This window comes from Steroidobacter agaridevorans (assembly GCF_009932555.1).
Lineage (GTDB): Bacteria > Pseudomonadota > Gammaproteobacteria > Steroidobacterales > Steroidobacteraceae > Steroidobacter > Steroidobacter agaridevorans.
In genome coordinates this window covers 1-57,309 of sequence record NZ_BLJO01000009.1, presented here as the reverse complement: position 1 = coordinate 57,309, position 57,309 = coordinate 1, and the positions used below count along the sequence as shown (strand labels likewise).

General features: G+C 62.3%; 51 protein-coding genes and 1 pseudogene. 25 read left to right on the top strand and 27 right to left on the bottom strand.

Annotation, left to right across the window (positions count from 1 at the left end; all coding sequences use genetic code 11):
- Positions 1-81 precede the first annotated feature (81 nt).
- Positions 82-891: an IclR family transcriptional regulator gene (locus GYH35_RS28145; RefSeq protein WP_161811533.1), complete on the bottom strand. Its 810-nt coding sequence runs from the start codon at positions 889-891 to the stop codon at positions 82-84.
- A gap of 124 nt (positions 892-1,015) precedes the next feature.
- Here GYH35_RS28145 and GYH35_RS28140 point away from each other — a divergent pair, with 124 nt between their 5' ends.
- Positions 1,016-1,939: an SDR family NAD(P)-dependent oxidoreductase gene (locus tag GYH35_RS28140; RefSeq protein ID WP_161830175.1), complete on the top strand. Its 924-nt coding sequence runs from the start codon at positions 1,016-1,018 to the stop codon at positions 1,937-1,939.
- 7 nt (positions 1,940-1,946) lie between these two features.
- A pseudogene (locus GYH35_RS35530) lies at positions 1,947-2,728 on the top strand (GntR family transcriptional regulator).
- Positions 2,729-2,734: 6 nt separating this feature from the next.
- On the opposite strand, the gene GYH35_RS28130 reads toward GYH35_RS35530, so the two are convergent.
- A complete protein-coding gene (locus GYH35_RS28130; protein WP_161830174.1) occupies positions 2,735-3,886 on the bottom strand; it encodes an acyl-CoA dehydrogenase family protein in 1,152 nt (383 codons plus the stop codon).
- Between the two features lie 3 nt (positions 3,887-3,889).
- Positions 3,890-5,527: an AMP-binding protein gene (locus GYH35_RS28125; protein WP_161830173.1), complete on the bottom strand. Its 1,638-nt coding sequence runs from the start codon at positions 5,525-5,527 to the stop codon at positions 3,890-3,892.
- A gap of 166 nt (positions 5,528-5,693) precedes the next feature.
- Here GYH35_RS28125 and GYH35_RS28120 point away from each other — a divergent pair, with 166 nt between their 5' ends.
- Positions 5,694-6,650 carry an acyl-CoA dehydrogenase family protein gene (locus tag GYH35_RS28120; protein WP_161830172.1) on the top strand — a complete coding sequence of 319 codons (957 nt, stop codon included), beginning with the start codon at positions 5,694-5,696 and terminating at the stop codon, positions 6,648-6,650.
- Positions 6,651-6,778: 128 nt separating this feature from the next.
- Complete coding sequence (locus GYH35_RS28115; RefSeq protein WP_161830329.1) at positions 6,779-7,471, top strand: SDR family oxidoreductase; 693 nt, start codon at positions 6,779-6,781, stop codon at positions 7,469-7,471.
- Between the two features lie 6 nt (positions 7,472-7,477).
- On the opposite strand, the gene GYH35_RS28110 is transcribed toward GYH35_RS28115, so the two are convergent.
- From GYH35_RS28110 to GYH35_RS28090, 5 genes are all read right to left on the bottom strand, one after another.
- A complete protein-coding gene (locus GYH35_RS28110; protein ID WP_161830171.1) occupies positions 7,478-9,148 on the bottom strand; it encodes an MFS transporter in 1,671 nt (556 codons plus the stop codon).
- 3 nt (positions 9,149-9,151) lie between these two features.
- Positions 9,152-10,027, bottom strand: a complete 876-nt coding sequence (locus tag GYH35_RS28105) for an alpha/beta fold hydrolase (protein WP_161811541.1) — start codon at positions 10,025-10,027, stop codon at positions 9,152-9,154.
- Positions 10,024-10,461, bottom strand: a complete 438-nt coding sequence (locus GYH35_RS28100) for a nuclear transport factor 2 family protein (protein ID WP_161811542.1) — start codon at positions 10,459-10,461, stop codon at positions 10,024-10,026. Before GYH35_RS28100 ends, GYH35_RS28105 begins: the two co-directional genes overlap by 4 nt.
- Before the next feature lie 24 nt (positions 10,462-10,485).
- A complete protein-coding gene (locus GYH35_RS28095) occupies positions 10,486-11,613 on the bottom strand; it encodes an acyl-CoA dehydrogenase family protein (protein WP_161830170.1) in 1,128 nt (375 codons plus the stop codon).
- 132 nt (positions 11,614-11,745) lie between these two features.
- Positions 11,746-12,549 carry an SDR family NAD(P)-dependent oxidoreductase gene (locus GYH35_RS28090; protein ID WP_161830169.1) on the bottom strand — a complete coding sequence of 268 codons (804 nt, stop codon included), beginning with the start codon at positions 12,547-12,549 and terminating at the stop codon, positions 11,746-11,748.
- A gap of 363 nt (positions 12,550-12,912) precedes the next feature.
- On the opposite strand from GYH35_RS28090, the gene GYH35_RS28085 reads away from it, so the two are divergent.
- The 4 genes from GYH35_RS28085 (at position 12,913) to GYH35_RS28070 (ending at position 19,453) form a co-directional block, all read left to right on the top strand.
- Positions 12,913-15,288 (top strand): TonB-dependent receptor, encoded by a 2,376-nt coding sequence (locus GYH35_RS28085; protein ID WP_161811545.1) that lies wholly within the window; start codon positions 12,913-12,915, stop codon positions 15,286-15,288.
- 67 nt (positions 15,289-15,355) lie between these two features.
- On the top strand, positions 15,356-16,336 hold the full coding sequence (locus GYH35_RS28080; protein ID WP_161830168.1) for an alpha/beta hydrolase: 981 nt from the start codon (positions 15,356-15,358) through the stop codon (positions 16,334-16,336).
- An 86-nt stretch (positions 16,337-16,422) separates the two neighbouring features.
- Complete coding sequence (locus GYH35_RS28075) at positions 16,423-18,630, top strand: acyl-CoA dehydrogenase (protein WP_161830167.1); 2,208 nt, start codon at positions 16,423-16,425, stop codon at positions 18,628-18,630.
- A 13-nt stretch (positions 18,631-18,643) separates the two neighbouring features.
- Positions 18,644-19,453: an enoyl-CoA hydratase/isomerase family protein gene (locus GYH35_RS28070; RefSeq protein WP_161830166.1), complete on the top strand. Its 810-nt coding sequence runs from the start codon at positions 18,644-18,646 to the stop codon at positions 19,451-19,453.
- Position 19,454: 1 nt separating this feature from the next.
- On the opposite strand, the gene cofH is transcribed toward GYH35_RS28070, so the two are convergent.
- From cofH to GYH35_RS28020, 10 genes are all read right to left on the bottom strand, one after another.
- The gene (gene cofH, locus GYH35_RS28065) at positions 19,455-21,842 is read right to left on the bottom strand and encodes a 5-amino-6-(D-ribitylamino)uracil--L-tyrosine 4-hydroxyphenyl transferase CofH (RefSeq protein WP_202624800.1); all 2,388 of its coding nucleotides are present in this window, start codon (positions 21,840-21,842) and stop codon (positions 19,455-19,457) included.
- A gap of 4 nt (positions 21,843-21,846) precedes the next feature.
- A complete protein-coding gene (gene cofC / locus GYH35_RS28060) occupies positions 21,847-22,527 on the bottom strand; it encodes a 2-phospho-L-lactate guanylyltransferase (RefSeq protein ID WP_161830164.1) in 681 nt (226 codons plus the stop codon).
- A gap of 11 nt (positions 22,528-22,538) precedes the next feature.
- Positions 22,539-23,555 carry a glucose-6-phosphate dehydrogenase (coenzyme-F420) gene (gene fgd / locus GYH35_RS28055; RefSeq protein WP_161830163.1) on the bottom strand — a complete coding sequence of 339 codons (1,017 nt, stop codon included), beginning with the start codon at positions 23,553-23,555 and terminating at the stop codon, positions 22,539-22,541.
- Positions 23,552-24,475, bottom strand: a complete 924-nt coding sequence (locus GYH35_RS28050; RefSeq protein ID WP_161830162.1) for an LLM class F420-dependent oxidoreductase — start codon at positions 24,473-24,475, stop codon at positions 23,552-23,554. Before GYH35_RS28050 ends, fgd begins: the two co-directional genes overlap by 4 nt.
- Before the next feature lie 15 nt (positions 24,476-24,490).
- Positions 24,491-25,336, bottom strand: a complete 846-nt coding sequence (locus GYH35_RS28045) for an SDR family NAD(P)-dependent oxidoreductase (RefSeq protein WP_161830161.1) — start codon at positions 25,334-25,336, stop codon at positions 24,491-24,493.
- Complete coding sequence (locus GYH35_RS28040; RefSeq protein WP_161830160.1) at positions 25,333-26,370, bottom strand: hypothetical protein; 1,038 nt, start codon at positions 26,368-26,370, stop codon at positions 25,333-25,335. The genes GYH35_RS28045 and GYH35_RS28040 overlap by 4 nt, the downstream gene beginning before the upstream one ends.
- Positions 26,360-27,511, bottom strand: coding sequence for a sulfotransferase family protein (locus GYH35_RS28035; protein WP_161830159.1), 1,152 nt, complete (start codon positions 27,509-27,511; stop codon positions 26,360-26,362). The genes GYH35_RS28040 and GYH35_RS28035 overlap by 11 nt, the downstream gene beginning before the upstream one ends.
- 109 nt (positions 27,512-27,620) lie before the next feature.
- On the bottom strand, positions 27,621-29,087 hold the full coding sequence (locus tag GYH35_RS28030) for an aldehyde dehydrogenase family protein (RefSeq protein ID WP_161830158.1): 1,467 nt from the start codon (positions 29,085-29,087) through the stop codon (positions 27,621-27,623).
- 183 nt (positions 29,088-29,270) lie between these two features.
- Positions 29,271-30,008, bottom strand: coding sequence for an SDR family oxidoreductase (locus GYH35_RS28025; protein ID WP_161811557.1), 738 nt, complete (start codon positions 30,006-30,008; stop codon positions 29,271-29,273).
- A 14-nt stretch (positions 30,009-30,022) separates the two neighbouring features.
- On the bottom strand, positions 30,023-30,787 hold the full coding sequence (locus tag GYH35_RS28020) for a hypothetical protein (protein ID WP_161811558.1): 765 nt from the start codon (positions 30,785-30,787) through the stop codon (positions 30,023-30,025).
- A 289-nt stretch (positions 30,788-31,076) separates the two neighbouring features.
- Here GYH35_RS28020 and GYH35_RS28015 point away from each other — a divergent pair, with 289 nt between their 5' ends.
- The 7 genes from GYH35_RS28015 to GYH35_RS27985 are packed head-to-tail and all read left to right on the top strand — an operon-like array spanning position 31,077 to position 37,034.
- Positions 31,077-31,274: a ferredoxin gene (locus GYH35_RS28015; protein ID WP_161811559.1), complete on the top strand. Its 198-nt coding sequence runs from the start codon at positions 31,077-31,079 to the stop codon at positions 31,272-31,274.
- A gap of 25 nt (positions 31,275-31,299) precedes the next feature.
- Entirely contained in the window at positions 31,300-32,127 is an 828-nt protein-coding gene (locus GYH35_RS28010; RefSeq protein ID WP_161811560.1) for a coniferyl-alcohol dehydrogenase, read from the top strand.
- Between the two features lie 16 nt (positions 32,128-32,143).
- A complete protein-coding gene (locus GYH35_RS28005; RefSeq protein ID WP_161811561.1) occupies positions 32,144-33,400 on the top strand; it encodes a cytochrome P450 in 1,257 nt (418 codons plus the stop codon).
- Between the two features lie 3 nt (positions 33,401-33,403).
- Entirely contained in the window at positions 33,404-33,808 is a 405-nt protein-coding gene (locus tag GYH35_RS28000) for a Zn-ribbon domain-containing OB-fold protein (protein WP_161830157.1), read from the top strand.
- A complete protein-coding gene (locus GYH35_RS27995) occupies positions 33,805-34,968 on the top strand; it encodes a thiolase family protein (protein WP_161830156.1) in 1,164 nt (387 codons plus the stop codon). The genes GYH35_RS28000 and GYH35_RS27995 overlap by 4 nt, the downstream gene beginning before the upstream one ends.
- 5 nt (positions 34,969-34,973) lie before the next feature.
- Positions 34,974-35,699, top strand: coding sequence for a DUF2889 domain-containing protein (locus GYH35_RS27990; protein ID WP_161830155.1), 726 nt, complete (start codon positions 34,974-34,976; stop codon positions 35,697-35,699).
- Positions 35,700-35,708: 9 nt separating this feature from the next.
- Entirely contained in the window at positions 35,709-37,034 is a 1,326-nt protein-coding gene (locus GYH35_RS27985; RefSeq protein WP_161830154.1) for an amidohydrolase family protein, read from the top strand.
- Between the two features lie 243 nt (positions 37,035-37,277).
- On the opposite strand, the gene GYH35_RS27980 is transcribed toward GYH35_RS27985, so the two are convergent.
- Genes GYH35_RS27980 through GYH35_RS27970 form a run of 3 tightly spaced genes read right to left on the bottom strand, consistent with a single transcriptional unit; the run spans position 37,278 to position 40,335 of the window.
- Positions 37,278-38,522, bottom strand: a complete 1,245-nt coding sequence (locus tag GYH35_RS27980) for an alkyl sulfatase dimerization domain-containing protein (protein WP_161811566.1) — start codon at positions 38,520-38,522, stop codon at positions 37,278-37,280.
- Positions 38,519-39,538: a zinc-dependent alcohol dehydrogenase gene (locus GYH35_RS27975; protein WP_161830153.1), complete on the bottom strand. Its 1,020-nt coding sequence runs from the start codon at positions 39,536-39,538 to the stop codon at positions 38,519-38,521. Before GYH35_RS27975 ends, GYH35_RS27980 begins: the two co-directional genes overlap by 4 nt.
- 11 nt (positions 39,539-39,549) lie before the next feature.
- Entirely contained in the window at positions 39,550-40,335 is a 786-nt protein-coding gene (locus GYH35_RS27970) for an SDR family NAD(P)-dependent oxidoreductase (RefSeq protein ID WP_161811568.1), read from the bottom strand.
- 196 nt (positions 40,336-40,531) lie between these two features.
- Here GYH35_RS27970 and GYH35_RS27965 point away from each other — a divergent pair, with 196 nt between their 5' ends.
- From GYH35_RS27965 to GYH35_RS27945, 5 genes are all read left to right on the top strand, one after another.
- The gene (locus tag GYH35_RS27965; RefSeq protein WP_202624796.1) at positions 40,532-41,395 is read left to right on the top strand and encodes a helix-turn-helix transcriptional regulator; all 864 of its coding nucleotides are present in this window, start codon (positions 40,532-40,534) and stop codon (positions 41,393-41,395) included.
- A gap of 106 nt (positions 41,396-41,501) precedes the next feature.
- Positions 41,502-42,656, top strand: coding sequence for a sulfotransferase family protein (locus GYH35_RS27960; protein WP_161830152.1), 1,155 nt, complete (start codon positions 41,502-41,504; stop codon positions 42,654-42,656).
- A gap of 3 nt (positions 42,657-42,659) precedes the next feature.
- Positions 42,660-43,148, top strand: a complete 489-nt coding sequence (locus tag GYH35_RS27955) for a VOC family protein (RefSeq protein ID WP_161811570.1) — start codon at positions 42,660-42,662, stop codon at positions 43,146-43,148.
- A complete protein-coding gene (locus GYH35_RS27950) occupies positions 43,145-43,906 on the top strand; it encodes an SDR family NAD(P)-dependent oxidoreductase (protein ID WP_161811571.1) in 762 nt (253 codons plus the stop codon). The genes GYH35_RS27955 and GYH35_RS27950 overlap by 4 nt, the downstream gene beginning before the upstream one ends.
- Positions 43,907-43,980: 74 nt before the next feature.
- A complete protein-coding gene (locus tag GYH35_RS27945; RefSeq protein WP_161811572.1) occupies positions 43,981-44,958 on the top strand; it encodes an enoyl-CoA hydratase/isomerase family protein in 978 nt (325 codons plus the stop codon).
- 2 nt (positions 44,959-44,960) lie between these two features.
- On the opposite strand, the gene GYH35_RS27940 is transcribed toward GYH35_RS27945, so the two are convergent.
- From GYH35_RS27940 to GYH35_RS27915, 6 genes are all read right to left on the bottom strand, one after another.
- Positions 44,961-46,646 (bottom strand): FAD-dependent oxidoreductase, encoded by a 1,686-nt coding sequence (locus GYH35_RS27940; protein ID WP_161811573.1) that lies wholly within the window; start codon positions 46,644-46,646, stop codon positions 44,961-44,963.
- The gene (locus GYH35_RS27935) at positions 46,643-48,058 is read right to left on the bottom strand and encodes an amidohydrolase family protein (protein ID WP_161811574.1); all 1,416 of its coding nucleotides are present in this window, start codon (positions 48,056-48,058) and stop codon (positions 46,643-46,645) included. Before GYH35_RS27935 ends, GYH35_RS27940 begins: the two co-directional genes overlap by 4 nt.
- A complete protein-coding gene (locus GYH35_RS27930) occupies positions 48,052-48,888 on the bottom strand; it encodes a CoA transferase (protein WP_235936884.1) in 837 nt (278 codons plus the stop codon). Before GYH35_RS27930 ends, GYH35_RS27935 begins: the two co-directional genes overlap by 7 nt.
- A 380-nt stretch (positions 48,889-49,268) precedes the next feature.
- Entirely contained in the window at positions 49,269-50,789 is a 1,521-nt protein-coding gene (locus tag GYH35_RS27925; RefSeq protein ID WP_161830150.1) for a class I adenylate-forming enzyme family protein, read from the bottom strand.
- A gap of 10 nt (positions 50,790-50,799) precedes the next feature.
- Positions 50,800-51,090, bottom strand: a complete 291-nt coding sequence (locus GYH35_RS27920) for a hypothetical protein (RefSeq protein ID WP_161830149.1) — start codon at positions 51,088-51,090, stop codon at positions 50,800-50,802.
- Between the two features lie 22 nt (positions 51,091-51,112).
- Positions 51,113-52,324 (bottom strand): CaiB/BaiF CoA transferase family protein, encoded by a 1,212-nt coding sequence (locus GYH35_RS27915; protein WP_161830327.1) that lies wholly within the window; start codon positions 52,322-52,324, stop codon positions 51,113-51,115.
- Between the two features lie 133 nt (positions 52,325-52,457).
- Here GYH35_RS27915 and GYH35_RS27910 point away from each other — a divergent pair, with 133 nt between their 5' ends.
- The 5 genes from GYH35_RS27910 to GYH35_RS27890 all read left to right on the top strand — a co-directional run bounded on the left by GYH35_RS27910 (position 52,458) and on the right by GYH35_RS27890 (position 56,711).
- On the top strand, positions 52,458-53,237 hold the full coding sequence (locus GYH35_RS27910) for an SDR family NAD(P)-dependent oxidoreductase (protein ID WP_161830148.1): 780 nt from the start codon (positions 52,458-52,460) through the stop codon (positions 53,235-53,237).
- A gap of 14 nt (positions 53,238-53,251) precedes the next feature.
- On the top strand, positions 53,252-54,358 hold the full coding sequence (locus tag GYH35_RS27905) for a Gfo/Idh/MocA family protein (protein ID WP_161830147.1): 1,107 nt from the start codon (positions 53,252-53,254) through the stop codon (positions 54,356-54,358).
- A gap of 199 nt (positions 54,359-54,557) precedes the next feature.
- A complete protein-coding gene (locus tag GYH35_RS27900) occupies positions 54,558-54,821 on the top strand; it encodes a hypothetical protein (RefSeq protein ID WP_202624792.1) in 264 nt (87 codons plus the stop codon).
- A 69-nt stretch (positions 54,822-54,890) separates the two neighbouring features.
- On the top strand, positions 54,891-56,141 hold the full coding sequence (locus GYH35_RS27895; RefSeq protein ID WP_161830146.1) for an acetyl-CoA C-acetyltransferase: 1,251 nt from the start codon (positions 54,891-54,893) through the stop codon (positions 56,139-56,141).
- A gap of 126 nt (positions 56,142-56,267) precedes the next feature.
- Positions 56,268-56,711 carry a MarR family winged helix-turn-helix transcriptional regulator gene (locus tag GYH35_RS27890; RefSeq protein ID WP_235936883.1) on the top strand — a complete coding sequence of 148 codons (444 nt, stop codon included), beginning with the start codon at positions 56,268-56,270 and terminating at the stop codon, positions 56,709-56,711.
- Positions 56,712-57,309: the final 598 nt, after the last annotated feature.

The following is a 57,309-nucleotide window of genomic DNA, read 5'->3' as shown; positions in this document are numbered from 1 at the left end:
GGGCCGGCCGGGGTCTTGACGGGACGCGGCAGAAATCCAAACCATCGACGACAGCCTGACGCCGCCGCCGAAGGGCGAGAATTACCCGGCGCGCGACAGTGACGGCGTGCGGAATCCGAGGCTGCGGGAAATTGCTGTCGCTTCTTCGAGGACGAGACGCGCCAGCTCGGCGCCCCGATCCTGCAGACGGGAGCTCGGCGCCGCCACGATGATCGCGCCGATCACTGTTCCGGCAGCATCGCGAATGGCTGAGGCTGTGCCATTGACGCCATCCGCCGCCTGATCGACCGTCTGGGCGACGCCACTGTCGCGAGCGGCGGCAATGATTTCGGTGAGGCGGCGTTTGTTTGTTTCGGTCTTGGTCGTGAGCTGATCGGGTTTCAGCCGCTGCAAATAAGCTTGCAGCTCTTCGTCCGGCAACGTCGCAAGGAGGATCCGGCCGCCCGCCGTACAGTACAGCGGACGACGGTCGCCCACCGACACGGCGAAACGAACCGTGTTGCGACTCTCGATGACATCGACATAGGTGAGTGAGTCACCGCTGGAATCGCGCACCGCGAACAACACGGTTTCTCCCGACCGCTCCGCGAGACGCACCATGCCTTCGCGCACGAAATTCGACGATTGTAAGCGCCGGCGCGCCTCCAGAAGCGCACTGCCCAAGCCATACGCCGCCGGTCCCAGACGATAAACGCCTTCAGTGGGAATGACGAAGTCAGCTTCCGTCAGCCCACGCAGCAACGCCGCGATGCTGCTCTTTGGCGCATTCAGCGTCCGGCTGAGTTGCGCGAGGCCAATAGGCGTCGGGCTGGCGCAAAGCGCTTCCAGAATTTGAATCACCCGCGTGACGGACTGGGGTGAACTGAAGCGGCGGTCGTCGTCGTTGAGCATGGCGAAATTAGACTCCACCCCGGCGCGGCCGCCAAGCCCGGCGCGCGAAAATTCCTCCGGAGAAGTTTGTCAAATTCCTCCGGAGAGGTATCGTGGGGAAAACCAGTGCGAAACGGGGGCGCCAGTGACCGAGCTCAGATTCGACAATCGAGTGGCCGTGATCACAGGTGCGGGGCGAGGACTGGGACGCGCCTACGCGCTATTGCTCGCATCGAAGGGCGCGAAGGTCGTCGTCAACGATCCCGGTGGAAGTTTGCAGGGCGCTGGCAGCGATACAACGCCGGCGCAAGACGTGGTTCGCGAGATCGAAGCGGCAGGCGGCGAAGCCGTCGTAAGTACCGCATCGGTGGCTACCGCCGAGGGCGGCAGGGCAATCGTTCAGACCGCGTTGGATCGTTACGGCCGCCTCGACATTCTGATTCACAACGCCGGCAATGTTCGCGCAGCATCCTTGCGCGAAATGACGCAAGCCGACTTCGATGCGGTCCTCGACGTGCATCTGCGCGGGGCATTCAACGTCGTGCGTCCGGCATTCCCCGTGATGTGCGACGCCGGCTACGGTCGCATCGTGTTGACCTCATCCATCGGCGGTTTGTACGGCAATCATCGCCAGGTGAACTACGGTGTTTCCAAAGCAGGCTTGATCGGGCTTTCCAATGTCGCCGCGCTCGAGGGCGCCGAGCACAATGTGAAATGCAATGTCATCGTGCCAGCCGCGGTGACCCGAATGGCTGAAGGCATCGACACCAGCGCGTATCCGCCGATGACCTCGGAAATGGTGGCTCCAGTGGTCGGCTGGCTGGCTCACGAGTCCTGCTCGATCACGGGCGAGATGCTGGTGTCCATCGCCGGCCGGGTCGCGCAAGCGTTCATCGGCGAGAGTGTCGGCGTGTATCGTCCGGCGTGGACCGTCGAGCAGGTGAGCGAGCAGATCGATGCAATCCGGGACAAGAGCTCGCCTTGGATTCTGCCCGTCGTGCCGTCAGGGCACATCGATCACATCCGCCGCAGCTTCGAGATGGCGACGAAAGGCAAGACCGCCAGCTGAGCTGCTCATGCGCGCGAGAGTTACCACAAGAGTCGTCCGTCCGAAGCCAGTGAAGGCGAGCGCGTCGGATGATCCGCTGTATTTGCAAGTTGCACGCACCTTGAAGACGGAGATTGTTGGCGGCCGCTATCCAGTCGGCTCGCATTTGCCCACCGAGAGTGAGTTGTGCGCAAGATTCGCCGTCAGTCACTACACGATTCGCGAAGCTCTGCGCCGGCTGCGTGACGACCGCTTGGTCGCCTCGCGACAAGGTGCGGGTACTATCGTCGTGCCTCGGCCAAAGGCCGATGCATACGCGCAGGACGTCGTTTCGATCAACGATCTGCTGGAGTTTGCGACCGGCGCACGATTCGCCATCGAGTCCGTCGACATGGTGACCATCGAGGCAAGCTTGCTGCAAGAACGGGGCTGGCAGCGGGCGCGGAGTGGCTCGCGGTGCGCGGTTTGCGCCAACGCGAAGGGGCGCTGGCGCCGGTGTGCTGGACGGAGTACTACATCAATCGCGAGTTCGCCGCGCTCGGCAAAGTGTTGGGGCGACACGTCGGGCCGATCTTCCCGCTGATCGAAGATTTATTCGGCCGGAGCATTCTTGAGGTTCACCAGGAGATTGGCGCGACCGTGCTGTCGGCGGCGCTGGCGAAAAGTTTGAAGGTCGAGGCAGGAACGGCGGCGCTCGAAGTTCGTCGCACGTACAAGAGCTCGGACGCGGAAGTTGCGCAGGTGACGATCAATACGCATCCAGCGTCGCGCTTTCGTCACTCGATGACGATGCGACGGATCAAAATGTAAGGGCGATCAGCGCGGCCCTTTCGGCAGCCCGAGCACGCGTTCTGCAATGATGTTGCGTTGGATTTCGGCCGTGCCTCCCGCGATCGTTTCCGAGAACGCGTCCAGATAATCGTGGCCCCAGCCGTGCATGCCGACGACTTCTGGGGCGTCGATGCCGTAGAGATCGATTGCTGCCGCCGTCACCCGTTGTGAGAACTCGGCGAAACTCAGGCGAATCATCGAGCCGCTCGCGTCGGGGACGCTGTTTTCGGAGTCGAGCGCGAATCGATACGTCATGGCGCGGATCGACTGGCCTTCGGCTCGCAAGCGTCCCAGTCGCTGACGCAATTCGGCTCGACTGGCCGGGCATGCGGCCAGCAGCTGTTCGACTTTGATGGTGAGTCCAATCAGCAGCGCAAGTCCCGCCGTGCCGCGCTCGAAGCTGAGTGTGGACATCGCCGTCGACCAACCGTTGTTCACGCCGCCTACAACATTCGATAGCGGCACACGCACCGAGTCGTAGAACACTTCGCAGTACTTGCGTGGCCCGGCCATCGTTCGAATCGGACGCACGGTGATGCCCGGAAGATTCATCGGGCAGATGACCCAGGTGAGCGCGGCCGAGGCTTTCGCGCTCGGATCCGTGCGGATCAGCAGTTCTTGCCAGTCGGCGATGTCGGCAAAGCTCGACCAGATCTTGTGCCCCTCGATAATCAGCGTGTCGCCGTCGATCCTGCCGCGTGTTCGCACGCTTGCGAGATCGGAGCCGGCGCCGGGTTCGGAGAAGCCCTGGCACCAGATGACTTCGCCCGCGAGGATCTTGGGCAGATGAAATGCCTTCTGCTCCGGATTGCCGCAGGCGATCAGCGTCGGGCCGGCGTGATTCAGGGCGACGAAGGAGGCGTTGAGGGGGGAGGGCGCGCCGGCGCGTGCGTATTCTTCGAACCAGACGATTTGTTCGAGCACGGACAAACCGCGGCCGCCGACTTCCTTGGGCCAATTGATGCCGGCCCATCCACCCTGGGCCTGCTTGCGCTGCCAGGCTAGAACGTAGTCGCGGGACTCTGGACCGTCTTCGGGCGACGGCTCTCGCGGAGCATTCGCTTCGAGCCACGCGCGGGCTTCGCGTCGAAACTCGGCGATCGAACCGGCGGCGTCAGTCGCGGTGTGTGTGCCCATCGTTCAATGGTTCTGCGCGAGCGTCGCGCGAATCTGATGTTTCAGGACTTTGCCGGCGTCGTTCTTGGGCAGCGCGTCCCACAGCACGACCTGTTCTGGGAACTTGAACTTCGCAACCCGCTGCGCGTCGAGAAATTCGCCCAAGCTTGCGACGGTCGGTCCTGGCGTTCCCTTGGGAACTATCACGGCGCAGGCTCGCTCGCCTGTGCGGGCATCCGGAAGTCCGACGATGGCGATCTCCGCGACCTGCGGATGACTCACCAGCAGGTCTTCCACTTCCTTGGGCGAAATGTTTTCGCCGTTGCGGATGATGATGTCCTTGGCGCGGCCGGTGACGACGACATGGTCGCCATCGACCCAGCGCGCGAGATCGCCGGTGCGGAAGTAGCCTTCCGCGTCGAATGCATCGTTCTCGTCTTCGGGATGCAGATAGCCCACCAGCATCTGTGGGCCTCGAGCATGAATTTCGCCCTGACCGGCCGGCGCCGATGAATGATCGATGAGCTTGATATCGGCAAACCCGGCGCGCCCATCGGTGTCGGCGGCGTGGGCGACATCGTTTGGATCGATGACCCCAACGGTCGTCACTGGCACTTCCGTCGAGCCGTACACTCGCGAGACGACGGCGCGCTCGAAATAATCGGCGGCGTTCCGGATCAGCGCGGGCGGCACCGAAGCGCCTCCGCAGATGAATACTTTCAGGCTGGGCACGCGAGTGCCAGCGCGTCGCGCGGCGGCGAGGATTTGTTCCAGGAACGGCGTCGCGCCCGCCATGTGCGTGCAGCCTTCGCGATCCATGATGCGCACGGCCTCGTCGGGATCCCAGCGATCCATCAACACTGCGGTAGTTCCGAGCAGCAACGGGCCTTCGAAGGAATAGATCGAGCCGCCGATGTGACCGATGGGTGAGGGCACCAGAAATTTGTCCCCCGGCGTCGCCAGCCAATGGTTGCGGATCTGTTGGATCAGCGCATGCAGCGAATTGTGACTATGCATGACGCCCTTGGGTCGGCCGGTGGTGCCCGAGGTGTAAAGGATCATTCGCACGGCGTCCGGATCGCGCGTTGGGAACGAAGTGGTCGCGCGTGCTTGCTCGCGAAGTAACGACTCGTAGGCGATGTGTCCGCCTGGCTCACCACGCAACACAACGACATCGGGCGGCGAATCGAGCTGCGCAACGACTCGACTCAGCATGGCCGCGCATTCCTGCTGACGGAAGCGCGCCGGCACGAAGACCATCCGGCTGTCGACGTCTTTCAGGATGAACTGCAGCTCGCGATCGCGCAGCGACGGCAGGATGGGATTTACGACCATGCCTGCGAGCGTTGCGGCCAGATAGATAACCGCCGCTTCGTGCCAGTTCGGCAGCATGAATGAAATCACACTGCCGGTCGGCGCCCGGGCCAGCATCGCGTGCGCAAGAGCCGTCGCTTCGGCGTGCAGCGTCGCGCAGTCGATGCGGCGCTCGGCATCGATCAACAATATTCGCTGTGGAGCTTGCTGAGCTGCTTTCTGAAGCGCGTCCGCGAGAGTTTCGCGGATCCATTGGCCGCGTGCGTATGCCTGCGATGCCCGTTCATCGTTCCATCGGATCGACCGTCCGGCGATCAGTTTGCGCTGGGTGCTCAAATCACTGGGCATTGCTGCAGCCTTGTAGGGCCTGCAAAGCTAGAAGGTGCGGCGCCGTGGCGTCTTGATGACTGGCGACACCCGGCTAGCGCGCCATGCCAGGCGTGTGTCGTGCGGCGTCAAGCGGTCGTTCCCGACAATTCATAGAATGACCCGATTCTCACGATGAGGCCGTTGCTTGCAGGCGCAAACCCGCTATCACCCCGATGCCGAGCAGCTCGCGCTGGCGGGCACGATCGAGGAGTCGCTCGATAGCCTGGTGCCGGTCGCGCGGTTGCATTCGTCGCACGAGGAAAGTGCCGACGCCTGGGCCAGTCTGCGCGATCTCGGCGTGTTCGGTATTTCGGTCGATGAGGCACAGGGCGGCAGCGGACTGGGTGCGGTCGAAGAAGCGCTCATCGTCATGGGATTGGGTCGGCGATTGGTATCGCCGGCGGTGCTCGCAACGATCGGAGCGGGACCTGCCTTGGTCGCCACCGGCAACGCCGACAAGAACGTTGCGGCGGCTTATCGACGCGGTCAGCGCACTGTCATGGTCGAAGAATCGCAGGCAAGTGTCATTCTGGTGCGCGATGGTGACAGAGCGGCGCTGTACGAACGCGAGCGAGCGCAAAGTCGGAGCATCGATCGTCGCTTGTGGCTTGCCGGCCTCAGTGAAATCGAAACGCCTCGAGACCTCATCGCTGAGCTCGATGCGCGCGATCTGTTACGGCTTCGCTTAATCGACGCGGCCGCTCTCGCCGGTATGGCAGCCGCGGCTCTCGACATGGCTGTCGCATACGCTGGCATCCGCGAGCAATTCGGCCGACCCATCGGCACGTTCCAAGCCATCAAGCATCATTGCGCCAACATGGCGATGGCCGCTCGGTGCGCGCGCGATCAAACGAGCTTCGCAGCGGTTGCGCTCGACGATGATCGTGACGACGCAGCTCTGCAGGTCGAGTGCGCGTTGTTGGTGGCCGGTCAGGCGGCGCTCGACAATGCCGGCACGAACATACAGATTCACGGCGGCATCGGTTTCAGCGACGAGGCCGATCCGCATCTGTTCCTCAAACGAGCACAGTTGCAGCTGGCGATCGCCGGCGGCCTCGAAGCAACGAACGAGCGCATCGTCGATCTGCCAGCGAACTGGTAGCGCCAAGGCCGAACGTTCGCATCGCCGAACTGCTGGCGAGCTGGTAGTGTCAGCGCGAACGCGCTGTTGCGCGATCCGCTCGCGGCGGCGGATACTCCTCAGGAAACGATGTGAATGCGGAGCTCGATATGAATCTTTCCGGCCGGAAAATCGTCGTCACGGGGGCGTTTGGATCGCTGGGCACCAAAGTGTCAGCGGCGGTGCGCGAGGCGGGTGCGACCGTTACGTGTATCGATCATTCGTCGGTCGAGAGAGCACACGACTCGCTCAAGGGTTGCGTGCTGCTCAGCGGCGTCGATCTTGGCTTGCCTGACGCCGCGGCGGCGGCGATGAAAGCCGCCGCCAAACAAATGGGCGGCCTCGATGGCTTGGTCAACATTGCGGGCGGCTTCCGCTGGGAAAAGGTCGAGGGCGGCGGCATTGCCACCTGGGATCAGCTCTACAACATCAACTTACGCACGGCCGTGAACGCCGTACAAGCTTCGTTGCCATTGATGGGCCCCGAGCACGGAAGAATCGTCAACGTCGGCGCCGCCGGTTCGATCAAAGCCGGCACGGGCATGGGCGCTTATGCGGCTTCCAAAGCCGGCGTCGCGAAACTCACCGAAGCCCTCGCCGATGAATTGAAAGACAAGGGCGTGTGCGTCAACGCCATTCTGCCGAGCATCATCGATACTCCAGCAAATCGCGCCGACATGCCGGACGCGGATCACGATCGCTGGGTCAAGCCCGAGCAGATCGCGGACCTGGTGGTGTTTTTATTGTCGGATCGTTCCAGCGCGATCACGGGCGCGCTGATTCCCATCGTGGGGCGCGTTTGAGCAAACTCACGGCGTGTAGATGCTGATCGGATCGCGATTCGGATCCGGCGTCTCCGCGCGCCAGCGCACCGAGCCGAACGGCCGCTCCAGACGTCGACGGACACGATGGCCCGGTCCAGCAATGTGATAGGCATCGGCCAGCGTCTGCAACTCGCGATCGGCATGCGTGAAACGGCTGCGCAAGCGCAGATAATCCGCCCAGGTGGGACAGTGATAGCGTTCCGTCCATAGCTCCGGATCGGCGATGTCGCGCGATAGGGACCAGTCGAACGCGCCGTTTCTGAGACGCGTCCGCTGCATCTTCAGCATCACGTCGTAGAACTGGCGGGCGGCATCCGGGTTCACTCGATAATCGATCTCGATGACGATGGGGCCGCTGCGCGCGGTGAGTGCGAGTGCGACCTCCGGCTCATTGGCGAGCTCGACCATTTCCACATCGGCGGTGGAAATAGGCGGCATCGGCAGCAACAAGCCAATGAGCGGCGTGAGCAGCAAGGTGATGCCCGATGCGATCAGCGCATTGCTCACATCCCAATCCGACGCAACCACGCCCCAGATCCATGCGCCGATTGCGATCCCGCCGGTGAGCGATGCTTGAAACCAGGCGATGGCACGCGCCGTCACCCAGCGCGGAGCGGACAGTTGCACGGCCACGTTCAACAACGCGATATTGAGCATATAAGCAGCACCGGCAACGGCCAGCGCCAGCGCGGTGACGATCACATTGTTGCTGAGCGCGATGATCACGATCATCACGCTGGCGACAATGGCACACAGGCGGACGGCATGTTCAGCCTTCAAGCGATTGCGGACTTCGCTGACGACGAGCGCGCCGATCACGGCACCGACACCGTTCGCTCCCAGCAGCAACCCAAACGTACTCGCATTGCCTGCGAGCAGATCGCGTGCGACGAGCGGGGTCAGTGCCGAAATCGATGCAGCTGCCAGACCCAACGCGAGCGCGCGAATCAGCACGATGCGGATCGGCGGCGAGTGAATGGCATAGCGCGCACCCGAAATGATCGCGCGATCGAGACGCTCCGGCGGCAGGCGTGCCGGAACATGCTCCCGGCGCCAGAGGAAGAACGCGACGATGAGCGGCAAGTACATCAGCGCATTCACCGCAAACGCGGCGGTTGCGCCAGCCGCGAGCACGATCAAGCCACCGATGGCTGGCCCGAAGCTGCGCGCGATGTTGTAACTGACCGAGGCAAGGCCGACAGCGGCTGGCAACTGCTCGGGCTTCACTTGTTCGCTGACCGACGCTTGCCATGCTGGGCCGTACAGTGCGACGCCGACGCCAATCAGCGAACTGAAGCAAAGCAGCACCCACGGCGTCGTGAGGTTCAGCATGGAGATGCCCGTCAGCGTCAACGCACTGATCGTGGCGAAGGTGAGTCCGGCCAGTGCGATCCTGCGCCGGTCGAACATGTCCGCGATGGCGCCGGCCGGCACGGCCACGAGCATCAAAGGCAGCATGAGCGCGGTCTGCACCAGCGCGACCATGCTGGGTGACGAGGTGAGTCGCGTCATCTCCCAGGCGGCGCCTACCCCTTGAATGAGCTGTCCAAAGTTGGATAGCACGCTTGCCGACCAGATGCGTCGGAACGTGCGTTCACGCAACGGCTCGAATGCGGTCCAGCGCTTCGTGGGAACTGCGTCGTCTGCGATTGCCATGCCTCAACTACCAGCGCGCAGGCCGACTTGCCGGTCGATGAAATCGAAGACGGCGTCGTTGAAGGCATCGTTCGCGTCGCCAGCGACCATGTGATGCGCGCCGGCGATGTCGACGAACTCGGCGTGCGGCACCATCTGGAGAAACTCGCGCGCGCCTGCTTCGCTGACGATGCGACTGCGGCTGCCACGCACGAGCAGGGTAGGGATATCGATCGCGCGCGCAAAGGTTTCCAACGGATTCGGTCCGTCGGCTCTGAGCTTGCCTTGCGAGTCCCGGCCCATTTGGATGAACGCGGGATCCCAGTGCCAGTAGTAGCGGCCGTTACGAAGGCGCAGGTTGCGCTTCAAGCCGTTGGTGTTCTTCGGGGGCGGCCGATGAGGCAAGTACGCGGCAACTGCGGCCGCCGCTTCCTCGAGCGACGCGAAACCATTCGGCGCGCTGTCCATGAATGCGATCACTTCATTCGCGCCGCTCATTTCGACTCGGGCCGTGATGTCCACCAGCACAAGGGCTCGCAGCCGCGGCGGCGGCGCGGCGGCGATCATCATGCCGATCAATCCGCCCAGCGATGCGCCAATGACAATCGGCTCGTCATCGAGCTGGTCGATGACGGTGCGAATGTCGGCCGCGAACTTATCGAGCGTGTATTCGCCATCGGGCGACCACTCGCTGTCGCCGTGCCCTCGCAGATCGACGGAGATGGCGCGATAGCCGCGTTGAATCGCTTCGGCCAACGCGCTGCTCCAGCTCTGACGCGTCTGACCGCTTCCGTGCAGGAATAAGAGTGTCGGCGCATCCGCCGGGCCTGCGGCGTCGGCGGCGAGATTCAGATGGGACCCACGAAGCGAAATCTGCTCCAGCTCGACCGCGCTCTTCATAGGGCGGGCTGCACGTCGAGGTGGAGACGAGTCAGCTTCAGCGACGCGATCTTCCATTCGCCGTTCTGTCGCACGTAACGTTCGTGATAGTGGCCGTAGCCGGTGATGGAGGCGAGACCGCGCCGTGGGGTATCCCACACGACGCGGTCTTGCATCGCCCAGATCACTTGCGCTTCGTCGCCTTGCACGTCGATCTCGGGAGTGTGAACTTGATGGACGGTTCTCGCACTCCCGACCAGCGTCTGCACCTGCTGTAGGGCGGCCTCACGGCCCCGTATCACGGGTACCGACGTGCCCTCACTCACATCGAGGACGAAATCCTCGGTAAACAATGCGCCGAAACCGGCCCAGTCCTTGGTGTCGAGCATCCGGCAATAGCGCGCTTTGACTTTGCTGATTGCCAGATGAGCTTCGAGTGCAGCGGTATCGGCCATACGTTTCCTATGTGAGTTTCATGGTCATAGCGAGCGCGCGATGACCATGCGTTGAATGTCGGACGTGCCTTCGTAGATCTGGCACACGCGCACGTCGCGGTAGATCTTGGCCAGGCCGAACTCTTCGAGATAGCCATAGCCGCCGAGCGTCTGGATGGCGCCGGAGCACACCGCTTCCGCGGTTTCGGAGGCAACGAGCTTGGCCATCGACGCTTCTTTCAAACACGGAGCGCCGGTGTCTTTGATGCTTGCAGCGTGCAGCACGAGCTGACGAGCCGCTTCGAGTCGCGCGGCGAGATCGGCGAGACGGAAGCCCACGGCCTGGTGTTCGATGATGGCCTTGCCCATCGAGCGGCGCTCCTTCGCATAGCCGATGGCGATTTCCAGGGCGGCCTGCGCCATGCCGATACATTGCGAAGAGATGCCGATGCGGCCCGCTTCGAGATTCGACAAGGCAATCCGATAGCCCTGGCCTTCGGCGCCGAGTCGCAGCGAGCTCTCGAGGCGCAGATCGTCGAAACGCAGGCTGCAGGTGTCCGAGGCAAGCTGTCCCAACTTGTGCTCGACCTTGTCGACCACGTAACCGGGACGATCGGTCGGCACCAGGAACGCGGAGATTCCTTTCTTCCCCGCCTCCGGATCGGTGACCGCGAACACCAACGCCAGTCCGCCGATCTTTCCCGAGCTGATGAATTGCTTGCTGCCGTTGATCACATAGCCGTCGGCAGTCTTGGTGGCGCGCGTGCGAAGAGCTGACGCGTCGGAGCCGGCATCCGCTTCAGTCAAAGCGAAAGCGCCGATCATGCGGCCGCTAAGCAGCTCGGGCAGAAAGCGCTCCTGTTGTTCGGCGTTGCCATCCTTCAGCAACGCGGAAACGATCAGGCTGTTTTGAATGGAGAGGATGGTGGACAACGCGCCGTCGGCGGCGGCGATTTCCATCAGCGCGAGCGCATACGACACATAGTCGGCGCCGGCGCCGCCTTTATCCTCGGGCGCGGTCATGCCCATCAAGCCCAACTCGGCGAGCTCCTGGAACAACTCGGACGGATAAGCGCGGGCGGTTTCGTAGCTCAGAGCATTCGGGCGAATACGCTCCTGGGCGAAGTCGCGGACGGAATCTGCAATGGCTTGCTGGGTGGCGGTGAGTAGCATCGGCGGAATCTTCGGTCGACAGGACGACAGCGTCACCGGCAAGAATGGCGAGGGATGCGCCCGGGCGCAATCGGCAGCGGGTTTTGCAGCGTTTCGAGCACAAATTTGTCGCTTCGGATCGAGACGGCGCATTCATATTGCAAGGCTGTAGCCGCCATTCACCGGGTAGGTCTGTCCGGTGATCCAGCCGGCCGCGTCGGAGCACAGGAACAGCGCCATGATCGCGACATCGTCGGGCCGGCCGAATCGGCGGATCACATAGCGCGACACGATGCTTTTCGCCTGCTCGCTCGCCAGGAACTGCTCTTTGCCCGCCGGGTCGAGCGGCGGTTCCAGTGCAGACAGGGAGATCGCATTGGCAGTGATGCCGTAGCGGCCGGCTTCGCGAGCGATGGCGCGCATGAAACCGGCAGCGCCTGCCTTGGCGGCGGAGTAAGCGGCCAGCCTTGCTTCACCGACCCGCCCGGCATCCGACACGATGGTCACGATTCTGCCTTTGCCTTGTGCCACCATCGCCGGCAGCGCGACATGGCAACAGTTCATGACTCCTTGCAAGTTGGTGCGGAAATACCGGTCCCACTCGGCCGGATTCGTCTCCCAGAACAATGGCGCATGGCCCATCTGTGAATTCGGCCCGGCGTTGCCTGCGTTATTGACCAGCAGTGTGACCGGGCCAAGTGTCGATGTGGCTGTGTCAATGGCTGCGCGAACCGCTGCGTGGTCGCCGACATCCGCCGGTACCGCAATCGCGCGCACACCCAGCGACTCGATTTCAGCAACTACTGCTTCGGCGCGCCCGGCGACGAAATCATTGACAGCGATGCCACCGGCATTGTGGTGGGCCAGCGTCAACGCGATGCTGCGGCCAGCGCCTTGTCCGGCGCCGCTGATGAATGCAATCTGGCCGCCGAGATCGAGCGGATCGGTGCCGATCATCGCCTCTCCCAAGAAGTGCTTGATTCGACCAATCGAACGTGCTTGACGCGCCCTTGACAAACGGCCCGCGGCTAAGCGACTCTGAGGTTAATCAACAGCGTTGTTGTTTACAACAAACGCTGCCGACCCAAACAAAAAGGGTGCGATTGGACTGGCCGGGCGTGACAGGGGGAATCGATGGCACGCGACGACTCGACGACGAACGCTCTCGAGTGCGTGATCCGTCTCACATTCTCCCTGCATGTTTCGATGAGAGTCCCCCGGCAACGGAATGCGTGCCGGCGCGCGAGCATCCGAATGGTTGATGCGTTTCCGCGAGAAAACAGCCAGGGGTGATTCATGAGAGTTCGCAGGGGGAAATGTATGAGAGCCGGCGCACTGAACCTGCTCGCAGGGTCGGGTCTGGTGTTGCTTGCATCCGCGGCCAGCGCGCAGACGCAGCCGGCGGCGGGCGCCACGGCAGCCGGCGCCGAAGCGAGTTTCGGTCTCGAAGAAATCATCGTTACCGCACGCCGTAAAGCAGAAAGCCTGCAGGACGTGCCGCAGACCGTCGACGCAGTCACCGCGGATGAAATCGAGCGGCTGAGCTTGCAGCAGTTCACCGATGTGCAGGCCATCGTGCCGGGCCTGACGCTCACCGGCGGCAGCAACGGCTACACGACGGCGGCGACCATCCGCGGCGCTTCGTTCCAAGTGGAATCCAGCGCGACGCCGACCGTCGAGTTCTATCTCAACGACGGTCCGATCCAATCGGTGTTTCTGTTCCAGTCGATGTACGACCTGGGTCAGATCGAAGTGCTGCGTGGGCCGCAAGGCACGCTGCGTGGCCGTGCCGCGCCGTCGGGCTCGATCACTGTCACGACGCGCGATCCCGAACTGTCGGAGTTCGGCGGCTACGTGAATACGCTGGCCACCGATGAAGACTCGATGATGGCGCAGGGTGCAGTAAACATCCCGCTCATCGCCGATACGCTGGCGATTCGCGTCGCCGGTGTTTACGAAGATACCGAATACGATCACGTCAAGAGCATCAACAACAGCGAAGACCCGTCGCAGGAAACGAGGAGCGGTCGCGTGTCGCTGCGCTGGGAGCCGAACGATGCAGTGAGCGCCAAGCTCATGTATCAGTATCTGGAGCGGGATCTGCTGTCGTTCGACGGCTATGAATCGTTCGCTCTGAACCAGCCGGGCGTACCGGCCGTGGAACCGATCCTCCGGGCCGAAGATCGTCTCGGCATCACGGATGGCGGACGCGATTCCACGCAGAAGTTCGACATTCTCACCGGCCAGATCGATTGGCGCTTCGGCGGTCAGAAGCTCAGCTACGTCGGCACGTACACCACGTTCGACAACGTGGCGCTCACACCGCAGGACACGGCCAACGCCGTTCCCAATTTCGAGTTCTATCAGGACCTGCATGCGGAATCGGAACAGCGCACGCATGAGTTGCGTCTGGCGTCCGAAGAGCGTCTGGCCGGTGTGTTCGATTACACCTTCGGCGTGTTCTATTCGGACTTCTCCAGCCCGAGCGATTTGACCAATCGCACGCTGGTCGGCTTTCCGACCGGCCAGTACACATTGCGCAACCTGGCGGTCGCCGACACGCTGATCAATCGACGCAGCACCTTGGAAGAGGCCAGCGTCTTCGCCAATCTCACTTATCACCTCGGCGAGAGCACCGAGTTGTCGGCCGGCGCGCGTTATATCGACTTCACCTCCAAGAGCAAGCTGATCGTCGCCGGTCAGACGCTGGCCGATCTCGACGAGGACGAGCAGCCCGTGATCTGGAACGTCGCCGCCTCGCATCGCTTCACCGATGACTTCATGGCTTACGTCAACGTCGGCACCTCGTGGCGTTACGGCCCGAGCGTCGTGGGCGTGTTCCGGCCGCTGACGCCGCGGCTCGATCAGTTCCTGAACCTGGACTCGGAAGATTCGACGTCGTATGAGCTGGGTTTCAAGGCCGATCTCATGGATCAGCGGCTGCGTGTGAACGCGTCCGTGTTCCACCAGGACTTCAAGGACTTCATCTATCGCGGCCCGTCGGTGTGGTACGTCAATCTGGGCCGCGCCGGCGCCGTGCCTGCGCAGTTCAACTTCGTCGCCAACGTCGATGCGAAGGTGGATGGCGCCGAAGTCGACGTGGCGTTCCAGGCCACCGAGAATTTCAACCTCGGCCTGACGCTCGCTTACGCCAAGGGCGAGATGGAAGATGGTGTAGTTGCGTGTAACGACTTCAACAGCGATGGCGTCCCGGACACGTTCCCCACCGCGCCTTCGGTCAATCAGATCCGCAGCGCGGCTGGCGAGGAAGTAGGGGCGTGCACGGTCAACGATCGCTTGTCGTTCGCACCGGACTGGACCGGCACGCTGCAGGCGGAGTACAAATACCCGGTCACTCCGTCGATGGATTTGTTCGGTCGCGGTCTGTACAGCTACTACAAGAGCAACGAGCAGGATCCCAACAACGTCTACGACGACGTGGACGCCTACGGATTGCTGAATGTGTATGCTGGCATCCGCAGCAGCGATGGCGCCTGGGAAGTGTCGCTGTTCGCCAGGAACCTGACGAGCACCGACGAAGTGTTGAGGCGCGGCAATGGTCCTGAGGCGACGCCGTATACGACGCCACCGCCGACTACGCTCGGTACGTCGCTGGCGGGTCCGTATCAGCTCGCCACGTACACGCCGCCTCGAGAGATCGGTATCAATCTGCGTTACGCGTTCGGTTCTCGATGATCTGACATTCGATAGTGAGCGCCCCGGCTGAGCGATCGGCCGGGGCTGCCGCCGGAAGCGAGGACTCATGGCGGTGGAAATAAAACAAGTGCGCATCGGATGGCGCAGCCGGTGGCGCGTGAAGTTGTTGCGGTCCTTTTTCAAGCCGCTGGTCTCGCGCATGGCGAAGTCGTCGCCGGAACGCATCGTGGCTCTGCAAACACGCGCGGTGGCGGGGCTGAAAAACAAATACTCCGGCCTGACAGCCCGTTACGGCATCCTCGGCAATGTGCCTGGCCCGATCATTGGCGAGCCTGGCAATCGCGACCGGATCGCGATCCTTTATCTGCACGGCGGGGCTTTCGTATTCCCTGCGTCGCCCAATCTGCAGGTCGAGCTGCTGGGGCGGATGTGCAGCGATCTCGAGGCCTTCGGGTTCATGCCCGACTACCGATTGATCCCCCAGCATCCCTGGCCGGCGGCGCTAAATGATTGTGAGCATGCGTATCGTGCGCTGTTGAATCTCGGCTTCGCGCCCGAGCGCATCGTTGTCATTGGCGAGTCGGCGGGCGGCAATCTCGTGCTTTGTTTGTTACAGCGCATCCGCAAGGCAGGCCTGCCTATGCCAGCGTGCGCTGTGCCGATCTCTGCAGTGACAGAACTGGGGCGTACGCATGCGCCACCTTCGCGCGGATTCAATGCCAAGCGCGAGGCATTGATTCCGACCGGGTTCGCCTATCGGATGACGCAGTGGTACGTCAACGGGCAGGATGCGTCGAACCCGGAAATCTCGCCGCTGTATGCCGATTACTCGGGCTTTCCGCCGCTCTATTTCCTGGTCGGGGAGGAGGAATTTCTGCTCGACGACACCCTGCTTGCGGCCGCGCGGGCGCGAGAGGCCGGTGTGGAAACGCAGCTCGATGTGTGGCCGGTGCTGCCCCACGCGTTTCCGTTGTTCGAAGCGATGTTCAGAGAAGCTCCGCTGGCGCGCAAAGACATGGTGGCCTTCATCCAGAGGCACGTCGGCCGGCGCAGCGAAAGCAGCAATGTGACCCCGTTGCGCGCGTAGTCAACACAGCTGTTGACTAGCGGGGAAGCGACCGGTTAGGGTCATTCTCCTGTGGTCTCGACCATCGCGTCACGAGTCGTCCGTCCATGAACTTCGAGCTTTCCGAAGACCAGCAACTGCTGCGCGAAAACTTCGCTCGTTATCTCGACGAAAACAGCAGCATGGGCCGCGTGCGCGCCGCGCAGCCGTCAGGCTTCGATCCGGCGTTGTGGAGTGGGCTGGCGGAGCTGGGTGCATTCTCTTTGCGTGTGCCCGAGGATGCCGGCGGTGTCGGCCTCGGGCTGCTCGACGCGGTCGTATTCATGGAAGAGGTGGGCCGGACGCTGGCATCGGGGCCTATCGCCGAAACACTCGTTGCAGCCCGTTTGCTCGCAACGCTGGCGCCGAGCGCCACGAATGCCTGGCTCGAACGTGTGCTGTCCGGCGAAGCGGTGGTGAGCATCGCATTTCATGACATTGCGGATGAGCCGGTGCAGTGGGTCGCCGGCGGATCGGTCGCGGAAGCTGTCATTGCGCGCGATGGCGATCGAATCGTGCTGATTCAGGTGCCGGCGAGCGAGCGCAAGGCGGAGCCGAATCTTGCGTCGACACCCATCGCCGAGTTGCGTCTCGCAGATGGCGAGCGTTCGGTGTTGTCGAACAATGAATCGGGCCGCAGGCTTTTCGCGCAGGCCATCGAGGAATGGAAGCTGCTGATTTCAGCCGCGCTCGCAGGCCTGTCCCGCGAGGCAATCCGTCTTGCTTCGGCCTACGCTTGCGAACGCTCGGCCTTCGGCCAGCCGATCGGGACGTATCAAGCGATCTCACATCCGCTTGCGGATCTCAGCACCGATGTCGACGGTGGCAAGTTCCTGACTTGGAAAGCCATTCGAGATATCGCCGATGGCAAAGCCGAGGCGGGCGCGGAAGTTTCGCTGGCCACGTGGTGGAACGTCGATACAGCGGGGCGCGCGGTCGCGCAGGCGCTGCACACGTTCGGCGGTTACGGCCTCACAACCGAATACGACATTCATCTATATAACCTTCGCGCCAAGGCCTGGCCGCTGATTCTGGGCGACCCAGCGCGCTTGTTGGAAGAAGCCGGGCGACGGCTTTATTCCGGCGAGCAGGCAGCTTTGCCCGATGCCGGAGCGGTGACGATCGATTTCGATCTGGGCGAAGAGGCGCATGCGCTGGCGAAGGAAGTCCACTCGTTCTTCGAGAAGACGCTGACGCCCGAGCTCCGAGCCAAAGCTCACTATTCTTTCGACGGGCACGATGCCGGCGTGCATCGTCAGCTCGCCGAAGCCGGCTTGTTGTTCCCGTCGTGGCCGAAGGAATGGGGCGGTCGACAGGCGCCGCCGTACGCGATGAACGCCTTGCATCAGGCCTGGGAAGAGGTGGGCTGGAGCAGTCATGCGATCAGCACGACCGGATTGGTCGGCACCATGATCCGGCTGTTCGGCGGCGATGAGTTGAAGCGCGAGGTGCTGACGAAGATCGTGTCAGGCGAAGTCGTCTGCAGTCTCGGCTACTCGGAGCCGAGTTGCGGGTCCGACGTCTTTGCTGCCCAGACTCGCGCGACGCGTGATGGTGAAGGTTGGCGCATCGACGGCTCCAAGATGTTTACGAGTGGCGCCAACATCGCCGATTACGTGCTGATGCTGACGCGGACCAATCCCGACGTGCCCAAGCACAAAGGGTTGACGATGTTCATCGTGCCGCTGAAGAGTGCCGGTGTGAGCATCCAGCCGGTGTTTACGTTCCAGGACGAGCGCACCAATATCACTTACTACGATGGCGTGAAGGTCAAGGACAGCTATCGCCTCGGGCCGGTCGACGGCGGCGTAAAAGTGATGGCTGGCGCGCTGGAGATGGAGCACGGCGGAGGCTTTTCGAAGAGCCAGCGACACATGGTGCACGCCGCCGAGGAGCTGTGCCGCGAGATTCGCTATCGAGGCGGGTCTTTGATCGAAGACCCGGCGGCTCAAGTGCGCTTGGCGCGCTCGACGGCGCATGTGCTGCTTTCAGAAGTCATTGCGTATCGCGCGGTGTGGGCAGCGACCCAGAAGCACCCGAACGTAGGCTATGGCCCGATGGCGAAACTGTTCTCGTCCGAGAAGTTCCTGAAGGATTCCGCCGATCTGTTGAATCTCACCGCGCCGTATTCGCTCTCCAATCGCAGCGGCCCGGCGGGCTTCCTCAATCAATGTTACCGCCACGCGCAGGGCACGACGATCTATGGCGGCACCAGCGAAGTCCATCGCAGTATGATCGCCGAGCGCGGGCTGGGTCTGCCGCGCAGCCGAGCCTGAGCAGGAGACGACTGTGTCCGAAGCTCCCCATCTGCTGACCGAACAGGACGGCGCGATCCTGATCGCGACCCTGAATCGACCGGACAAGCTGAATTCGCTGTCCGCCGAGACGATGTCGCTGTTCGAGCAGGCGCTACATCATTTCCGCGACACGCCCGAGCTGAAGGTGTTGCTGGTTCGTGCGAACGGCCGATATTTCTGCGCGGGCGCCGACCTGCGTGGCAACGACGAAGGCGGGCCGGCGCGAACGGGATCGGCGATCCGCGAGAAACATCGCCTGCGATTGCATGGCATGCATCGCATTTACGATGAGATGGAGGCGATCGAGAAGCCGATCGTCGTCGCCCACCACGCCGCCTGCGTCGGTGGGGGGCTGGAGTTATCGCTATCCTGTGATTTTCGGCTCGCGGCCAGGAGCGCGAGTTATGCGTTCCCGGAGGGCAAGTTCGGAGTGCTGCCGGCCTCCAATGGTGTGAGCCGCCTGGCGCGCATCATCGGGCCGCATTGGGCGCGCTATCTCATCATGGCGAACCTGCCGGCGAGCGCGGACAAGGCGCTGATCATGGGGCTGGTTCACGAAGTGTTCCCGGACGAGACGTTCGCTGAAGACGTCATGAAGTTCTGCCGCCATCTGGCTCAGCAGAACGGCGAGCAGATGGGTACGGCGAAGATTGCCATCGAGTTGGCGCACGACGTTGGGCTCGCGCAAGCCCGCAACGTCGAGCGGATGGCGAACAGCGCGCTGATGCTCAATCCGGAGTATCTCGCCGGCATCGAGCGGTACATTCAGAGCATCGGCGGGAAGAGCAAGGATAAGGAATAGCTCATGCTACGACGCGCATCGCTCTGCTCGAAAGCGGCGCGTTGTACGGCTTGAGCAGTGGCGCCGCGCAGTCGGCGCGCTCGATCTGCTCAGCGTTGGCATCCCCATACAGCGTCGTTCGCTGCCGATATGGACGCCCTAACTCCGCGATGAGCTGCTGCATCTGATGCGGCTCTAGCTCCTGTCCGTGCGTCGCGCCCGCGGCGCGGCTGATGGACTCGTTCATCAAAGTACCGCCGAGATCGTTCGCCCCGGCCTCGAGGCAACGCTGCGCCCATTGCGGGCCAAGCTTCACCCACGATACCTGCACATTCGGCACAACCGGATGGAGCACCAAGCGGGCCACCGCATGCATCAGCACCGTCTCCCGCAGCGTCGGCCCCTTACGCGCGCGCCCACGCAGATACATTGGCGCTTCCATATGGACGAAGGGCAGAGGAACGAACTCGGTCAGTCCGCCGGTGTCCTGCTGCAATCGTCTCAACAGCAACAGGTGCCTGGCCCAGTGCTCATAGCCTTCGATGTGTCCGAACATGATCGTCGAAGTCGTGGGCAGACCCACCCGATGCGCCTGAGCGACAACATCCAGCCATTCCCGCGTGCTCAGCTTGTCGGGCGCGAGGACGCCGCGGATCTCGTCATCCAGAATCTCCGCCGCCGTTCCCGGCAGCGAGCCCAATCCCGCTTGCTTGAGTTCCATGAGGAAATCGCGCACCGAAATGCCGAGCGTTTGCGCGCCATGGCTGACTTCGAGCGGCGAGAACGCGTGAATGTGAATCTGCGGTTGTGCCTGCTTCGCCGCCCGGCAAATCTCTAAATAAGTGTGTCCCGTGAAGGAAGGATGGATGCCGCCCTGCATGCACACTTCCGTGCCGCCTCGCTCCCATGCTTCGCGCACGCGGCGGCGGATTTCGTCGAGGTCGACCAGATACGGTGCGCCACGGAGGTGCTCGTGCGTGCGCCCCTTGGAGAAAGCGCAGAAGCCACATTTGTACAAGCAAACGTTCGTGTAATTGATATTGCGGACGACGGCATAACTCACTGTGTCGCCGACCGCTTGCTGTCGCACTTCGGTTGCGACCTCGCAGGTGCGAACGAAATCCGCGCCACGCGCGGTGAAGATCTCGGCGATCTCGTCTTCAACGAGTTCATTGCCAGTTGCCGCCCGCTCCACCAGATCAGCGATTCGGGAACGGCGCACAACCGCTGCCGGAGTCACATCGCGAAGATCGTCCTGATTTGCTGGATCCGCAGCTCCGGCACACCAACGGCCAACGCGTGCCCATCCGGCGCCGTCCGACTGTCTCAGCACGGGCGCTTGCAGCTCATCTGCAAGCCATTCGTGCCGAGCCCGTACATAACTGGGATAAGCGGTAAGCCGCTCAACCAAGTCGCAACCGGCCCGACCGGTCTCGGTCGCGAGCCGATCGAGATGTGGCCAGGGTGCCTCCGGATTCACATGATCCGGCGTGAGCGGCGATACGCCACCCCAATCGTTGATGCCGGCCGCAATGAGCTCGGTCAGGTCGCCATCGTAGAGATTCGGCGGCGCCTGAATGCTCATCTGCGGACCGAACATCAATCGAGCGACGGCGACTGTCCAGCACAGCTCATCGTTGGATGGCTCCGGCGAGTGCTGCATCTTCGTGCCAGCCTTGGCACGGAAGTTCTGAATGATGATTTCCTGGAGATGACCATAGCGGTCGGCGAGGTCGCGCAGCGCCAGCAGCGAATCGATACGCTCGCGTCGTGTTTCGCCGATGCCGATGAGAATGCCGCTGGTCATCGGGATGCGGGCTTCGCCGGCCAGGCGCAGTGTTTCCAATCGCCGGGACGGTGCTTTGTCGGGTGAGCCGTAGTGCGGGCCGCCTCGTTCGCACAGACGTTCGGCGGCGGATTCCAGCATGATGCCCATCGAAGGTGCGACATGTCGCAGCCGGGCGAGATCGTTCGCGCTCATCAAACCAGGATTGAGATGAGGCAGCAGCCCGGTTTCACGCAGTACCAGCGCCGCGACATGTTCGAGATACGCCAACGTCGTCGCAAAGCCCAGCTCGGTGAGTGCGTCGCGCGCCCTTGCATAGCGCAGCTCCGGCTGGTCTCCGAGCGTGAACAACACCTCCTTGCAGCCCAGTGCGGCACCTTCATGTGCGATTCGAAGAACCTCGTCCGGGGTGAGATACGGCTTCGACAAGCGACTGGGAGTCTTCGCAAACGTGCAGTAGTGGCAAACGTCACGGCACAGCTGCGTCAGCGGCACGAAAACCTTGCGCGAATAGCTGACACGCGTTCCCCACACTTGCTCGCGAAGCTTCGTAGCGAGTGGCGAGAGATCACGCCAGTCAGCATGCGCCAGCAGTTCGTAGCACTGTTCTGGGCTCAGCATCATTGCGTCACCCGACGAGCGCTGCGCGGAGTGGCACATTGCTGGCAGTCGCCAAGCGCAGCGGCGCCAAAAGACTTGCCGAGCGCTCGAATGCATGACTGCGCAGGTAATCCAGATCGTCGGCGCAATCCAGATCGAGCGCCAGTTCCTCGATCTCAACAACACGTGTGGCGATGTTGGCGGCGCGAGCCGCACTCAGGTGCCGTGTGAAGCTGCAACTGCCGAAGCGCGGCGCTATCGCCTGCGGAGGCGAGCAGAGCAAGGCGTTCGTGCCTTCGTGACGACGGTCGGGGACGAGCACGACCTGCTCGCTCGCAGTTTGAGCTTCGAAGATCGCATCCACCGCGCGAGCGGAGATCAGAGGAAGATCGCCCGGCACCATCAATACGCGCTCTAGCTGCATAGCCTGAAAACTTCGCAGTGCCGACTCGAGCGCGGGCGACATACCCGCGTCTGCCTCCTGCAGGATCGGCATCGCGTGCAGCGACGTCGCGAACTCAGCGACTTCAAGGCTCGACGTTACGACGGCGACTGCGTCAATGTTCCTGCTCTCATGCAGGGCGACGATGACCTGTTCCGCGAGCGCAAAGAACAGCTGCCTGCGCTGTTCGGCATCCAGCACTTCAGCGAGCCGCGACTTGGCCCGTTCGCTCGATTTGAGAGGAACCAATGCCCAGGTCGATGCCATACCAACGCCTGCTATCCGAACTTCGCGCGCAGACGCGGCGCGATCTGTTCGCCGAAGAGTTCGAGGAAACGGCCTTGATCCGGCCCCGGCGCATGGAACACCAGGTGATTGAAGCCGAGCTCCACATATTGACCGACCCGTTGCACGGTTTCGTCCGCATCGTTGCTGACAATCCAACGCGAGGCGGCGCGTTCCACCGGCAGCGCGTCAGCCAATCGCTCCATCTCCAAGGGGTCTTCGACGTTGAGCTTTTCCTCGGGCCGGAGTGCGAGCGCGCCCCAGAAGCGTGTGTCCTGCAGCGCTCGCTCTCGGTCGGTGTCGAATGACAGCTTGATCTCAATCATGCGATCGAAGGCTCGCGGAGTTTTGCCAGCTTGCTGCAAGCCCGTATGCAAGCTCGGCAACAGCGTCTGCGTGTAAAGCTCCCATGGCTTGCCGCTCGTGCAAATGAAGCCGTCGCCATGTTCGCCTGCAAACTTCGCCATAACCGGACCCGCGGCAGCGATGTAGATAGGAACCGGTAGGTCGGGCCGATCGTAGATCGTCGCATTCGCGGTCCTGTAGAAAGTGCCCTCGTAGGTCAGTTGTTCCTCGATCCACAGTCGGCGGATCAGGTCGATCGCTTCCTTGAAGCGGGCCGTGCGCTCTTTCTGCTCGGGCCAGTGCATGCCGCTCGCCGGTACTTCATTGAGCGATTCCCCCGTGCCCGCGCCCAGCGCGACTCGCCCGGGAAACAGGGCTCCCAACGTGGCAAACGCCTGCGCGACGACCGACGGGTGATAGCGGAATGTCGGTGTCAGCACACTCGTGCCGATGAGCACACGAGAAGTGCGTGCGCCCAATGCGCCGAGCCACGCCAACGAGAAAGGTGCGTGTCCGCCCGTGTGCCGCCATGGCTGAAAGTGGTCGCTGATCCAAACCGAATCGAGACCCACCGTCTCGGCGAGCACGGCGTAGTTCAGCAACTCGGTCGGCCCGAACTGCTCCGACGACGCCTTGTAGCCCAGCTGCAGCGGTGCTCGATTCATGGACGACCGTGGCGAAGTTTGCTCAACACGGCCTCGCCGAAATGTTCCGCGAGATCGCACCACTCGGCACGCGTACTCGCTTGCACGTGTACGGCGGCGCCGACGACGCCGAGCTCGCGCAACTTGCCGATCTTTTCCAGCACCGCTTCGGCGTTGAACCGGCGCTCGATCATGCTGAGGCTGCCGAGGATGATTTCGGGCGGGCGCTCGCGGCCAACCTTCTCACAGTGCTCTCGCAAGTACTGAAGGGCGACAGCCAGGTCGCTCTCATTGGTCAGGGGCGCTGTCCGCGATGTTGTCGATACGCCGGGCGCTGTAAAGAAGGGATACCAGGCGTCGCCTTTCTCCACCGCACGACGGATGGCGCGATGGGAGTTGCCACCGATGAGCAGCGGCGGGTGAGGTGTCTGCACTGGTCGGGGAAGGATGCGACTGCCGCGCGCCTCGTAGTTCGTGCCTTTGAAAGAGAACTCATCCGCGGTCCACGCGGCCTTCAGTGCGTCGATGTACTCGTCGACGATTTCGTTGCGCCGCTCGAAATCGACGCCGAGTGCGAAGTATTCGCCTTTCATATAGCCGGCGCCGATGCCTAGCGTCACCCGACCGCGGGAAAAAGCGTCGAGTGTGGCGACCGCGCGCGCCGTGATGAACGGATTGCGATAGGGCAGTACCAGGATTCCCGTTTGCAAACGCACGGTGCACGTGGCCATGGCGACGAGGGACAGCATCACGAACGGGTCCTGCGCGTGATGGCCGCCCGCATCGAGCCAGCGCCCCGAAGGGCAGGGATGATCGGTCACATTGCATCCGGCAAAGCCGACGCGCTCCATCGTAGCGCCGATCTCCATGACGGCTTCGGGAGTCAGGAACCCATCGCCATCGTGGAACTGATCGAAGGGCAGAGTGACGTTGATTCGCATGTTGATCGTCCGTGCTTACGGCGTGATGTCGCCGATGAGCGTCCACTTGCCGGCTTTGTTTCGCAGCCAGCCGCTCGAGGCCCACGCACCGCCGTCGACCGGTATCACCGAGCCAGTGACATAGGAACTCATCGTTGACGCGAGAAATAAAGCAACCTGGCCGCACTCGGTGTCGACGCCAGGTCGGCCGAGGGGAATGCGTCGGGCCGCCGCTGCTTCCTGCTGTTCGGTTGGCTGTACCCATGAGGCCGGATCGACCGGGCCAGTGAAATTGCCGCGCAATCCTGGAGTCACGGTGTAGTCGGGCGCAATGGCATTGACGCGAATGCGATGGTCCGCCAGCTCCAGCGCCATCGTGCGAGTGAAGTTGAGCATGCCTGCCTTGCATGCGGCGTAGACCGCAAAATTCGGAGCGGCACGCGACGCTTCGATGCTGGCCACATTGATGATGGTTCCACCGCGTCCGCCACGGATCATCACGGGCACGACGGCAGACGTGGCTGCGAACATGCTGACGAGGTTGAGATCGATGTGTCGTCGCCACGATCGTTCGGATTGTTCGAGGAACGGCGTAGGCTTCGCGCCGCCCGCGTTATTCACGAGAATGTCGATGCGACCGAATTGCTCGCTGGCCGTTGCTATCAGCGCGCGAATCCGGTCGATCTCCAGGACGTCAGTCGGGACCGCCAACGCTCTACGGCCCATCTCGCGTATGCGCGCAGCCGTTTCATCGCAGCGTTCGGGAACGATGTCTCCGATGACGATGTCGGCGCCGGCCGCGGCGAAGGCCAACGCAATTGCGCGACCGATGCCTGCGCCGCCACCTGTGATAACGGCGACCTGATCCGTAAGCGGGCTCATCGGGTGATCTTGTCCTTGCGCGAAGAGCGCTCGATCATTCCGTACGTCTCTTCACCGTTCCATCGATAGCGCGCACCGGCTTGCTGTAGCACTGGAAAGTCGGGCGGCATTTCCGGCCGGCCCATTGCGAACGTCGAAACGAGCGTTTCGCCTTCGATGGTGGTTCGGCCTCGCTCGGATTCGAGCACGAGCGTCACATCCTGATCGCGAGCTTGCAGCTTGCTCAGCCAGGGTGCGTGCACGACGCGAGCCGGAATCAGCGTGCCGTCGCCTTCGAAGATATAACCCTCGTTGTACGAGGCTGAGCCGTCCGGGCGCGGCGGGTAAGCGATGAATCCGAAACCGCGGCCGCTCGGAAACAGCGCGGACTGCCAGCAATGTCCCCAGAATCCTTCGATCTTGCGGATGCCCTGGCGTTTGATGCGCAGACCGCTGCCATTGAATGCGTGGACTTCGCTACCGATACGCAACGTTCCCTGGGCGCGAAACAGTTGTTCGAAACGGTCGCCGCCCATGAAGTTGCCCTCGACGCCGGATTTGAGCTGCGCCGCCGCGGTTGCGGACATCTGGCCCTGAATCCACGGCGGCACGGCCATGCGAGCCTCGATGTGAAACTCCACATCGACCGCGGGCCCCTGGCCGGGCAGCGCGCCATTTATTTGATCTTGCGTCGTCATCTCGGCGGCCGTGCCCTTGAACGATGTCGTCCACAACCGAAACGGCTCGACGCAACGAAATTCGAGCGGGCCGGTGCCGAGGACGGTCGGCTTACCGTCGCCGCCAATCGGCGAATGAGATTTGCCACTGCCGCGCGCACTCAACGCTCGACCGTTGGGAAAGGCGATGTTGAGCGACAGATCGTGACTGTCCCATTTGGAGGCGAGCGCTTCCACGGCGAAACGGGGCAGGCCAAGCTCGCCGCGATCGTCGGAAACCCACATGTTCACGGCATCCCGCATCTCCGGCTCGTCGGGCCGTTTCGCGAACACATGATCACGCGAAGCGTCGAGACCGCCAGTGAGATCAATGGACATGTCTCGTGCTCTCCTTGCTGGTCCAGCGAGCGGCGCGGGCCGTGTACTCGGCGAACAGCGGACGGATGTGCTCGACGCTCAGGCCGAACCCGGCGGGATCGACGGACGTGCTCGGCTCGCGCGTTTCGGCGTTGTGCTTCCACCAGCGCGTCATGCCCGACTCGAACTCGTCCGTCACCGGCGCACCGAGCCATTCGTAGAGGGCCCTGACCTCGCCGAGCGGATCGCGCTGCATTACCCGGAAGTCGATATCGAAGAACTTCGAATCGGCGCCGCTCTCTCGAAACGCCAGGGCGCGCTTCATGCCCACCGACCACTGCTTCACATTCAGCTGGCCGAGATAGGGTTTGTCGAGCGCATCGGTGAACTTGCCGACGATGTCTGCATATACGTTCGCCACCGAAAGAACGACCTCGGCCGGATCCCGGTGAGTCATCACGAAGCGTGCGTCTGGAAACGCGCGCACGAGGGCATCGAGATACAGAATGTGAGTCGGAGCTTTGAGCCGCCACGGCTTCTCGGGAAACTTCCACTGCAGCAGCTTCAATACCCGCCGTTCGTATAGATACGTCGAGGTGAGATCCGCTGCCAACAGCCACTGCGAGTAAGACGGAATCTGCGCGAAGGCTTGAAAGATGTGTGCCTTGAAATCGAGCGCCATCAAGTCCTGGCATTCGATCGGCCCGGTCGCGCTCGTGGGTGTGTGCGATTTCAGATTCGAGCGTCGACTGAGTTCGCGCGCACGCTCGATGCGTGGATCCGGGCCGACAACGGTCGCAGGAGGAGGGCACGGTTCGCTCGCTTCCCAGGTGAGTAGAGAGCGAGAGTTTGGATCCTCGGCGAGCAAGCATGACAACGCAGACGAGCCAGTACGAGGCAGACCGAGGCCGATCAGCGGCGCGCGAATGACTACGGTCTCGATCTCGGGATGACGACGATACCAATCCTCCACCTGCAGGCGTTGTTTGAGGTGACCGACGATCCGTTGTCGCAACACTGCTTCGCCCAGCGCGTTGAGTTGAGCTTCAGTGCGCAGCGCACGTACGAGAATCTGCAGACCTTCCAGGAAGTCATCCGCACCGAAGTCCTCGAGATCCGTCTCGGCCCGGGCGGCGTCGAGCAATTCTTCGTAGTCCCCCACGGCTGTCTCCTGCGCAGCGTACTACGAGGCTGTGTCAGGAGCGCCCGGATGTATCGACATTTGACGACAGCGCACTTCGCTGAAGTGCGCTGGAAAAGTCGCCAGACGTTCAGGCGCGAATGCCGATCGCCTTTGTTTCCAAAAACTCTTCGATGCCTTCGCGGCCCCATTCGCGGCCGATGCCGCTCGACTTGTAGCCGCCGAACGGCAGATCGCCCGTGATGCTGACGCCGCCGTTGACGCTGATCGATCCGGTGCGAATGCGCTTGGCCATCCGAATGGCTCGCTCCTTGTCGCCGGAGAAGATGGCGCCGCCGAGTCCGTACTCGCTGTCGTTCGCGATGCGGATGGCGTCCTCGTCGTCTTCGTACGGAATCACCACCAGCACCGGGCCGAAGATTTCTTCCCGGGCGATGCGCATATCGTTGCGCACGTCGACGAAGCAGGTCGGTTCGACGAAGAAGCCGCCGCCTTTATCGGTGCGCACTTTGCCGCCCGCCAGCAGGCGAGCGCCTTCCTGCTTGCCAATCTCGATATAACTCATCACTCGATCCATCTGCCGGCGCGAGATCACCGGTCCCATGATGCAAGTGGGCTCGTCGATCTCGCCCCATTTGCTGGCAAAGCCCGCATAGCCCATCTCGAGCGCCTTGATTGCTTCCTGATACCGACTCTTCGGCACCAGCAGTCGCGTCGGATACGCGCAGCCCTGGCCGGCGTGGAACACGACCATGCCGCCCATCACCGTCTGTGCGAAGTTGGGAGCGTCATCGAGAATGATATTGGCCGACTTGCCGCCCAGTTCGAGGAACACTCGCTTCAGCGTCGCCGCGCCTTTCTCCATGACGCGACGGCCGACGGCGGTCGAGCCGGTGAAAGAAATGAGATCGACGCGCGGATCGGTGACGAGCATTTCGCCCGCCATCGCCGGATCGGCGGAAGTGACGACGTTGAGTACGCCGGGCGGCAGACCGGCTTCGGCGGCCAACTCGCCCATGTATGTGCCCATTAACGGCGTGTCGGGCGCGGGTTTCAGAACCACTGTGCAGCCGGCCAACAAGGCGGCGACCACCTTGCCGATGTTCACATACAAAGGAACATTCCACGGCGTGATTGCGCCAACGACACCGACGGCTTCATGCGTCACGATGCGCGCAGTGTCGAATCCATAGTCGCGGCGAATGCCACGATCTTCTTCCCACTTCACCAGTGGGAAGCATTCGAGCAGTCCGTCCATGCCGAACAGCGCGCCGTCGACTTGAGCGCGCGCGGCGGCGCCAATCGCTGCGCCGGCTTCGTAGCGCGAGATATCGACGAGCTTCTGCCGATTTGCGTAGAGCAGGTCGCGATACTTCTTCATCAACTCGAAACGCATCGCGTGGCTGGTCGACCAGTTGGTCCGATCGAAAGCGCGGCGGGCAGCGGCGATCGCTGCGTCGACGTCCTCGCGTGAGGCGTCGGCGGCCTTGCCGACGACCTCGCCGGTCCATGGGCCCGTGTTGTCGTAGGTCTTGTCGCCGCTGGCGCGGCGGATCACGCCATCGATGTAGAGCTTTGCTTCGGGGAGCATCGTCATGTATTTGTCCTCTGGTTGAAACAGCGACTCGGGCATCCTGCCACTTGCGCTGTGGCACAGAGGGGAAAAGGCGCGGCTTTTCCCCCTGCGCTCGCCGCCTGCGGCGGCGGGCACATCCCTGTGCCTTGGGGGTGGCACGTGTTGATTTTCATGTTCGTGAGTCGGTTCGCGGCCGATGGAAAACTAGCTGGCTTTGCGCGCGGAGAGTGTGACCAGCGGCGAGTGCAGGTCGGGCGGCAGATCGATCAGCGCGCGAAATATGTTCGTGACCGACGTGAATTGGGTGATGGGCCGTTCGCGCAGATTGATGCCTGCTTCCATGGCGGCCTTCGCGAAGCGCATTTGCGCGGCGGGGTCGACGTTCCAGACCTTGCCCTGTTCCATCATCTGACCGGCGCGAACGCAGGTGACGCGAATGCCGTTCGGCTCCAGTTCGCGGTGCAGGCCGGAACTGAAGCGCTCCAGGCCGGCCTTCGTGGTCTGGTACATCAGCAGATGCGGGAAGGGCAACTCGACCGACTCGCTGCTCACACTCAGGATGTGGCCGCCGCGATTCATCATCGGGATGGCCGAGCGCGCACACAGGATGGCGCCGCCGAGATTCGTCGCCAGCGTGCCCATGATCTGCTCATCGGTCGCTTCCGCAATCAGGAAGGGCTCGAAGATCGCGGCGTTGTTGATCAACACGTCGATGCGCGGGTGGCGCTTGGCGATCTCGGCGAATGCCGCTTTGACCTGCTCGGAAGAAGCAACGTCGCAGGCCACAGCCATCGCGCGTTCGCCGATCTCCTGCGCGGCGGCCTGCACTTTCGAGAGCGTGCGACCGAGCAGCACGACCTGGTCGCCGTCGGCGGCGAAGCGACGCGCGAGTGCACGACCAAGGCCGATGCCGGCGCCGGTAATGACTATGACTTTGGACACGAGATTCCCCCTGATCAGGCTTTGCCGGGATAGACGGACAGATCGCCCGCATAGGCGATTCCGTTCTGCCAAAATTTTGTTCCGCTGATCTTGCGAAAGTAATGCACTGTACGCGCGACGGAAGCCGCTGCCGAGCGCGGCTGCATGGCGATGCCGCTTGGGCTCACGCCTCGCGCCCGGGCACTGAAATCCTTGAGCGTGAACAACAGGTCGTCGGTCTGTTGAGCGCACAGGACGAGTTGATCGCCGGGACAGTAGTGTCGCGGCTCGATCTGAACGGGCGCCAGTTCGCCGCGCTTCATGGCGACGTGGCCGGGAACGTTGATCACTTCCACGCTGTGCACTTCTTCGTACCAATGCTGGTACTCGTCAAAGCGGCCGGGCACGTAGTTGGCGAGAATGATGCTCACGCCGGAGAGCGGCTCATTGCGGCGCCAGTTCGGGCTGGGCTTCCAGTCCGAGAAGATGCGATAGGTATACAGACGTTCGGTCGTGTCGTTTGCTATCAAGCCGGCATCGCGCGCATCGGCCACCAGCGGCCCCAACGCAGGGATGTCGATCGCAGGTGTCTCGAACGAGAAGTCATAAACGCTGAGGTAGCGCCACGGCTGCGGAATGTCCGGCATGATCTGCTGAGGCGTCACTTCATAGCGATCCGCCGAAGCGAAGCCACGCAAGCGACTCAACGCATCACGGTGTGGGCCGTCGAACCAACTGCCGTAATCGGCTTCTCGGCCCGCGGGGACATTGTGTAGATGGAGCGTCGTGTACAGAGCCATGGGTCGCCGGCCTTGGGTCGTTCCAGTAATAATCAGTGGTGTTGATTAAGTCGTCAAGGCGCGAGGGGTGCGCAATTCGGCCGCCAGCTCAGATGCCTATAGGAACTTAGTATTCCCCTGGTTTTTACGATAAATCCGGCGTGCCAGTCAGTGCCTTGCGCGGCTGGCGCGTAATCAACACTGATGTTGTATAGCAGATCGATTTGTGCGATAAGGTTAGCCACCTAAGTTGTGGCCCGGCCAGCAGTACCGGCGCCACGGCTGCGCTCAGGCCGGGGGATGTGTGGTCATGAAAATACTCATCAATAAAGCTGCGTGCGCCGGCAATGCCCGTTGCGCGGCGGTGTCGGAAGAGCTTTTTCCTTTGGACGACGACGGCTACATCGCGGTGACAGAGGTCGACGTGCCTCCCGGCAAGGAAGAACTTGCCCGTCGCGGCGCTCGTGCTTGTCCCGAGCGAATCATCATCATCGAAGAAGACAAATAATCACGAGCATTGCAGGAGACTTTCGATGGGGGAGTTTGCCAGCTACAGGAACAAGCGGGTCGTCATCAGCGGCTGCTTTTCTGGAATGGGTGAGGCGACTGCCAGGCTGCTGTTGCAGTTGGGTGCAGAAGTCCACGGTCTCGACTACAAGCCAAGCAAGCTGAATCTTGCGTCGTTCACGCAGGTCGATCTGCGCGAGCCGGCGGCGATCGACGCCGCGGTGAAAAAGATCGGCGGCAAGGTCGATGCGCTCTTCAATTGCGCGGGCCTGCCGCAGACGTCGCCGCCGTTGGATGTTATGAAAGTGAACTACGCCGGCACGCGGCGGCTGACCGAACAAGTGTTGCCGCTGATGTCCGCGGGCGGCGCCATCGTCAGCATCTCCTCCAATGGAGGTCTGGGCTGGAGCCGCAGATTGCCGGTGCTGATGGGGCTGCTGAAGATCGACAGTTACGACGGCATCGTCAAATGGTGCCAGGACAATGCCGAGACGGTGCGTGAAGGTTATGCCTTCTCGAAGGAAGCGCTCATCGTCTGGACGATGATGACGTCCACTCATCTCATCAAGCGCGGCATCCGCATCAACTGCACGATGCCCGGCCCGACTCAGACGCCGATGATGTCGCAGTTCGAGCAGGCGACCGCAGCGTCGGTGCTCGAGGCGGCGGCGCAGCCCATCAATCGTCGCTCGACGCCGGAGGAGCAGGCCGGGCCCTTGGTATTCCTCAACAGCGATGCAGCCAGCTACATCAACGGCGTGGCGCTGCCCGTGGACGGCGGATTCCTGGGCGGTGTGGCCACCGGCCAGATCGATCTGAGCGCCATGATGGCGGGCGCCGCGAAATCGGCTTGAGCGCAGGAGTTTCCAAATGTCAGCTGCCGCAAATGTGAGTCCTGCCGTTGCGAAGCCGGCGCATGTGCCCGACTCGCTGGTGTACGACTTCGACATGTTCCGCGACCCGGCGTATGTGGCCGATCCGCACGAGCGCATTCTCGATCTGGTAAAGAACGCGCCGCCGATCTTCTGGACGCCGCGCAACGGCGGCCACTGGATGTTGATGAGCCACTCGGCGAACTTCAACGCATCGCGCGATACCGAGAGCTTCTCGAGCGAGTTCATTCCGCGTGCCGAGATGGCCGCGATGAAAGCCAAGCTACCGCCGGGCATGCCGCACATTCCGCTGCCGGTGCCCATCAATGTCGATCCGCCGGAGCACAGCAAGTACCGTACGCCGCTGCAACGCGTGTTCTCGCCAAAATCGATTCTGGCGCTGAAAGACAGCATCAACGCGCTCGCGACCGAGCTGGTCGACAGCGTGAAGGATCGCGGGAACTGCGAGTTCATGAAAGAGATCGCGGAGCCGATGCCCGTGCGGGTGTTCCTGAAGATGCTGGGCCTGCCGCTCGATCGCCAGGACGAGTATCGCGAGATCGTTTCCCAGCACTTGTCCGATCCGTCGTCCGATGCGCGCGCGATGATTCCGAAGCTGCAGCGGATCGCGGCGAGCATGAACGACACCTTCATCGCGCGTCGTGACAACCCGCAGGACGACATCATCAGCATGCTTTGGAAGATCGAGATCGACGGCAAGCCGACGACGATCGAAGACATGCAGAACTACGGCGTGCTGCTGTTCATCGCGGGCCTGGACACGGTGATGAATGGCATTGGCCATGGTGTGCGTCACCTGGCTCGCAATCCGGAGTTGCAGGCGCAGCTGCGTGCGAATCCGAAGATGGTTCCCGAAGCGACGGAAGAGCTGCTGCGTCGGTACACCTTCACGGTCCCGCCTCGCATGGTGGCGAAGGATATCGTGTTCGAGGGCGTGCAGATGAAGGCGCGCGAGCGCGCGATGCTGTTCCTGCCCGCCGCGGACCTGGATCCCAAAGAGTTCGCGAACTCCGACCGCTACGACCTGAATCGCGAGAACAAGGTTCATATCGCGTTCAACGCCGGCCCGCATCGTTGTCTCGGCTCGCATCTCGCGCGCGTCGAGCTGCAAGTCATCTATGAAGTGCTGATGGCGCGGCTGCCGACGTTCCGGCTCGATTCGCAGCGGCCGCCGACTTTCCATTGCGGTCACGTCGTCGGTGTCGATTCGTTACATCTGGTCTGGGACGTTTGAAGCATGAGTGCGCCGCGCCCGCAACCGCGGCTGGATGCCGATAACCGCGCCTTCTGGACGGGAGGTGCGGTCGGCGAGCTGCGGTTGATGCGCTGTCGGGACTGCGCGACTTTCATTCATCCGCCGCGGCCGGTGTGTCGCAAGTGTTTTTCCGAGAATGTCGCGCCCGAAGCGGTTACCGGCACGGGCGTGATCGATACCTTCACCGTGAATCACCAGAAGTGGCATCCCGCTTTGCAGGTTCCTTATGTGATCGCTCGTGTGGCGATCGACGGCGCGCCCGGCGTGTTTCTGACCACGAATATCGTCGGCTGCAACGTCGACGAGGTCGAGATCGGCGATCCGGTGCGGGTGACGTTCGAACAACAGGGTGAAATCTATTACCCGCTGTTCGAGAAGATCGGATGATGACAGCGAACGACGCATATATCACCGGCGTGGGGCAATCGCAGATCGGCGTGAAGCTGACGCGTCACCCGTTATTGCTCACGCTCGATGCGGTCAAAGAAGCGCTGGCCGAGGCGGGTCTCACCATAGGCCAGATCGACGGCGTGTCGACCTACCCCGGTCGCATGCAGGGTTATCTTGGCTTCTCGCCGGTGGGGGTCGACGAGCTCATCGATGCGCTCGGTATTCGCGCGACGTGGTATGCCGGTGGAGGCGAAATCACATCGCAACTCGGCGCGGTTGTCGCCGCAGCGGCAGCGGTTCGCGCCGGTCTCGCACGCCACGTCATTTGCTTTCGAACGGTGTATGAAGCTGCTGCGATGGCGCGGCCCGACGAGTTTCCGCCGCTGAGACGCGACAAGGTCGATGGCAGTTCTCAGTGGACCGCGCCATTCAATGCCCTGTCCGCAGCGAATTGGACGGCTCAGTACGCCATGCGACACATGAAACGCTATGGACTGACGCGCGAGCAGCTCGCCCAGGTCGCGATTACCGATCGCGCGCATGCCGCTCTGAATCCGCGAGCGCTGACGCGTGAACCGATCACCATGGACGAATACATGTCGGCGCGCATGATCTCCACGCCGCTGTGTCTCTATGACTGCGACCGTTTCACAGATGCGTCCACGGTGCTGATCGTTTCCGCCGCCAGCGCTATCGATGAAGTGTCCTGCACGCCGATTCGAATCGCTGCGATGGCAGGCACCGTGGCGCGCCATAGTTGGGACCAAGCCGAATGGATGGCGAGCTATCAAACCGGCCCGGACTTGTGGAAACGGACGGACTACAAGCCATCCGACGTCGACACCGTACAGTTCTATGACGGGTTCAGCTTCTACGTCATCACCTGGCTCGAAGCGCTGGGCTTCTGCGATGTCGGCGAAGGCGGGCGATTCATCGAAGGCGGTAAGCGGATCGCGCTCGATGGCGAGCTGCCGCTGAATACGTTTGGCGGCCAGATCGGCGCGGGTCGTCTGCATGGCTTCGGTTTCGCACACGAGTCCGTCGTTCAATTGCGGGGCAAGGGCGGCGCTCGACAGATTCCTGACGATCCACGCGTTGCGGTCTGCACATCGGGAGGAGGGCCGCTTGCGACTGCGTTGCTGCTCGCTCGCGACTGAGAGTCATGGACGTGACTGCAATCGACAACATGCCCGGCTTCCGGCGCCGCTTTCGAGTCACGCCGATACCCGGCGCGGTGTGCAGTGAGGTTGAGGACGACTTCCATTGCATGAGTGTGACTGTGCGCCATCGAGACGGCGTTACGACGTCGATTGAGCCTGTGCTCTCGCGTGCGCCGTGGACGACGTGTCCGGGCGCCGTCGATCGACTGAAACAAACGTTCAGCGGCGTTCCGATCGAGAAGTATGCGGAACGTGGCGAGAAGCGGGAGAACTGCACCCATCTGCACGACCTCGCGACGCTGGCGGCGGCGCACGCCTTCGATGGCGAACAGATCGTCTACGACATTCTGGTGTCCGATCCCGTCGCAGGACTGCGTAGCGCGGAGATTCGTCGCAATGGCCGCACCGTGCTGCGCTGGGCGCTGGCGGAAGGTCGGATCGTCGATCCTCCCGAGCTCGTTGGCGTGACACTCGATCAACTGAGCCGTTGGATTGGATCGCTCGAGCCTCAGCAGCAGGAGGCGGCACGCTTGCTGCGCTGGGGAACGATCGTTGCGAACGGGCGCATCATTCCGCTGGAGCGCCAGTCCGACGCGGGCCGCATGCCGACGGGCAACTGCTACACGTTTCAAGCGGAAAGAAAAGTTCACGCGCAACGCATCGTTGCGATTCGAGATTTCAGCCGAGGCGCTGCACAGCCATTGCAGGCCCCGAACATCAGTCAGTAGGAGAGCGCCATGAATATGAACGATATGGTGGTCATCAGCGTGGATGATCACATCAGCGAGCCCGCGGACATGTTCAAGAAACATCTGTCCGGCGACGACCTGGCGAGTGCGCCGAAGTTCTGCACGACGCCGGAGGGCACCAACTACTGGGAATATCAGGGCATGCAGATGCCGTCCGTGGGGTTGAATGCCGTCGTTGGACGCGTGCCGGAAGAGTACGGCGCCGAGCCGACCGCGCTCGACCAGCTGCGCAAGGGTTGTTACGAGCCGAAGGCGCGCGTCGATGACATGAACGTGAACGGCATTGCGGCCTCGTTGAACTTTGGTAGCTGCGTGGGTTTCGATGGCGGCCGGTTCCACAAGGCGGCGGACAAGTCGAAGTCGCTCATTCACATGCGCGCGTACAACGATTGGCACATCGACGAGTGGTGCGGGTCGCAGCCGGGGCGATTCATTCCATGCGCACTGCTGCCGACGTGGGATATGAAAGCGACGGTCGAGGAGATCAAGCGCATCGCGAAGAAGGGCTGCACGGCGGTGTCGCTGAACGAGAACCCGACGATCCAGGGGCTGCCCAGCATTCACAATCCGTATTGGGAGCCGATGTACAAGACGCTCGTCGAGCACGACATCGCGATCTGCCTGCACATTGGCGCGGGGAATCCTGCACCGCATGCGTCGATGGAAACGCCTATCGAGGCGTGGATCAGCACCATGCCGATCTCGATCGTTGTGGGCGCGGCGGACTGGTTGAATCTGGAAGCGCTGGAGCGTTATCCGACGATGAAGATTGCGCTGTCCGAGGGCGGCATCGGCTGGATCCCGTACTTCATCGAGCGCGCGGACTTCAGCCACGAGCGTCACAAGGCGTGGACACACTCGAGGTTCAAGGGGACGAAGCCGAGTGAGGTGTTCAAGCGTCACTTCCTGACGTGCTTCATCGACGATGAATTCGGCCTGAAGAATCTGGACTCGTTGAATGAGGATCTGGTCTCTTATGAGTGCGATTACCCGCACTCGGATTCGCTGTGGCCTTATGTGCCGGAGCGCCTGTGGGAGACGGTGAAGCACCTGAGCGAGACGCGCATCAACAAGATCACGCACCTCAACGCGATGAAGTTCTTCAACTTCGACCCGTTCAAGCATCACAAACGTGCGGATCTGACCGTCGGCGCGCTGCGCGCGAAGGCTATCGAGGACAAGGTGGATATCACCCCGCGTTCGTTCGGTGGCGCTAAGCCGTTGGCGGAAGGTGAGGCGCCACGCGTCGTCACTTCTGGCGATCTGGCGAAGATGTTTGCGCATCATGCGAAGGGTGGGTCGAAGGCGGCCTGAAGAAAGAGGCGTCGGCGGCTTGCGCAGGCGCGGCCGCCGACTTTGTAAGAGGAAGAGGCGTCGGTGGCTCGCGCAGGCTAGGGGGAGGGACCTCCTTCCGGCACCGGGCGCCCGCCGGAGCGCATTGCGCTCCTCGCGTCACGTCCATGATGAGCCCTGCTGTTTCGGAGAGCCATCTTCCGTGCGTCAGCGTTTCCTCCCGCTGCGAGCCACTGGCGCCTCTTTCTTCCAAACCCCGCCTGGTTAGGAAGCCAGCGCTGCCTCCACCGCAGCGAGCTCCGACTTCAGCCACATCGTTTCACTGAGATTGCTTCCGCCCGATTCCGCCTGCAGACGCTTCAAGACGTCGGCTTTAACTTTCAGTGCAGCGATATTGCGAGGCTCCGCGCCCAGCGCGATATCCAGCAAATGCATCGCCTCCAGCGCCAGACCTTTCTCCAACTTCTCATTAGCGCGCGCGGCGAGCGCGTCAGCGCCGCCGGCAAGCTCAACCAAGTCAGCATCAACAGACGAACGAGGCGTGCCATAGAGCGACGTGGTGGAGTCGTAGTGGAACCACCCCGAGTATTCCTCCCAAATCGCCCTCACAGCCCAGCAGACCTTGCCGTGGAACTCGCCGATCTTCAGTTCCTCCGGCAACAGGATCTCGCGCATCAACGTATGCACATCCTTGCCGGCATTCATGCCAGCGATCGTCTGCTCGCTCACATACGAAACCGCCGCGTGCATCCTGTCGAGCGACGCTCGGATGTTCTCCGCGCCACGAATCGGTTCCCCGTGTCCGGTAATCAGCAATTCCGCCCCCAGCTTCCGAACCGCATCGAGCGAGGGCAGATAACGCTGCACCAACCGGGGCTTATCCCCTCGCATGGTCACCAAATTCGGCATCGCCAGGAACACCGGCCCAAACAGATTGCCAGTAAAGACAATCCGTTCCCGCGGCATCCATACCACGAGCGAATCCAGCGTCTCGCCACCCGGCGTCGAAATCACTTCGAAACGTCGGCCGCCCTGTTCAAACTCGTAACGCCGATCAACGACGATGTCCGGCACAACTTCAGGTGGTGGAGGGGGATTGGCTTTGCGTTTGATCGTGCCGCCCCACAGCTTGGCCGAACGGCGGGCGAGATACGGGCCGAGATCGCGGAAGTAGCGCCAGGTGTCGACGAAGCGCCTTTCGGCGATCACTTGGGTCTCAGGCTCCTTCATTAGCGGCACACCGCCGTAATGATCGGGATGCGCCTGGGTGAGGATGATTTTTCGAAGCGGGCCGGTGCGGTGAGGCGCAAGCAAGCTCTTTGTGCGCTCGGCGTTGTCCATGAAGCCGGCGTTGATCTGGACGTCGCCGTCAGCCGTCGTCACCAGGTAGGCGTTGGAAATATCCTTCGCCATGAAAATGAAGTCGGCGATGCGCGCCGCTTCGGTCTGCTGGTCGCCGGCCAGGACCATGCTCGCCAGCGGCGGCTTGCCATCGGCGGGCGTGCTCATGCGCCAGTCTCGTCAAACTCGACCATTACTTTCGCGGACTGCGGTGTGCCGGCCATCGCGAAAGCATCGATGACGCGATCGAAGGGAAAGCGATGGCTGATCAAGGTGGCCACCTTGTCGCGCAGCCGGGGTAGGGCAGCGATCACATCGGGCATCTCATTGGGATAACCGACGGCGGTGGTAATGGTCATTTCCGTCGTCAGCATCGTGCCGAGATTGATCTCAACAGGTTTCATGTAGGCCGCGGTAACGACGAGGCGTGATTGATACTTCGCCATGTTGATCACATCGGAAAGTATGCTCGGCGCGCCGGCGGCGTCGATGTAGGCGTCGGTGCCCACCGCCTCTCGGCTGAACACACGCGCGGAGCCGTGCAGCTCCAGTAGGCGAGCGCGAACATTGTCTCGAGTTGGATTGATCGCCGCGCGAGCGCCGAGCGCCTTGGCTCGCTCCAGGCGCTCATCGGACAGATCGAGCGCAACCACATCGGTAGCGCCGCGATCCACGAGCCACACGACCATGCCGAGTCCGATCGGGCCGCAGCCGAACACGACGACCTTGTCGCCAGCCTTCGCCTGCGAGCGGTTCACGCCATGCAAAGCGACGGCCAGTGGCTCGGTGAGCGCAGCCACGTCGTAGGGCAGATCATCGGGAATAGGCAGCAAGCTGTCGCCGACGCGCGCATCGCGGACGAGCAGTTCTTCGGTGAACGCACCCTCCGGGCCGCCGCTGCCGATGTAGCTGGGCGTCATCATGGGATTGATGACGACACGCTGGCCGACGCTCACGCCTTTCACGTCCGATCCAACGACGACGATTTCGCCGGCCGCTTCGTGGCCGATCGGCGTCACGCCGCCGGGCTTGCGATGGATGCCGCCGATCTTGACGTAGGAGAGATCGCTGCCGCAGACACCGCAGGCTTTCACCTTGATAACGACATCGCCTTTGCCCGCGCGCGGCGGCTCGACGGGATCCAATCTCACATCGTCGACGCCGTGGATGTTGAGAACGCGCATGTCCTGCTTCCTTAGAGATTGATCAGCGAGGCGCCGTCGATGACGATCGTGTCGCCGGTGTGGAATGACGATGCATCGCTCGCGAGGTAGGCCGCGATGCCTTCGAAATCCGCGGGATAGCCAGGGCGTGGGATCGGTGTCTTCGACGCGAAGTACTTGTCGATCTGGCTGAGTTCGGTCGATTCGCCCGTCATGCCGGTCTTGATGTAGCCCGGTGCGACGGTGTTGGCGCGAATGCCGTACTTGCCGAATTCGACCGCCATGGTCCGCACGATCGCGCCCATCGCGGCCTTCGACGCGGCGTAAGGCACCTTGCCCGGCAATCCTTTGAACATCGACAGACTGCCGCAGAAGATCAGCGAGCCGCCGGGCTCGCCGGCTTCGGCGCGTTTCACCATGTGACGTGCGCCTTCACGAAGCGTGTAGAACGCGCCGTGCAAACTGATATCCATGAACGAGAGATAGTCTTGGGTGGCCTGATCCAAGGTGCCGCCGCGAGGGGGCGGTAACCCGGCGTTCGCGACGACGCAATCGATGCGGCCGAACTCCTTGATCACGGTTTCAAAACCAGCGATGACCTGCTGTTCGGAAGCAACGTCCACTTCGACTGTAGCTGCACGAGCGCCGAACGCCTCGAGTTCGCGTTTGGCCGCGGCGTTCTTCTCCACGTTGCGACCCCAGATCACGACGCTGCCGCCTTGTCTGGCGATGCCTCGTGCGAAGCCCAGGCCGATGCCGCTGTTGCCGCCGGTGATGACGGCGACCTTGCCGGTCAGATCGAACAAGCTTTTGGCCATTGCATCCTCCCCCAGATATGCGTTCGATCGAAGTCTCGACGAGCCTGCCGATACCGGGCAACCTTGCGTAGTATTGATAGCCGGCCGCAATGATGATCGTGAGACGGATCCAAGCGAACAAACATCGCGCGCGGCGGCAGTCATGACGGGAAACGACAGAAATATGATTTGAAGCGACAGCGTCGGGGGAACCACAGTGAGCGCCGCTGAACCATCGATGACGATTCAGGCCGAGGTCCGCAATCCACTTGCAACCGCGCAACTCGTGCGCTTCGACGTGACCGGGCCGGCCGACAATATCCTGCGCGACAAGGGAAATTACTGGCTGGATCTTTGTCTCACGCCGCGGCCGCGCAACGCGCGAGCCTGTTACGTGGATCGTTGGTCGCCGCTTCGTTATGAGCGCATCGGCAATATGTTTCTCGTCCCGCCAGGCCAAAGAATGCACGCGCGCAGCGACGGTGGCCCGCCGCAGGCATCGATCCTGTGTCATCTGTCGCCGGAGCGCTTGCGCGAATGGTTCGGCGAAGATTTCGAATGGACCGATCGGCGGCTGGCGGCAAGCCTGGACATTGCCGATGCAAACATTCGCGGGCTGATGCTCCGCCTGGCCGAGGAACTGCGTCATCCGGGCTTCGCGAGTGCGGTCATGGTCGAGCTGATCATCGCGCAGGCCGTGATCGAGTTGGCGCGTTATTGCGCAACCGTGCAAGACGCGCCCGCGAGCGGCGGCCTCTCGCCGTGGCGACTGCGGATGATCGAGGCGCGGCTGAAGGAAGTCCGCGAGCCGCCGACACTTCAGGAGCTTGCCAAACTCTGCAATCTATCGGTGCGGCAACTGACGCGGGCGTTTCGCGTCAGCCGAGGTCGTTCCATCGGCGATTATGTGGAGCACTGCAGGCTGGACAACGCGAAACGTCTGTTGGCGACCGAGGAGAGCGTCAAGTCGATCGCGTATTCGCTGGGCTTTGCGTCGCCGTCCAGTTTCTCGTTTGCGTTTCGTCGTGCGACGGGCGAGACGCCACGCGAATTCAGGCAGCGCGTGCTGCGGGCCGGCTAGGCGGCGGCCGGATCGATGCATTGTGGCTCGAAGTCGAACTCGATTCGCGTTGTCGCCCGGTGGCACGGCGCTCCAAGATGAATCGAGCATCCGCAGGGGGAATCACATGCCGCAGAAACTAGTCGCCGATGAGCTGATCGAGGCGGCACGGACAGCAGCCGGGTTGCAGCGCTTCGACAGTGAGAGCTTCCGCGAAGGGCTCGACATTCTGCTGGCAGATGCGAACACCATCGATTATCCAGAGATGGGTATTCAGCGATTCCGTAGCTCGGTCATCGGCGCGCTGTCGAACCGTTTGAAGGCGAACGCCTATCTCGAGCAGCGGCCGGAACTGCTGAAAAGGCCTGTCGAGCGGCCGGTGTTCGTCTTCGGCATTCCTCGCACGGGCACGACGCTGCTGAGTAATCTTCTGGCGGCGGATCCGGCTCGTCGCTCGCCGTTGACCTGGGAGATCGACGATCCAGTGCCGCCGCCGACCAAGGACGCGCTCTACACCGATCCGCGTGCGCTGGCGCGGCTCGAGATGGAACGCAAGATGCTCGCTGCGCGTCCGGACGCGGGCAAGTACTACCGCAGCTCGGCGATCTATCCGAACGAATGCATGTTCTTCATCAACGCCGATTTCAAGGCGCTGATGTGGGAGGGGCGGGGCAAGCTGCCGAACTATCGCGACTGGCTGTTCAACGACGCCGATCTCACGTCCACCTATCAGTATCACAAGCGATTCCTGCAGGTGCTGCAGGCGGAGGCGCCGGGCGTTTGGAACCTGAAACAGCCATCGCACGGCTTATGGCTGGAGACTCTGCTGAAAGCCTATCCCGATGCACGATTGGTGTGGACGCATCGGGATCCGCTTACCGCAACCGGCTCCTTCTGCAGTCTGATGAAAATGGGCAGCAGCGCGTTCGGGCTGACGCCGGATCTGGATTACATCGCGAAGAACTACTCGTGGCAGGCGGTGGAGCACGCCAATCGCATCATGGATGCTCGGGCGCGAATCGGCCGCGATCGGATCGTCGACGTGCACTATGCCGACCTCATGCGCGATCCCGTCGGTTCGATGCGCACGTTGTATCGATCGCTGGGCGATGAATTCACACCGGAGGCCGAGCATGGCATGCGAACGTGGCTGGCCGATAATCCGCAGGACAAGTTCGGTAAGCATGAGTACAAGCTCGCGCAGTTCGGCCTGACGCCGGAGCGTGTGCGAGACATGTTCGAGCGCTATCTGTCCGAGTACGACGTCGAACGGGAAGGGTGAGCGATGATCGGCGCGCTGGCGAGCCTGGAGAATCATTATCAGAACGCGTACATCACGCGAGATCTCGATGTGGCTATCGAGCAGTTCCGCACACGGCATGGATTCGACGGATTTCAGCGCTACGAAATCAGCTATGAACTGCGTACACGCGCAGGCCTAGCAACAGCCAGTATCAAGCTGGCGCTCGGCTGGATTGGAAATCTGCAGTACGAGTTGATTCAGCCGGTGGCGGGCGCCGTTGATGTCTACACGGCCGAGCTGCCGGAGCGATCCACGCTGCGCTTCCATCACGTTGCCATGCGAGTGAAAGACGATTGGAATGGCTTTCGTGCGGAGGTGGAGCGCCGAAAGCTGCCGGTCATCATGGAAGGCGGTGCGCCGGGCCAATCGCAATGGCTTTACATCGACGCTCGCGACACGGTCGGTCACTACCTGGAGTATTGCTACATGACGCCCGAACGATGGCTGCAGCTTGGCGGACGGCGAGAATGACCAAGCGCTTCGAGAACAAGGTTGTTGCCATCACTGGCGCGGCTGGCGGCATGGGGTTGGCGTTTGCGCGCCACTTCGCGGCCGAAGGCGCGGCGCTGATCCTTACCGACGTGGACAAGGCCGGCCTCGTTGAGACTGAAGCGGCGCTGACGAAGGAAGGCGCTCGCTGCTCGACGCACGTGGTTGACTTGGCCGTCGAGAACGAGATTCATAAGTTTGCGACGGAAGTGGCCAGCCAGCACGAGGGAATGGACGTGCTCATCAACAATGCCGGGCTCGCGTATGGTCAGGTTGCATTTTCATTCGAGTCGCTCACACAAGCGCAGTGGTTGAAACTTCTGTCGGTGAACACAGTTGCGCCGCTGCTTCTGGCGCAGGCTCTCCGGGCGCCGTTAGCGCGAGCAAAAGGTGTGGTGCTGAACGTGTCATCGATGGCAGCGAACCTGCCGGGCACCGCCTATGGCGTAACGAAGGCGGCATTGAACGCGATGACATATGGCATGGCGAGTGTCTTCGGCGCCGATGGCATCCGAGTGAATGCGATTGCGCCGGGGCTGATGGAGACGCCCGCGGCTCGCGACAACCTTCCCGCCGAAACGTACCAGCGCATCCAGAGTCAGCAGATGCTAAAGGTGCACGGCACGGCGGATGACATTGCGGCGCTTGGCGTGTTTCTCGCCTCGGATGAGGCTCGGTTCATCACGTGCGAAATCATTAGCTGTGATGCGGGCAGTCGACTGAGGGGCTGGCGCGGATAGCGCCGTGACTTATTGCTCCAGTTGAGACAACATCCACACCTGCAGGCTCTCGCCAACATTGCAGGTTATCTCTCATGCAGCCGACGCTGCGCGCTGCCGTCGAAAAGTATCTGATCGATCCGTCGCTTGGATGGTCGGGCTCGGCGGAGGCGTGGCAGCCATTGGCGTTCGTCGACCTCGACGCGTGCGAGGATATCGCTCAGTGGGATTCCTTGCCGCCGTTCCCGGTCATCGGGTTTGGCGAGCGGCGGCATCGTCTCGCGTCGACGCTCGATGCCGTTCTCGAGTCGCCGATCGATGCGGAAACATTGATCAAGCAGGTCGAGCGAGCGCCTCGAGCTGCCGCGGTCACGGTGCAATTACTGCGGACCTCGGAACGGCTCTCCCTGGAGCATGCGCTGGCGATGGAGTCGCTGGCCTATGGGCTCCTGCAGGGAAGTGAAGAATATGCGGCGTGGTTGATGGGGCGGCGTCCCTCACCGGACCCCGAGGGCAGAGTCATCGTCGAGCGACAGGATGCAACCCTTCACATCGTGCTCGATCGCCCCCACGCTCGGAACGCCATCAATCGCGTCATACGCGACCAACTCTGCGAGGCGTTCACGCTAGCGTCGCTCGACCCAGAAATACGCTCCGTGAAATTGCGATCGGTCGGCGAGGCGTTCAGCGCCGGTGGCGATCTCGAAGAGTTTGGCACGACGACGGATCCAGCAACGGCTCATCTCATTCGCGCACGCACGCTGCCTGCCCTGGCACTAGCTCGACGGCGTGAAATTCTCGATGTGCACATTCAAGGGGCTGCTATCGGTGCGGGTGTCGAGATCTCGGCATTCGCAGGTCGCGTGACTGCCGCGCCGACAGCGTGGTTTCAACTTCCAGAGCTCGCGATGGGATTGCTTCCCGGTGCGGGTGGCTGCGTATCCGTGCCGCGCAGAATAGGTCGTCAGCGAGCAGCACTCATGATGCTTTCCGGTCAGCGGATCGATGCGCAGACGGCGCTGCGCTGGCGGCTGATCGACGCGATCGAAGATCAACCGCCCGTGACTGTGTGAGTTTATTTGACCCCGCCCGCGTGCTTCGCGGCGACGTAGCCCCAGACGAACGACGGCCCCACACTGCTGCCCGCGCCAGGATAGAAGCGACCCATCACCGACGCGGTCGATACTCCTGTCGCATAGAGGCCGGGAATGATTGAACCGTCGGCGCGCAGCACTCGCGCGTGTTCATCGGTCACAACGCCACCGTAGGTGCCCACATCCCCAGGCACGATAGGCACGGCATAGAACGGACCTTGTTTGATGGCGCCCAGTGTTTCGGACGGTTTGTTGAGCGAATCGCCCAGCCAACGATCGTAGGCCCGCGCGCCGCGATGAAAGTCTTCGTCCTTGTTCTTTGCGACGAAGCCGTTGAACCGCTCGACCGTGGCTTCGAGTGCCGCAGGATCGATCTTCAGCTGCTGCGCCAGCCCTTCGATGGTATCGGCCTTCTTGAGATAACCCTGCTCGTACCACTGCTGTGGCTTCGGCTTGCCTGGCATCGAGCCGGCCAGGAAGTACTTCGTCATGAACTGACTATCGAAGAGCGCCCAGCTCGGCACCGCGGGCACGGTTTTGTTTCGTTCGAGCATGGCCTTGCAGTAGGCCATGTAGGAGCCGCCTTCGTTCATGTAACGCACGCCGGTCTGATCGACCAGAATGGCATGAGGCGACGCGGTCAATGCTTGCGCCGTCGGCTTGGCCTCGCCGTCAGCGGCGCCCGGCGGATGAGTTTGTTGATTGCCGACGCGTTCGTCCATCTGCGCAGTCGCCGCGCCGATGCGCATCATTTCTTCGATCATTTCGCCAGTGTCACCGGGCGTGGCCATGGTCCACTTCACCGACGTGCCCGGCACATATTGATCCCGCATGCGTTGATTGCGAGCGAAGCCGCCGGCGTTCACCAGGACTCCCAAGCGTGCTTCGACTCGCGACGGCTTGCCGTTCCTGGTTGTGACGACACCTTTGACAGCGCCGTTTTCGACGATCAGCTCGCTGACTGGCGACTCGGTGCGAATCTCGATGCCGGATTGGACAGCCGCTTGCAACATGCGTCCCTGCAGCGCACCGCCGCCCGCGATCCAGTGTTTGCCGGTCATCTTTGCGAGAATGCCTCGGATCACCAGCTTCGCGAGCAGCGCCTTTACTCGCCACGATCGCATCATCGCCGGCAGTTCCATCATTTCTTCGAGCGAAGGTTGCAGCAGATCCACGGGCGCCCGAATGAATGTGGGTTGCAGCTTTTGTTTCCACTCACCGAGCTCGTTCACGTTGAACAGCTCGGCCACCACGGTGCGGCCTTGTTCCGAGCCGCCGGGAAGGTCGTCGTAATAGTCTGGCCAATAGCCGATGCGATTCAGCTTCACGCCCTGATTCACCAGAAAGTCGACCATGCGCGGCGCTTCGGTCAGATAGGTGCGACGGCGCTCGGCGGTCGAACCAGGCGCGTCCGTTTGTCCGCCCATCAGCGCATCGAGATACTGGGTGGCCTTCTCGAAGCTGTCCTCGACGCCATCCCGCTTCATGAAGCGATTGTTCGGTATCCACATTACGCCGCCGGAGCGAGCGGTCGTGCCGCCGACGAGCGAGGTCTTCTCGAGGATCAGTACGCTCTTGCCCTGCGTGCGCATCAGCAGGCCGGCGCACATCGAGCCGCCGCCGCTGCCAACCACGACAAAGTCGACGACATCGTCAAAGCCACTCATGTCATCCCCTCGAGTCGATGCGAGCTGTTATTGCTGTTACGGGCGAAGATCATGCGTCCATCGATAAATGTCGCCCGGACGTACGCTGATGAGAGCGCGCCGCGGGCGTCGGCCCACGAGCGATCGAGCAAGCAGAGATCGGCTGGCGCGCCGATGGCGATGCGTCTGCGGCGATTCAGTGCGTTTGGGTCACGGAGAAACAGATCGAGTGCTTGCTCTGGCGTGAGTGCTTCTGACTCGCCAAGCGACGCGCCACTCTCTGTCTGTCTCGAGACTGCTGCGGCCATCGATGCCCACGGATCGAAGTTGCCGAACGGCGCGTCGCTGCCAGCAGCCAATGTCACGTCCGCATCGAGGAACGCGCGAAGGCGATAGAGCAGAGGGCGTGCGTCGGCGTCGACATCGGCGAGGTAGCGGTCGCCACGTTCGCTGATGAAATGCGGTTGGCTGACCACGGCAATGCCCGCGTTTGCGATGTCTTCGACCGCCGCGTCGGGCGCGATGGAGGCGTGCTCGATGCGATCGCCTGGGATCGTGCCGGCGTCCTTGAAGACTGCCAATGTGAAGATGATCTCGACCTCAGTTGCACAGTGAACCGCGACGCCGCGGCCTTGCTCGTGCGCGCGGCGGATGAAATCGGTCGCGTCTTCCAGTGAAGGGAGGGCGGCTTCATGGAGGTGCAACTTGGCCGGGCCGAGTACGACGCGGTCGCTGGTATCGGCTTTCGATAAGTCCAGGCGGCCGGCGAGTACGGTTCGTTGAGGTAGCGATTGGGTCGATGTTTCTTTCAAGAAGTGGCGAGCCATGAAGGCGTCATTGGCGGGTGACATTTCCGTCAGGCCCGTTACGCCTCGGCTCGCGAGCAATGCACCAACCTGCGCGAACGACGGCGGCTCGCTGCCGAGCGTGCGCTGGAGCCAGGCGTCTTCGTCGAAGAGGCGGCCGGTGTAGCGACTGCCGTCGTGTTCGAGGCCGAGCGGTGCCGGGCCTTTCGCCAGCAAGCGATCGAGTCCGGCCGAATTGAAGAACCACATGCGACCGGAACGGTGCTGAATGCGCAGCGGGCGAGTGGGGACGATGCGATCGAGCGCAGTGACGTCGAGCATGCCGGCGACGCTTTCGTGATAGCCGGTTGCCCGTAGCCAATCGTTGCCCGGAATCTGCAAGCTTGCAGCAAACGCTTCGTTGTCGGCGACGTCGGGTGGGCCGCAGCGGACGGAGTTCAATGAGGCTGCCAGAGCTGCGACATGGATGTGATGATCGTGCAGGCCGGGGAGTAGCAGGCCGCCACTAGCCTCCACCACAGGCTCGTTATCGTGAGCGTCGAGTCGACCGATACCGGTGATGAAGCCGCGCTCGACGCGAACATCGGCAATGCCACCGCCTTCGAGTTCGGCGCAGCGGATTAACATGTCGCCACCGGCCCGAGCACCGCCTGCGTGTGCTCGCCCATGGCGCTGACGCTACCAACGTGCCGGCGCGCCACTGACGGAAACGGTCGGCCGACGCTCGCCGCCCAATCCAGTAGCTGCTGTCTCAACAGCTCCGGCTCGCGCTCGCGACACTGCGCCAGGCAGTGAGCGACCACGTCGCTCAACGCAATTCCTATCCGACCGCCGAGCCCGGATTGCCATGCATGCCATGCGGCGTTTGCCGCGAAGATGCCGGTCAACGGATCGCCAATCCCATCGCCAACGAATCCTGTGCTACCCGTGACTTCACGCAGGGCGCCGCTCAAGCCGGCGGCAACGCTGGAGTCATCGCCGAATCCAACCCAGTTCGCTGGCTCATCCGTCGCGCCATGCCCAGTAATGGTGATCCACACCAATCCCGGCGTCATCGCCACAATCTCCGCCGCATCGAAACCGAGCTGCGCGAGGGCGCGAGGTCGAGAAGCTTCAATGACGATGTCCGCTGTGGCGATCAAGGCACGCAGCGCCAGCCGGTCATTGTGATCGCCGAGATCGACGGCGACGCTGGATTTTCCTTGATTGAGCAGCGCGTAGAACTGAGTGGCGCTCCGCATGCCATCCGGCCGCGTGCGACTTTCGACTTTGATGACTTCTGCGCCAGCGAGCCACAAGAGGTGTGAGGATAGCGGGCCTGCCCACAACGCGGAAAGATCGACAACGCGCGGCCGCGAGCGTCGGCTGCTGTCAGCCGAACATCCGTGTGCCAATTCAACGCATGGATTCGATCTAACAACGCGTGTCTCATGCTCCGCCGCGACGGCCAAACCCATCCCCCGCCCGCGCATCACCAACGATTCAGCATTGCATGTCGCCACCGAGGTCGCGATTGCTGCATCGTCCGCGCCATCGATCGCGTCAGTTTCAAATAGCGCCGGCAAGAGTTCGCGATCAGCCGTTCTCGATAGATTCAGCGCAATAGTGTCGTCTGCGGCATCGAATAAACGACAACCACCGCCCGCCGAGACTCGAGCCGGAATCCGCATGCCCGCGAGCATGGCGCGCTCGCCGAGCAGTGTCTGGCCTGTCAAATCGGCAATTGCCGCCGAGCCCGTCGCACTCGCGAGCCGACGAAGGACTTCATCGGCGCGACTGGCGAGTGGGATTTCGATGGCGGCCATGCAATTGATGGGCAGCGACGAGCTCTTGCAGTTCAGGGGCCAGGCGCGGCGACCGTCGTGTAGTTCCGTAGCAGTGCGCGGACCTCGCGTCTCAGCAGCTTGCCCATTTCGTTGTAGGGCAGTGCGTCCATGACCGCGATTCGCTCGGGCACTCGCGACGAGCGCAGCCGATTCTTGATCAGCGTGCGCAGCTCTTCATCGCTCGGTGCTTTCTGGCCAGGGCGCGGCACGATCGCGATGCCGACGGTTTCACCCCATTCCACAGAAGGCACAGCGACCGCCGCCGCATCGGCGATAGCCGGGTGAGTCATCAATGCGTCTTCGATTTCAGCAGGAGAGATGTTCTCGCCCCCTCGCACGATGATGTCGTCGGCTCGACCGGAGAGATAGAGATAACCATCCGCGTCCATGTATCCGGCGTCTCGCGTCGGAAACCAGCCATCGGCGTCGAGCGCCTTGCGCTCGCGATACTCCCCTGAGACTTGCTCGCCGCGAACGTAGATCTCGCCACGCTCGCCCGGAGGCAGCCGTCGCCCGTCCTCGTCGCGTATCTCGATCTCGACAGTCGGCAGGGGTTTGCCCACCGATCCCAAACGAGCGCGAATCGCTGGATCCGTCGCGCCCTGCGCGGCTCGATGTTCTTCGGGACCGAGCAGAGCGATGGTCGAACTGGTTTCAGTAAGCCCGTACGCGTTCGTGAAGTTGACCCGTGGAAACAATTCGAGCGCACGCTCGATCAGCTCGGTCGGCATGCGACCGCCGCCGTAGGCGATGGCTTGCAGCGCCGACAGCTCGAAACGCGCACCTTCATCCATGCGGGTGATGATTCTCGACAACATGGTCGGCACGACAAAGGCATTCGATGCGCGCTCAGCGGCTGCGAGCGCCAGCCAATCGTCGGGATCGAACGCAGGCAACAGCAGAATGCGCCGCATCGAGTAGATCGAGCTCAGCAGTGCGGCGATCCCGGCGATGTGATACGGCGGCACGCTGACCAGCGCGGCTTCATCTTCCGAAGCGGAGCTGAACTCGACGGTGCCAAGAATGTAAGAGAGCAGATTCGAGTGACGCAGGATCGCGGCCTTCGGCGCCGCCGTGGTGCCGCTCGTGAAGAGCTGAATTGCAATGTCCTGCTCGACTTCATCGGCAGAGCCAACGTCCCCCAAGCGTTCAGCCTGAGCGACGAAATCCGTGCGCGACAAAGCAGTATGCCCGCCAACCGGACTGAGCCGCTCGATCCTCTCCACATCGCCCGTGATGTAAGCCGGCGCGATTCGCTGCAGTAACGCCGCGAGATCGGCATCCGCAAGCCGATAGTTCAACGGGACATACGGCACGCCCGCGATCGCCGCACCGAACAGCGAGATCGCCGCAGCCTCACTGTTCTCGTCGAGCAACGCTACATGAGACGCACCGCTTTTCAGAATATTCAGCGCTGCGCCGTGGGCGGCCTTCCACAACGACCGATAGGACCAGCGACGACCATCGCAGACCAACCCGATGCGCTCGGGCTCCGCATCGGCGGCCATCTGTAGAATGAGAGAAATGTTCATCGCGAGCGACTCAGTCGGAGGCGGGCAGCGGCTTCGCGTCCTTGATTTTCAGCGCTTGCCCGGCAATCGACAGCGATCCTTGTCCGGGCTTCACACAGAGCAGCTCGACGGTGCCGGCCGCGTTCACATAGCGCTTGCCGATCTTGGTTCCTTCGGCGAATGCCGGATTCATCGGCTTGCGCTCGGCCGGGCGCTCTTCCGCCATCGGCAAACCGCCGCATTCGATCGCCGCGTCGCCGGCGCGGACCACCATGATTTCGGTATCGCAGGCCGCGCTTTTCAGTTTCGTTCCGGGTTTCATGGGGTAGGTCTTCGATGATTGCTCAGGCGATCGCGCCGGCCGCTTTCAACTGCTCGATGCGGTCCCAATCGACGCCGATCTCCATCAGGAAGGTTTCGGTGTGTTCCGATGCCTGGGGCGCTCGCGTCGTTTTCGTCGGCGCATGATTGAACTGCACCGGGCCACGCACCAGCTTCAGCGGCGGGCCTTCGACCGCTTCCACTTCGACGATCATGTCGTTCGCCAGCGCTTGCTCGTCGGTCGCCAGATCGATCAGGCTCTGGATCGGCGCCCACTGGCCTTTCATGGTCTTCAGATGCCGACGCCAGTAAGCGAACGGCTTGCTGCCGATGGCCTGCACGATGAGATCGCTCGCCGCCTTCGAGTTCTCGATCAGTTTGTGCACGTCGGCGAAGCGCGGATCGTCCGCCGCTTCGGGAATGCCGAAATGCTCGAACGCATCGCGGATCAGTCCGGTCGGGCTCACCATGCAAAGATTGATCGTGCCGCCATCCGATGTGCGGAAGTTGCCCATCAAGGGATTCTTCGCCGAGCCGCCCGACGACGGCATGGCGTTGCGGGTAATGACGCCTTTCTCCATGCCTTGCGCGACCAGCGCGCCCGACGCCCACCAGGCAGTGCTCAGCAATGAAACATCGAGTTCCGCCGTCTCGCCGGTGCGCTCGCGATGGAAGAGGGCAGCGGCAATGCCCCCAGCGATGAACATGCCGCCGATGGAATCGCCGAACGCCGGAATGCCTTGAGTGAGCGGTCCGCCGAGCTCCGCGGGCGTCATCGAGTGGGCGATGCCACTGCGTGACCAGAACGCCGTGCCGTCGAATCCGCCGACATCGCGCTCGGGACCTTTGTCGCCATATGCGCTGCCGCGTGCGTAGATGATCTTCGGGTTCGCTGCGCGGATGTGCTCGACATCGAATTTATGTTTCTGACGCACCGAGGGCAGATAGTTCGTCAGAAACACATCCGACGTCTTCGCGATCTCATACAGGAGCTCCTGGCCTTCGCGCGTGGAGACGTCGATGCCGACGCTGCGCTTGCCTCGATTCGGATGCTCCATGAGAGTGTGACGATTGGGGTCGAGCGATACACCGCCCATGTTGAGGAAGCCGCGTTGAGTGTCGCCGCGAACAGGGTGTTCGATCTTGATGACGTCCGCGCCCCAGTCCGCCAGGACGGCGCCGGCGGCCGGCACGAAGGTGAACTGCGCCACCTCCAGAACTCTCACCCCTTTCATGACCTGCATAGCGTCCCCCGCGCCCGTACCCTGTGTCGCGATCATCTCTGAGATCGCGCTCACTAATCAACAGCAGTGTTGCATAGCCGGCGACAGTTCGGTAGAACTTGAGCCGACAGCTAGGGGGAACGCAATGAAGATCGATGCGACATTGGCGGCCGTCGTGACGGGCGGCGCGTCCGGCCTGGGATTGGCTACTGTCAAAGCCTTACGTGCGGCCGGCGCGAAAGTCGCCATCTTCGACCTGAACCCGGAAACCGGCGAACGGGCGGCCGCCGAGACCGGCTCCATCTTCTGTCGCTGCGATGTGCTTTCGGACGCCAGCGTCGACGAAGCCTTCGCGAAGGCGCGCGCCGAGCAAGGCCAGGAGCGTGCACTCGTTTGTTGTGCGGGCGGCGGCAACGCGATCGCCACTGCGCGCCGGGACAAGCAGACCGGCGAGATCAAGATATTTCCTTCCGAACAATTCGAGTGGGTGTTGCGGTTGAACACCGTCGGTACGTTCCGCTGCATCACTCGCGCTGCCGCCGGGATGATGTCGTTGGAACCGATCGAAGGTGAGCGCGGCGTGCTCGTCAACACATCGTCTGCTGCGGCCACCGAAGGACAAATGGGGCAGGCGGCCTATTCGGCAGCCAAAGCCGCAATCGTAGGAATGACGTTGACGATCGCCCGCGATCTGTCGCGTGAAGGCATTCGTGTGAACACAATCCAGCCGGGTATTTTCAACACTCCGGCGATGTCTCGCGCCACGCCGCAGATGCTGGAGGCGCTCGGCGCGATGGTGCCGTTCCCGCCGCGGCTGGGCCACGCGGATGAGTTCGCGAGCATGGCGCTCGAGATGATTCGCAACGGCTACGTCAACGGCGCGACGTTGCGGCTCGACGGCGCCATTCGCATGCAGCCTCGCTGAACGGACACGCGCACATGACCTTAAGAGTTGGAATCATCAGTGCGAATTGGGGAACGTTCGCGCATTTGCCTGCGTGGCGCGCTGTGCCGGGTGTTGAAGTTACGGCGGTCTGCACGTCACGCCAGGAAACGGCCGAAGCGGCAGCGAAGAAGTGCGGGATCGAGCGAGCCTTTTGGGACGCGCAGAAGATGGTTGCCGATCCGGACATCGACATCGTCGATTGCGGTACGCGGCCGAGCATTCGATACGCGATGGTTTTATCCGCGCTCCGCAACGGTAAGCATGTCTACAACGGCATCCCGTTCGCCGCGAATATCGATCAAGCGCGCGAGCTGCGCGACGCCTGGCATGCCAGCGGCAAAGTCGCGATCACCGACGCTTATTCGCAGTGGCTTCCCGCGCCGCGCATGGCGAAGGAACTGATGCAGGACGGACTCATTGGCAAACCGTTCGCCGCGACTTGTTTCTTCAATCTGTCGCTCTTCAACAAGCCGCATCCGCTGTTTCCGTATAACTGGTTCTGGCAGGGCGGCCACGGCGTGTCGGCCATGCGCAATCTCGGCAGTCACGCGCTGAACATGATCGTTTTCATGTTCGGCGAGGTGGTTGAAGTCGTTGCGCACGACGGCCAGTTGCTCGAGCAGTGGCAGTTTCCCGACGGCCAGGTGCTGAAGCCGGAGAACAACGATTTCGCTTGTTTGCTGCTGCGGATGAAGAACGGAATGGTCGTGCAGCTGCAGGTGTCGTGGAACGCCACGGTTGCGCCGGGCTGGCGACTCGAAGCGTTCGGCAGCAATGGCCGCTTCGTCGCGGCCGCGCCGAGTTTTCCAACGAGTCGCGACACGACGCTGCATGCGGGGACGCTTGCGAGTGGGCGTCTCGAGCCGGTCGAGATCCCGCGGCGGCTGCTCGAGTCCTCCGAAATTTCGGTCGTCGCCGAGGCGGATCCGCAGCCCGTGTACCCGATGGCGTTGTCGATGAATCGTATGGTTCGGGCCATCAAGGGCGAGGGCCCGGCCCATCCGGACTTCGATCAGGCCTGGTCGGTGGAGCGCGTTCTGGAAGCCGCACGCCGGTCTTCGACCGAGCGACGCTGGGTTCGGATCGACGAAATCGTTTGATTTCACTAAGGAAACGATTTGTTTCAGCGAGGTAGCCGAGCGCCAATCTGCGTACTGATTCACATGACCTGCCATTGACTTTGACCCACAAAGTACTAAGGTAGCTTTGTATTAGGTGCCTAGGTATTAGGCACCTTGGTATGAGGTACCTTGGTTTCCAAGGTTCGTTTTGTGGTTTTTCAAACTCGGAGTAAGTCACGTGAGGAAGTCCTGGGTTGCCTTGGCGATGGGCGCGTTCATCAGCTTGTCGGCGCTTGCACAAGAGGCAGTGGCGACAGAGGGCAAGATGCTGGTGGCGTCGAACGGCGCGCGTCTCGGTGCTGTGTACCGGGTGACGGACGACGGTTCGGCGCAGGTCATCATCGACGGCAAGATGGTGACGGTGCCCGCGTCCACGTTGTCGGTCGTCGATGGCAAGTTGACGACCAGTCTTTCCAAGAGCGAAGTTCGCAAGCTGAAGTGATGAATCGAGCGGCGGCGGCACGGTCACGATGACCTGCCGCCGCAGCCATCCATAACGAAGGGGGATGCAATGGCCGAAGCATTCATCGTCGATGCCGTCCGCACACCGCGAGGCATCGGCAAGCCGGGCAAGGGCGCGCTGTCCAAAATGCATCCCCAGCACCTGGCAGCCGTGGTGCTCAAAGCGCTCAAGGAGCGCAATGACATCAACACCGCCGAAGTCGATGACGTCATCTGGGGCACGAGCGCACAGAAGGGCAAGCAGGGCGGCGACATGGGCCGCATGGCTGCACTCGATGCTGGTTACGACGTGCGCGCCAGCGGCGTCACACTCGATCGTTTCTGTGGCAGCGGCCTGACGGCGACCTGCCTGGCAGCAGCGCAGATCATGTCCGGCATGGAAGATCTGATCGTCGCTGGCGGCACCGAAATGATGTCGCTGATTACGACGCTCGGTGAAGAGGAACGAGCCGCGGGGTTCAAGTCGCTCGGCATTGGCACCGGCAATGCTCGCCTGCAGGAACGTCATCCGCAGTCACATCAAGGCGTGTGCGCCGATGCTATCGCATCGATGGAAGGCATCGGTCGCGAAGCGCTGGATGCGTTCTCACTCGAGAGCCAGCAGCGCGCCGCGTGCGCGATCAAGGAAGGTCGATTCGAGCGTTCCATCGTTCCGGTCGTCGATGACGACGGCAAAGTTATTCTGGCGAAGGACGAGCATCCCCGGCCGCAGACCACCGCGCAGGATCTCGCAGCGCTGAAGCCGAGCTTCACGCAAATTGCCGACTTTCCGCTCGAAGGCGGCGTGACGTTCCGTCAGCTCATCAACCGCCGTTATCCCGATCTCAAGATTGAACATTTCCATCACGCTGGCAGTTCTTCGGGCGTCGTGGATGGCGCGGCGGGATTGCTGCTCGCCTCGGACACCTACGCACGCAAGCACGGACTCAAGCCCCGAGCGCGCGTCGTTGCGACAGCGAACATGGGTGACGATCCGACGCTGATGCTGAATGGCCCGGTGCCGGCAGCGAAGAAAGTGCTGGCCCGAGCGGGCCTGACTGTTGACGACATCGATCTGTGGGAAGTGAATGAGGCTTTCGCCGTGGTGGTCGAGAAGTTCATCCGCGATCTCAAGCTGGATCGGGAGAAGGTCAACGCGAATGGCGGAGCGATCGCGCTCGGTCATCCGATCGGAGCAACCGGCGCGGTGCTCATTGGGACCGTGCTCGACGAATTGGAGCGTCGTGATCTAAAACGTGGCCTGGTGACGATGTGCGCGGCGGGCGGCATGGCGCCGGCTATCATCATTGAACGCGTCTGAGCGAGCGCACCGATGGCTATCAAGAAAGATCGCACCCCCGAACAACCGACTCCCGAAACTCTCTTTGGGTCCGCCGGAGCGACCTTGAACGCACCCGAGAGCCGGAAACGAGCCGTGGCCGTGAAAATGACTGTGATCGCCCGGCAAATGAGGCAACGGTTCGACCAGTTCGTCGAAGGCGACGGGCTGACGCGCGGAAAATGGAGCGTGATTGTTGCTGTGGCCCGCAGCCCAGGCGCTACGCAGCGAACGATTGCATCGATGCTGGAGATTACTGAGGTCACGGCGGGGCAGCTGATCGATCGATTGTGCGCGGATGGATATCTCGAACGCCGCGAACATCCCAAGGATCGACGCGCGCACTGTGTGCATCTCACGGAGAAGGCGCAGCCGCTGCTGGGGCGGTTGAATGAGGTCGCGAAGGCGCATGAGGATCAGACGTTCGTTGGTCTCAGCGATGCGGACCTCAAGCGCTTGGAAGAGATGCTCGACATCGTGGCGCGTAATCTGGCGCTATCTCGGAGCCAGGACGAGAAGAAGGCGGTGGCGTTGCGGAGCGTCGGCGGGTAAAGGCCCTGCGGGAGCGTTCGAGCTCTGCGTCGCATTCAGAGGCTTCGGTGGCCTACGTTGGCGGGCGTGTTCTAGTTCTACGTTGCCTTCAGCGGCACCGGTGGCCTACATCGGCGGAAGTGTTCTAGCTCGGCGTCGCTGACAGAGGCCTCGGTGGTCTGCGTCGCCGGGAACGTCCTAGGTCTTCCCGGCACCATGCTCCCCGTCACTCGCGCTTCGCGCGGATTCCTTGGGTCCCGTCCCTGGGCGCATTGCTCCGGCGAGGTCCCTCTCGTCCGAAGCTGCCGGGAAGACCTAGGACATTCCCGACGCCGCCGATATGTCACATGCGCATTCGCGCGTGACTCTTTTCCCACCGCCCAACCCTCAATTGTGAGTTTTGAGCGTGCGCGGTGTAGTTACGGCAGTTGCGGCCGCGCTAGCGCGGCCGCTCTGGTGACGTTGCAGCCGGGATTTCGGGCGGTGGTTGTCGCGGGGGTCTCGGGAAGTTCGCAACCCCGGTGACTTTAAGCCCACCGCCATTCGAGCAAACCGTTGCACGTTTGTTGTACAGCCGCCGCCGCGCGTTGCAGCTCGCAGCGCGTTAGCGCGCAGCGAG

Bases quoted from the DNA above. Each gene is read 5' to 3' on its own strand.
- GYH35_RS28145 (WP_161811533.1), bottom strand. From the start codon at position 891: ATGCTCAACGACGACGACCGCCGCTTCAGTTCACCCCAGTCCGTCACG.
- GYH35_RS28130 (WP_161830174.1), bottom strand. From the start codon at position 3,886: ATGGGCACACACACCGCGACTGACGCCGCCGGTTCGATCGCCGAGTTT.
- GYH35_RS28125 (WP_161830173.1), bottom strand. From the start codon at position 5,527: ATGCCCAGTGATTTGAGCACCCAGCGCAAACTGATCGCCGGACGGTCG.
- GYH35_RS28115 (WP_161830329.1), top strand. From the start codon at position 6,779: ATGAATCTTTCCGGCCGGAAAATCGTCGTCACGGGGGCGTTTGGATCG.
- GYH35_RS28110 (WP_161830171.1), bottom strand. From the start codon at position 9,148: ATGGCAATCGCAGACGACGCAGTTCCCACGAAGCGCTGGACCGCATTC.
- GYH35_RS28105 (WP_161811541.1), bottom strand. From the start codon at position 10,027: ATGAAGAGCGCGGTCGAGCTGGAGCAGATTTCGCTTCGTGGGTCCCAT.
- GYH35_RS28100 (WP_161811542.1), bottom strand. From the start codon at position 10,461: ATGGCCGATACCGCTGCACTCGAAGCTCATCTGGCAATCAGCAAAGTC.
- GYH35_RS28095 (WP_161830170.1), bottom strand. From the start codon at position 11,613: ATGCTACTCACCGCCACCCAGCAAGCCATTGCAGATTCCGTCCGCGAC.
- GYH35_RS28090 (WP_161830169.1), bottom strand. From the start codon at position 12,549: ATGATCGGCACCGATCCGCTCGATCTCGGCGGCCAGATTGCATTCATC.
- GYH35_RS28085 (WP_161811545.1), top strand. From the start codon at position 12,913: ATGAGAGCCGGCGCACTGAACCTGCTCGCAGGGTCGGGTCTGGTGTTG.
- GYH35_RS28080 (WP_161830168.1), top strand. From the start codon at position 15,356: ATGGCGGTGGAAATAAAACAAGTGCGCATCGGATGGCGCAGCCGGTGG.
- GYH35_RS28075 (WP_161830167.1), top strand. From the start codon at position 16,423: ATGAACTTCGAGCTTTCCGAAGACCAGCAACTGCTGCGCGAAAACTTC.
- cofH (WP_202624800.1), bottom strand. From the start codon at position 21,842: ATGATGCTGAGCCCAGAACAGTGCTACGAACTGCTGGCGCATGCTGAC.
- cofC (WP_161830164.1), bottom strand. From the start codon at position 22,527: ATGGCATCGACCTGGGCATTGGTTCCTCTCAAATCGAGCGAACGGGCC.
- fgd (WP_161830163.1), bottom strand. From the start codon at position 23,555: ATGAATCGAGCACCGCTGCAGCTGGGCTACAAGGCGTCGTCGGAGCAG.
- GYH35_RS28050 (WP_161830162.1), bottom strand. From the start codon at position 24,475: ATGCGAATCAACGTCACTCTGCCCTTCGATCAGTTCCACGATGGCGAT.
- GYH35_RS28045 (WP_161830161.1), bottom strand. From the start codon at position 25,336: ATGAGCCCGCTTACGGATCAGGTCGCCGTTATCACAGGTGGCGGCGCA.
- GYH35_RS28040 (WP_161830160.1), bottom strand. From the start codon at position 26,370: ATGTCCATTGATCTCACTGGCGGTCTCGACGCTTCGCGTGATCATGTG.
- GYH35_RS28030 (WP_161830158.1), bottom strand. From the start codon at position 29,087: ATGACGATGCTCCCCGAAGCAAAGCTCTACATCGATGGCGTGATCCGC.
- GYH35_RS28020 (WP_161811558.1), bottom strand. From the start codon at position 30,787: ATGGCTCTGTACACGACGCTCCATCTACACAATGTCCCCGCGGGCCGA.
- GYH35_RS28015 (WP_161811559.1), top strand. From the start codon at position 31,077: ATGAAAATACTCATCAATAAAGCTGCGTGCGCCGGCAATGCCCGTTGC.
- GYH35_RS28010 (WP_161811560.1), top strand. From the start codon at position 31,300: ATGGGGGAGTTTGCCAGCTACAGGAACAAGCGGGTCGTCATCAGCGGC.
- GYH35_RS28005 (WP_161811561.1), top strand. From the start codon at position 32,144: ATGTCAGCTGCCGCAAATGTGAGTCCTGCCGTTGCGAAGCCGGCGCAT.
- GYH35_RS28000 (WP_161830157.1), top strand. From the start codon at position 33,404: ATGAGTGCGCCGCGCCCGCAACCGCGGCTGGATGCCGATAACCGCGCC.
- GYH35_RS27995 (WP_161830156.1), top strand. From the start codon at position 33,805: ATGATGACAGCGAACGACGCATATATCACCGGCGTGGGGCAATCGCAG.
- GYH35_RS27990 (WP_161830155.1), top strand. From the start codon at position 34,974: ATGGACGTGACTGCAATCGACAACATGCCCGGCTTCCGGCGCCGCTTT.
- GYH35_RS27985 (WP_161830154.1), top strand. From the start codon at position 35,709: ATGAATATGAACGATATGGTGGTCATCAGCGTGGATGATCACATCAGC.
- GYH35_RS27980 (WP_161811566.1), bottom strand. From the start codon at position 38,522: ATGAGCACGCCCGCCGATGGCAAGCCGCCGCTGGCGAGCATGGTCCTG.
- GYH35_RS27975 (WP_161830153.1), bottom strand. From the start codon at position 39,538: ATGCGCGTTCTCAACATCCACGGCGTCGACGATGTGAGATTGGATCCC.
- GYH35_RS27970 (WP_161811568.1), bottom strand. From the start codon at position 40,335: ATGGCCAAAAGCTTGTTCGATCTGACCGGCAAGGTCGCCGTCATCACC.
- GYH35_RS27960 (WP_161830152.1), top strand. From the start codon at position 41,502: ATGCCGCAGAAACTAGTCGCCGATGAGCTGATCGAGGCGGCACGGACA.
- GYH35_RS27955 (WP_161811570.1), top strand. From the start codon at position 42,660: ATGATCGGCGCGCTGGCGAGCCTGGAGAATCATTATCAGAACGCGTAC.
- GYH35_RS27950 (WP_161811571.1), top strand. From the start codon at position 43,145: ATGACCAAGCGCTTCGAGAACAAGGTTGTTGCCATCACTGGCGCGGCT.
- GYH35_RS27945 (WP_161811572.1), top strand. From the start codon at position 43,981: ATGCAGCCGACGCTGCGCGCTGCCGTCGAAAAGTATCTGATCGATCCG.
- GYH35_RS27940 (WP_161811573.1), bottom strand. From the start codon at position 46,646: ATGAGTGGCTTTGACGATGTCGTCGACTTTGTCGTGGTTGGCAGCGGC.
- GYH35_RS27935 (WP_161811574.1), bottom strand. From the start codon at position 48,058: ATGTTAATCCGCTGCGCCGAACTCGAAGGCGGTGGCATTGCCGATGTT.
- GYH35_RS27930 (WP_235936884.1), bottom strand. From the start codon at position 48,888: ATGGGTTTGGCCGTCGCGGCGGAGCATGAGACACGCGTTGTTAGATCG.
- GYH35_RS27925 (WP_161830150.1), bottom strand. From the start codon at position 50,789: ATGAACATTTCTCTCATTCTACAGATGGCCGCCGATGCGGAGCCCGAG.
- GYH35_RS27920 (WP_161830149.1), bottom strand. From the start codon at position 51,090: ATGAAACCCGGAACGAAACTGAAAAGCGCGGCCTGCGATACCGAAATC.
- GYH35_RS27915 (WP_161830327.1), bottom strand. From the start codon at position 52,324: ATGAAAGGGGTGAGAGTTCTGGAGGTGGCGCAGTTCACCTTCGTGCCG.
- GYH35_RS27910 (WP_161830148.1), top strand. From the start codon at position 52,458: ATGAAGATCGATGCGACATTGGCGGCCGTCGTGACGGGCGGCGCGTCC.
- GYH35_RS27905 (WP_161830147.1), top strand. From the start codon at position 53,252: ATGACCTTAAGAGTTGGAATCATCAGTGCGAATTGGGGAACGTTCGCG.
- GYH35_RS27895 (WP_161830146.1), top strand. From the start codon at position 54,891: ATGGCCGAAGCATTCATCGTCGATGCCGTCCGCACACCGCGAGGCATC.
- GYH35_RS27890 (WP_235936883.1), top strand. From the start codon at position 56,268: ATGACTGTGATCGCCCGGCAAATGAGGCAACGGTTCGACCAGTTCGTC.